Genomic DNA, 57,671 nt, shown 5'->3' with positions numbered 1-57,671 from the left:
CGTCATTTTCAAACAAGGGGATCCCGAGGGCGGTTTCAAGTTTATGCACCGCATGGTGAACGCTAGACTGACTTTTATGCACTTGTTGTGCTGCCTGATTGAAGCCGCCAGCTTCTACGACAGCCTGAAACATTCGCCACTGCTCTAAGGTTGCTTTCAACATAACTTTTTCAGATTTATTAAAAACTAAAGTTTACCCGACAATGCCAAGGGAAAAAACAGCGCAAGTGCTGTCTTTATGCTAATGGCATCATAGAGTTCAACGTACCCGGTATATTTGGGAAGTGAAATATTGATATTTGTCTATAGCTCAATTACTGACCATATCATATTTGTGCTTGTTAAACTGAAGGAGCGAGATGTGTACGAACAATAGTCACCGGATTAACTCTAGCTACATAAAACGTAAAGCTATTCTTATATATGTTGCCATAAATAGACAGCGGGTTACTTTCAGTGGGTTATAATTCGCGATGAATCCTCTTGATGATTGAGAACCATTCGCGTTTAATTGACCGTGGTTTCCTAGAATAAGAAGTAGAACTACCATGACAGCAATTAAAGAAGAAATTAATACCGAAAAATTGTTGGCCCACGCTGCTGATGCCGAGCGATTCCTAAAACAATTATCCAATAAAACGCGCCTTATGGTGCTTTGTTCTTTGTTAGAAACTGAATATTCAGTGTCTGATTTACTTACCCGAATTCCTGTTACCCAACCTGTGTTATCTCAACACCTTGCGCTTTTACGTGAAGCAAAAATGGTTGCAACGCGCAGAGACGGTCAAACTATTTATTACAGTTTGGCAGATGAGCGTGTAAAACAAACCATCGGAATGCTTTATCAGTTTTTCTGTGCAGAATAATCAGCAAAGGCGGATTTCATCCGCCTTTTTTCATTTTTAATATTCTTTATTAGCCCGAAATTTGAGCCTGATTCACCAAACTTGTCAGGTAATCAGAATCATCCAACCTTTCATCATCCACTTCTGGTAACGCCTTCAATACTTCATGAGATAGGGTGATATTCACCTTATGTGCCGACCAGTCTATGTCCTTTATCATTGCCGTTGATAGCGCTACTTTCTTACCTCCCGGTAGCCAATCTCGACTATCTACTATAAAGAGTGCCACCTGCCAGTTGTGCGTATCAATAATGAAGTCACAGATGTGGCCGCTGTCTTCGTCATTTGCACTTACCGTATAGCCATCAATTTCGTCACAAGAACGCAGGTGGTTGGCGCCGGGACGTTCAATTTCTTCAATATCTTCCTGCATATTCTGTTGGTGAGCGAGTTCGGTGGGATGTGAAAAATCGCCCCATGCTCCGGGACCAATCCAGTAATAGCCATAACCGAAGTATTTAAACAGGATTTCTTCATACTCCCGTGAAAGCGGCTTATGCTCATCAATTGAGGGGCTGTCTTTGAGCGCCTGCTTCGTCATGTTCACATACAGTTTCTCTTCCGTGGTATTAATTTCCAACAGCGAGATAGGAGACAGTACCACCTTACGGCCCAGTGGCAGCCATTTATGGGTATCTGCAACAAAATAACGGGTAACATAATCCTGATCGTCAAAAAACACGTCCTTGCATTGCCCGATATCACCGTCTGTAGCATGAATACCGAAATGTTTTAATGAGGAAAATGCAATCATTCCTGTTGTCCTTATAGTTCTTAAATCACGATGTCAGCTTTTACTGCAAGCCTTTATGCTGTTTCGTAACGGGCATCAGAACAGATCACAATTTTTGTCAGAGATAACAGGTAGGGAAGAGATTTAGGTGAGGAGTCAGTGAAAGTAAACCGCCACAGCATTGCTCTGGCGGTTTGATGTAAACGGAAGCTTGCTGAAAACGCGAATGCGAAATCAGGCTACATCAAATTCCTCGTCAGAATAGTCGTCGTCGAATTCTGACGCATTGCTGGCAGAGCTGTGCAAGGTGTAAAAATGCTTTTTGCCCCGGGCAAGGTGCACGTATTTTTGCCAGGCCTTTTCCAGTGCATTTTCTGCAGGAACGCTACCTGATACGAAAGCAACAAAGTGTTTTTCGTCTTCGGTTTCGGCTTGCAGAGAACCGGTTTCTAATTCAGAAAGAACTTTTCCGTGTCTGCTTAGCAGGTCAGCTTCGGAAATACTAAAGTCTCCAGATTTTTTAAATCCGTAAGGAAATTTAGCGCGATCGATAAAAGGTTTTGGAGCAGGGCGAATATCAAACGTTTTCATGGCGAAGTCTCGATAAGGAGTGAACTCAGCAGACTTTTAAATCAATAAAACCATCATGGGAAACAAAAAATTTTTACCGTTAGGACAAATAATTTTTTTGAACAGTTTGAAGCCACCGAAGTTGTCGTTTGGAAGCTTTCTACTGTCGTTTGCATGTACAGCCAAACGCCAACAGCATAGCGAACGGACATGGATTCTGGATAGTCCCTGAACATATTTTATCCAGTTAAATTTATCATCGTGACGATGAATAATTTTTGTTTCCTATTTTCTGTACGAGCCTGATAATGAGATGTGTCCTTAACGCAACAACTATGAGACTGCAATGAGTAAAGACTATCGTTACCACCGTGAAGAATGGGACTCGGTAGAAGATGGTGACCTTCAGGGTAAAAAAGGCCAGGATCGTCGGCATCAGGTGAAAACTAAGCAAAAGCGCGACGAACAACGTCGTGAAAAGCAGCGAAGGCTTCACCAGGAAAGTTTCTGATAACATCCACAAGCTGTTATCTGCGCAACGCACCAGATTTCTGGTGCGTTTGCTATGTTTTTGTTTTACATCACCTACAAGCTGTGAGAACGTATATCCGTTAACGTAATCAGCTGCGTAGCTTCTATGGATATCCGTTTTTTATCTACTTTTCTCGAGGTCGTAAAGACCCGTCATTTCGGCAAAGCTGCTGAAAATCTCTATTTGACACAATCCGCGGTCAGTGCACGAATAAAACTGCTTGAAGAATATTTTCAAACCACGTTGTTTATCAGGCACCGTAACAGTATTCAGCTCACCCAAGCAGGTGAAAAGCTGTTACCTTTTGCCCATCAATTAACCGACACACTTAAAGAAGCAAAACGAGAACTGCAGTTGGAGTCGGGCGAATATGTAGTTTGCGCGGCAACGCAACTGGCCAGTGAAATAGGCTTTTCTTCGGTGTTAGGAAAAGTGCATCAAACCTTTCCTGAGTGGTCAGTGAAAGCCGAGGTGCTAACCTTGGACAGTTTATCGCGACAATTACACGAAAGAAGTATCGATATTGCCCTGTCTTGTGAACCGCTCAAATCAGAAGAAATTGTGAGTAAGGAATTGCTTTGCGAGCCGCTGTCGTTGTTCGCTTGCAATACTGACGACACTGAACCAACTTCATCCAGTTTTGTGTCTGTAGAGTGGGGCAGTAAAGTCCGGGAGAAGCTTTTTCATCAATCTCCACAGTTACGAGATGCCAGGCTGAGTACTAATTCACTGGGACTTGCTGCCCGTAGCCTGATTGAAGAGGGCGGGTTTGCTTATTTGCCCTCTTCAGTGGCTGATTCTATTTTGCCAGCCGCTTCTCGTCGTCACATTAAAACCTGTGACGAGATGATGGCTACCGTATACCTAAATACAATGAAAGCGGTGAAACGCCCGGGCTTATCCGAACTGATCACACTACTTACTGAGTAAAAGTCGGTCACTGAGTAAAGCCGGCTAAGCTGCGTTAAATCAGCAATGCATTGTCTACCGTATCGTCTTGACTAAACAGTGAGCCAACGCGGTTTCGTCCTTTTTCTTTTGCTTGATACAGGGCCTTGTCGGCCCGTTTCATTGCGTTTGTCATGTCATGGTCGCCAAGGTCAGATACGCCTACAGATACTGACAGCGGGTAGTCGTCAATGATATCTGTTAAGTCTAGTTCGCAAACCGCTGCACGAATTTTTTCTGCAACCCGGTGGGTACCGGGTTGATCAGTAGCTGGCAAAATGGCCGCGAACTCTTCTCCTCCCATACGGCATATAACATCAGAGCGCCTGACCGTATTTTTTATTGTTACCGCGATAATTTTTAATATGGCATCGCCTGCATCGTGGCCATAAGTATCATTCACATATTTAAAGTAGTCGATATCGACGATCAATATGCCCATTTCGCCATTGTATCTTTGCATACGAGAGAGTTCTCGACGTTGCAATTCGTGAAAGGCCCGTCGGTTAAATAAGCTAGTGAGTGGGTCTATTTTGGCCAGCCTAGTAAGAAGCTCTTCTTTTTTTCGTCGCTTTTTGTCGGCATTTTCGTGGTACACCGTCGAGAATACCACCACAGCAATAACTACCCAGCAAACAAGCACCACAAAGGCGCCAAAGAGAGAGGCGTCATCAACCGATGAAAGCGATTTAACCCAGAGATAGCCCATTAGAAATACGAAAAAATAGCCAGATACGGCCTGGGTACGAGCTAGTTTTCCGGGAATGAAAGGAGACAACATCGTCCGAATAAAACCATGATTCGCTGTAGAGAAGAGGATAGCGAGTGAGAGAAAATAGCCTATGCCCATGGTGGCCACCGACATTTCACCATAAAAAGTGTCGAGGTTGTAGGCGTATCCGGTAAGCGCCAAAGAGGGAAAAACCAGGGCAATCGTTGCAAACAACTGTGTAAGATTCACGTTTTTACTTAGCCTCGCTTGCAGGGAAAGTGCTAGCAAAGCAACCATCCAACAGGTGTTTTGGCCCATAGCATTAACGCGACCCTGTTCTAGTGATGCTGCCACGACATCACTGAATGGGGTGATAGATTCACTGATGTGGTTTTGTAGCAAGTTGTCGATTAACACGATGGCGACGATGAGTTGCGGTAAAAAAGCGAGTATGGCGGCAAGTGCCCGACGCTTGTGATTGAAGCTGATGAAACCTGATGCAAGCATGATTAAGCTTATAGCAGTGAGAGGGTGGGTTGCCATACCTGATTCAATTGGGCGATATAAAAAGTCGATACCCATTAAATAGCCGGTGAGAGACAAGGCCGCGGCTGCGGCGGCAAACAGCAAAAACGGTTCAGATAAAATAAGCGCAATAAGAATGAGTTTGCGTCTGGATTGGTAATGCGATACGTAAGCGTTAGGCATAATGCCACCCTCAACGTGCTGTCGGGCCCATTCCCCCGAGATGGAAAATAAATTTCAGTATAGACTCACTATGAGATTTGCAAAAATAAACATTAAAAAAAGTTCATTTATACCAGGCGCCAGCGCAGATGAACTTTCCGAAGCGAGAAAATGATCAACTTATCACCAACACAATGACGGTATTAACGGTTAACTATTTTCAGGTCTATTGGTAGTATCAACACCATTATTTTTTGTACTCGCGCAAATGTTTATCTGAATGCGCTGGTGCGCCATTTATACAGAGGGCTACTATGTCACTTTCTCATCCACTTCTGGAAGTTAACGCTGAAAAACGCTTAAGCGCGACAATTGACAGCATCATCAGTAACGAGCAGGTTTGGATCCTTAAAGATGAAGACGGATGCGTTATGCTTACGTCAGATGAAGAGGATGGCGTTCCTGTCTGGCCTGACAAATCACTGGCAACCCTGTGGGCCACTGACGAATGGGACCACTGTGAACCGCTGAGCATTTCTTTGCAGGATTGGATGCAAAAGTGGACGCCTGGTTTGCTCAAAGATGGATTGGTCATTATGGTGTGTCCGGTTCCCGCTGAAGAGGGCGAAATCATTGAGCCAGATGTATTGGCAGAGAAGATCCTGGCTGCAAAGAAATAGCTGCACCCTCGTATTCATCCTCTACCCAAGGCGTTATCCAGTTGGCTAACGCCTTCACACAGAAATATTTCTTAACACTTCTTCTCTCTTTTCAGCGGCGTTTCGCCTGAATATGATTCACATTACCTCCATGACAAAGCTACACTACCGCTCTGCAATTACCGACGGATAAAACCTGCCACATCAATGGCGTGGCGATAACAGGTTTGACTTAAAATAAGAAAGGAGCAGTTATGTCTCGAAAACACTTACTCAGTGCTTCCCTCGCGATTATTTTCGCCAGTGCCGCTGTGCAGGCCAAAGAAGGTATGTTCACACCTGAGCAATTACCTGATATTGCTGGAGATTTGAAGCAAACTGGGCTGGAAATATCGCCCCAAACTCTCAAAAATCTGACCGGCTTTCCCATGGGAGCCATCGTGTCACTAGGCGGCTGTTCCGCGTCATTTGTGTCTGATGAAGGCCTCGCTGTTACCAATCACCATTGTGCTCGTGGTTCAGTGCAATACAACAGCTCGCCTGAGCATAACTATTTAAAAGACGGTTTCCTGGCTAAAACCAAACAAGACGAATTACCTGCTGCGCCCGGCACTAAAATGTTTGTTACCGTTGATTTTGCTGATGTTACCGACCGTGTTATTGGCTCAATCAGCAGTGATGTGCAAGGACGTGAGCGTTACGATGCCATAGAGAACAACAAAAAAGCCATCATCGCAGAGTGTGAAGCGGAAGAAGGTTTTCGTTGTTCTGTACCGGCTTTCTTTCAGGGGTTGGAATATAAGCTGATTAAGCAAATGGAAATTCGCGATGTGCGTATTGCCTATGCGCCTGCGGATTCTGTGGGCAAATACGGCGGAGATATTGATAACTGGATGTGGCCTCGTCACACCGGCGATTTCTCTTTTTATCGCGCATACGTAGGCAAAGACGGCAAACCTGCGGATTTCAGTGAAGAGAATGTGCCTTATCAACCAGAGCATATTATTAAAGTGTCAGCCGCCGGTTTAGAAGATGGCGATTTCGTCATGGCTGCGGGTTACCCAGGCTCTACGGATCGCTACGCACGACTGGGCGTAGTGTCCTATACCTTTGACTGGATGTACCCAACCTACGTGGATTTGATTGGCCAGTGGATTGACACCATTAACCAGGCTTCTGAAGAAGGCAGTGATGCGCGCATTAAGTACGAGGCGCTGTTGGCCGGTTTGAACAATTTCCTTAAGAATACAAAAGGCCAACTGGAAGGTGCAAAGCGTGTCGGGCTGGTTAAACGACGCCAGGATCGTGAGAATGCCTTAAAAGCTTGGTTAAACGGGCAGGGTAAAACGCAACTGGTGGATAACATCGAGCGCTTGGATGAGGTTACTGACGAGCGTATTAAAAACAGTAAACAGAATTTTTGGTACAACAACTTGTCACGGGCGCAACTCTTCTCTGTCGCCCAGCAGCTTTATCGCAATGCAATCGAACAGGAAAAGCCAGACGCAGAGCGTGATCGAGGTTTCCAGCAACGGGATCAGTCTCGTCTTAAGGAAGGCTTATCGCGGATTGATCGTCGTTTTGATGTAACCGTCGATAAAGCAGTATGGAAGAAAATGATTTCGCTTTACCTGGACCAGCCGGAATCTGCCCGGGTAGCGGCATTCGATGATGCATTGGGCATTACAAGCGAAACAACTGCCGAGCAACTTGAAGGCATTCTAGCAAAATTCTATCGGGAGACCAAACTCACGGATACGGATATTCGCCTTAGCTGGTTAACGGCTAAACCTGCTGATTTTGAGAACAGCAAAGACCCGTTCATTCAGCTTGCCGTTGCCCTGAACGACACGGAAATGCAGATTGAAGATAAAAACAAAGCATTAGAAGGGCAGTCGGCTGCACTGCAACCCCAATACATGCAGGCAATCATCGAGTGGCAGAAATCACAGGGAAGTCTGGCATACCCTGATGCAAACAGTACGCTTCGCGTTACCTACGGCAATGTGTTGGGAGGTTCACCTAAAGATGGCTTAATCTATGAACCGTTTACCCGTCTGGAAGGTATTTTAGAGAAAGACACAGGTGAATCACCGTTTGATGCCCCTGAGAAATTGTTGCAACAAATCAGGGATAAACACTATGGTGCTTATAAGCTAGATAGCATAGGCAGCGTGCCAGTGAATTTCCTCACCGATTTAGACTCTACCGGCGGAAACTCGGGTTCTGCTACCCTTAACAGCAAAGCTGAACTGGTTGGCCTTTTGTTTGACGGTACGTTCGAAAGTGTTAACTCTGACTGGGACTTTGATCCTCGCACTACCCGTACCATTCACGTTGATACGCGGTACATGCTATGGGTGATGGAGTATGTCGATGGTGCGACGAATCTTATTGAAGAAATGACAATAGTGAAATAATACTGTTAAGTCATGAATAAAGCGGCCTGCATACTTTGTGTCAGGCCGTTTTTTGTTTACGAATCAGGAGAATACTATCAGTAATCTTATTCCCGGAGCGGATGAACTTTGGTTTCTGCCACTCGGCGGAACCGGTGAAATTGGGATGAATTTGAACCTGTATGGGCACCAGGGTAAATGGTTGATGGTTGATTGTGGCGTATCCTTCAATGAACCCCTCGTCCCAGCAACTAAAACGCCAGATAGCGCCTTGGCCGACACGATCGCCGTTGTTGCGCCTGATCCCACCTTTATTACTGAAAACAAAGACGCTCTGGCTGGCCTGGTTATAACTCATGGTCACGAAGATCACGTTGGCGCCGTACCGTATTTGTGGAAGCGGTTTCGCTGTCCGGTGTATACCACCTCTTTTACTGCTGAATTATTAAGACGAAAACTGGCAAGGGAGAATTTAGGCGGTCAAATACCCATCATTGAGGTGTCTGGAGAATCAACGCACACCATAGGGCCGTTTGTGGTGTCCTGGCTCGCTATCACTCACTCAATTCCAGAACCTTATGCGGTTAAAATTACCACGCAAGCGGGCACCGTACTGCATACCGCCGACTGGAAAATAGATGCTAATCCTATTAGCGGGAAACCTTTTAAGCACAGTTTGTATCAATCGCTTTCTGAGGAAAATATTCTTGCATTGGTGGGTGATTCAACCAATGCCTTAAAACCTGGCATGTCGTTGTCTGAGCGTACGTGTTATGACGGTTTGCTTTCCACTATTAAACCGTTGACAGGACGGGTAGTGGTAGCGTGCTTCGCCAGCAATATTGCCCGTTTAATTTCATTAGCCAAAGTGGCAGCGAATACGGGACGATACATGGCATTGCTGGGATATTCCCTGGTTAATATGGTTAGTATCGCCCGGGCACAGGGCATTTGGCCTGAAGAGGCCACCTTGGCCGATGCAAGTCACATAGGATACTTGCCACCCGAAGAAGTGCTTGTTGTTGCTACCGGAAGTCAGGGGGAGCCCCGGGCTGCATTGTCGCGTCTTGCGTTAGATAATCACCCGTTGCTGGAATTGAGTAAAGGTGACCATGTTATTTTTTCCAGTATTGTCATACCGGGTAACGAGAAAGAAGTTGAAAAACTGGTTTCTCGCTTTAATGCACGGGGTATAAGTACTCTGCTAAGTGAGGACAGCCAACTGCCAGTGCATGCCAGCGGTCATCCGTGCAGTGAAGAATTAAAATTGATGTATCATTGGGTAAAGCCGGAAATCGCCGTGCCTGTTCATGGAGAACATCAGCACCTTGAAGCCCATGCGAAAATTGCAAAATCCTGCGGAGTAAGAAAAACCTATGTTGGGCAAAATGGTGATTTGTACCGTTTAGCGCCCCAAGCAGGCATTCGCCGTGGGCTAGTAAAAACGGGGCGAATTCCAATCCGGGAGAAAAACTAACTGACTATTTTTATTCAAGGATAGTCAGTGTATTTTTTGTGATTTGGTTACATTTCATGAATTTATGAGTAAAATACCACCACGACAGTAGCTCATTAATAAAGAAACTAACGCAAGGTTCTTTGGCTTCAGCGTTAACAAAAGAGCTGAATTAATTTAATCAGATGACATTCTGAAGTTCTGCGACGCTTATTGATAACAATGAAAAATCTCTGGCATTCCTCTCTACCTGCAAAACTACACTTAATCTGTTTGTTCTCCTTTCTGCAACTGTGTTTAGTTACCACATCAGTAAATGCTGTTCCGGTTATTAAAGACCCGGCGCTGAGACATTGGAGTAGCGCACAAGGTTTGGCCCAAGATAGTGTCCGCGATATCGTGCGTGATCAGGATGGGTTCATTTGGGTAGCCACTGAAGGGGGGTTGAGTCGCTGGGATGGTTATCGGTTCGTGACTGTGGAGGGCCCGGAAGGCGCTTTCGTGAATAATTTGATCAGCAACCTGTTTGTCGATGACATGAATCGATTATGGATTTCTACCGACAATCAAGGCGTTTTCTACATTGATCTTAAAACCGATACTTATCAGAAAGTACTGAAAGTCGCAGATTTTCTAGAGCCCGACTGGGTGCAGAGTGCAGATGCCTTTGAATACTTGGCAAACGGCGATATGGGCATCGCTTTAGATCAAGTGGTGATTCGCTATTCACCAGACAAACAATCATCGACTGATATTTTCCGCCTAAGTGAACAAGAGCTATCGGCTAACGAAGCCATCAGAGATATCAAGAGCATAGGCAACCAGCTTTTCGTTGCGACCACGTCGCGGTTGTATGTGATTTCTTTACACGACAACGGTAAAACAGTAAAGCAACTTCATTACCTGAATGAGCAAACGCAAACACGGGCCACGCAAAATGCCAAAGTACTGTATCAATACGCGGCAAATAAGTTATTTGTGGGTACCGTGGGGGGATTATTCAGCATCGATGTCGATGATTTTTTGACGGCAACTGACGATGAAATTAATGTAAACACCCAGCTGGTATTGAACAACCGCAATATCTGGACAGTGGTGCCAGGGATCCATGGCGAATTCTGGTTGGGTACAGACCGAGGGCTGCACAGGCTCGAAAAAGTCGAAAACGAATGGCAATCAGAACATATTCTCAATCCGGTCTCCGGGTCATTAGAACTGGCCGATAAAACGATTCATGCTATTTTGCCCGATGAGTTAGGTAACCTTTGGCTAGGCAGTAATTTTGGTGGCTTATTGTTCTGGTATGCTAAACCACTCAGTATCGAGACATTTCAAAACACCATCCGTGATAGTAAGCCTGTGCTTGCCAGCAATATTGTCTGGTCGTTTTTGGAACTCGGGGATGATTTGTGGGTAGGAACCGAAAACGGTCTTTCGCGATTTAACCTGAAAACACACCAAAGCCAGCATTTTCTTCAGGTTGATGACGATGATTATTTATCTCCCATGCAGTCAATCAATGATATTTATCCCGCTGGCCCCAATAAACTTATTCTCGAAATTAATAATAGCCTGAAACAATTTTCTATAGATACAGGCGAATTAACAGACATGCCGCTCACCACGCCGCTTGCAGAAAAGGTGTTCAGTGATTGGTGTTTTGGTAGCGCCAGAGACAAACAAGGGCGGATTTATTTTCTGACCCATGGCTTCTATCGTTATGATCCTGCGACAAAACGCGTTGAAGAAATTCCCCTTGAAGAAGAGGGATTATCCGCGCTGCACGGTGGCATGTTTCTGGATGAAAGTGGGGGGTATCCTGGAAAATTATTGCTGTCGTTAAACGATGGGATCTATCAACTCGATACGCATACGCTGACCGTTGAAACGGTGTACGCGCTGTCTGACGATATGCAGAAAACACGCAATTTTGTGTCTACCTATGTTGTCGACACCCATGGCATGTTGTGGTTGGGGTTTCTCAATAAAGGGTTAATAGGGCTCGATGCTAAAACCTTTAAGGTTAAACAGGCGTTATCCTCGAAAAATAAACTCTACTCCGATATTGTTTACAGCCTTCTTGCCGACGATGCCGGTGATATCTGGTTCGCATCCCATGGCTATTTTGCTCGCTATCAGCCGCTAAGTGATACCTTGGAACGTTTCCGCTACGGCGAACAGGTGAGGGTGTCAGAATTTAACGAAGGTGCCGGCATTCGATTGCGCGACGGCCGCATAGCACTGGGCTCTACAACCGGTTTTATCCTCTTCGATCCAGCGAAGTTAAGCGCAGAAACAACCACGAAAACGACAAATATCAGAAAAATGGTGATCAGTGGTGTTTCACTCGACTCCCGCACCATTACCCAGCCGCTGCGTAATTTCAGCGGTGAGCACATCAATTTTGAACACAGTGATTTTGGGTTAACCATACAATTTTCTGCACTTTCGTCTAGCTACATGTCAGACACAAAATTTCGCTATAAACTGGTGAGAGGTAATACGGTGGTCAACGAATCGATTACCGAAAATGGCAGTGTGAACTTTGCCTTCCTCGCACCGGGTGAATACCATTTCGAAGTCGCCCCGCTTAAGCAGAATACCGATATGTTGCTGCTTCCCGCGTCATTGTCTTTTAGTTTGCCATACCCGCCACTAAGGTCACCGGTTGCCTTTGGTGTTTATACTTGTTTTATTTTGGTGTTACTCGGTGCCTACCTGTTTCACCGGCAGCGTCAGTTGCGACGTTTGCAAGATGTTCAACACCAGGTAAAGCTCTTTGGCGACGCATTTCAACATACCCGCGATTGGGTCATGATTTTCGACAATCTTTTCGTGCCCGTGGCTGTGAATCCTTCCTGTTGCGCGGCGTTTGGTATCGAGCGAAATAAAGGTCTTGAGCGTCAACTTGGTCGTATGTTCGAAAACTCACCGCGCTTGGGGGATAAGTTAAAAGAGAAGGTCACCTCACTGAATGCGGGCGAGTTCTGGAAAAGCGAAGAAAGGCTTACCGGCGCAGATGGGCGGCATTACGACGTGCTTGTCGAAGTCTCGGTAACCGGTTTCGCTGATGGTCAAAGTAGCCATGTGGACCACTATCTGATCATCATGTCAGATATTACCGAGCAAAAAAATGCAGAGCGCAAACTGATTAAAATTGCTAACTACGATGGCCTCACCGGACTGGTGAATCGAACGCTATTACTCGAAAAGCTCGAAGAGGCGATTGAGCGTGCAGGGAAGCAGCGCCAGGAAGTCGGTATCTTATTTGTCGACTTAGATCGGTTTAAGGGGATTAACGATTCACTGGGTCACGATTACGGCGACAAGCTTTTGCGCGTGGTGGCGAATCGCATGCTGAACCTTTCCAGTGAAACCGACACTGTGGCTCGGTTAGGCGGAGATGAATTCGTCATCGTGATGGAAAATGTCAGTGACAAAGTTGCTGTTGGCGCGTTTGTCAGACAATTGATCGAATCGGTGGAAACACCTATCGCATTGGGTGATGAAATCGTGCGGGTTTCTGCCAGTGTGGGCATATCCTTTTATCCTAATGATGCCCGAGAGCCAGCCGAATTGCTAAAACATGCTGATGTCGCCATGTACTCAGCGAAAAAAGATGCCTTGACGGGCTTCAGTTATTTCACTGAAGAGATGAACGCCCGGGTGAGAGAGCGTCTCGTTTTGGAAAATCGCGTTAAAAAGGCTTATCAGGAAGACGGTTTCTACAATCAGTATCAGCCCATTGTAAACGCAAAAACGGGTAAAACGGTGGGTGTAGAGCTGTTATTACGATGCTCGCTGTCTGATCCTCCCCTTTATCCGTCGGAATTCATCCCTGTGCTCGAAGAACTCAGGTACATCATCGACGTAACCCGCATGGCGATGAAACGTGCTATTAGCGATTTACGTGACTGGTATGCCGATGGATTCGACGGTTACGTGGCGATAAATTTGTCAGCGCTGCACTTTAAGACTGACTTTGATGTGGATGGCGTGGTCGACATGCTGGAAAAGGCTGGGTTACCCAGTAAAGCGTTACGGTTTGAGCTCACCGAAGGTATCTTGATGGATGACGCCGAAGGTGCGCTGCGTCAGGTTAACCGCTTTATTGAAGCTGGCTTTGTGCTTGCGCTGGATGACTTTGGAACGGGCTACTCTTCTTTGAGTTATTTGAAAAAATTCCCGTTGCAGGTGCTAAAAATAGATAAGAGCTTTGTTGACGATATTCAAATGGGAAGCGACGGCGATACGCTCGTGGTAGCCACCATCAACATGGCGACAAGTCTGAACATGGGGTGTGTTGCTGAAGGCGTGGAAAATCGTGAGCAGGTTGAGTATTTACTAGATAAAGGGTGTTTGTTGCATCAGGGTTACTATTATTCCCGCCCTGTCGATGCTGTGATGATACCGTCTTTGTTAATGAGACAATGGTAACAAGCCCAGAGCATTAAAAAGCCCGGCGTACGTTAAGTAAGCCGGGTTTTTTTGTGACAAGTTACGTTAGCTGTTTTTCGTCAGCCGCATTGGAATTGGCAGTTCACGAATTCGCTGGCCAGTGGCAGCAAAAAGCGCATTTGCCAGTGCTGGTGCGAATGGTGGCGTGGGCGGTTCACCAACACCCGCTGGTGGCGCATCACTTTCAACAATATCCACTTCAATTTCTTTCGGCGCATGTTGCATACGCGCCACGGTGTAATTATGAAAATTAGACTGTTCTACGGCGCCATCGGTTGCCGTGATTTGTCCCATGGCACAGCTAAGACCGAAAATGGAACCGCCTTCACACTGTGCTCTCACGTGCTCGGGGTTAACAATCGTGCCTGGGTCGATACTGATATAAGTTTTTGGAATCGACCAGGTGCCGTCTTCGTTCACAACCACTTCAACCACAGTGGCCGTATAGCTAACGAAAGAACGGTGGGCCGCTAAACCGAGAAAACGTCCCTCTTTTTTACGGTCATCCCATTTCGCCATTTTCGTTACACGCTCAATTACGTTAATTAAGCGAGTGGTGTCTACCGGATATTTCTCTAAGGATTCTCCATAGTTACCGGGTTCTGCCTTTTCCGCTGTAAGGTCGATTATGCGTCCTGGGCCAATGAGTTGTAACAAGTGATCCTTGCTGTCTTTGCCTGCCGCATGGGCAAGTTCATCAGCAAAACTCTGGATGGCGAAGGCATGAAAAACGTTGCACACACTCCGCAACCAACCAATGCGCACATGGTTTACCGCTTTGCCTTTTTCCAGTTGCATGTTGGCTACGTTAAACGGGTTGTCGATAAAGCCGAGGTCTAGCTCGCCACCGCTAGGCATATCTACGCCGGGGGCAAAGGTGCTGGAAATAGAAGGAAACGCTGTGCAATGATGCCAGGTAGTGGTGTTTCCATTTTCATCTTGTACGGCCTTAATATGCTGAGCACTCACAGCGTGGTAGTAGCCATGCTGAATATCGTCCTCGCGCCGCCAAATAAGTTTCACTGGGGCGCCAACCTGTTTGGCCAGAATCGCGGCCTCTGCCACATAATCTGGCTTCGACTTACGACCAAAGCCACCACCGAGTAACGTTACATTCACCGTTACATTTTCTTCGGCAATGCCAAGGGCGCCGGCCACATTGCTTCGAGCTGCTTGAGGATGCTGAGTACATGCCCATATTTCTACTTTATCGCCATTCACTACGGCGGTGGCAGCAGGCGGTTCCATGGGAGCTTGAGCCAGCATGGGTACAAAGTAAGTGGCTTCCATTAAGGTTTCAGCTTCAGACAGGGCTTTTTTCGCATCGCCTTTGCTGCGAACAACTTCTCCGCCTTTTTGAGCCGACGCGATCAGTGCGGCTTTCTCGACTTCATGGTTGTAATTGCTGTGTTCGTTTGATGTCCATTCAATGTCCAGCGCATTCGCGCCTTGCATGGCAGCCCAGGTAGACTCGGCAATTACCGCTACACCGCCTAACGGATTAAACACTGCCGGTGCTTTCGCTGCCGGCAGAGTAATAATATGTTTCACCCCTTTAACTTGCTTGGCTTTAGTGTCATCGACCGATTTTGGCGATGTAAACATAACAGGTGGACGTACAATGACAGCGACCAACATGCCATCGAGTTCCACATCTTGGCCATAGGTGGTGTTACCGCTAACAACAGCGGGAAGGTCAATACTGGCAACCGGTTTACCCACATATTTATATTTCGACTTTTCCTTTACCGTCACCGTCGCTTCTTCCGGTACCGGCAAAGAAGCGGCAACCGCAACCAGTGTGGCGAAGTCGGTTTTACGGCCACTCGGGGTATGCACGACCTGATGGTTCTCGCAATGACAGCTGGCAGCATCAACTCCCCAGCCTTTGGCGGCAGCTTGTTTTAACATCGTTGCGGCTGTCGCACTGGCAAGCTGTAAACGATCCAAGTTACGACGAATACTGCGGGAACCATCGGTGTTCTGATCGCCATATTTAGGGTCGCCGAGGGCCTGAATGACATTGATTTTATCCCAATCAGCATCCAGCTCGTCAGCAATAATCTGTGCAATGGCAGTACGAATTTGCTGGCCCATTTCAGAGCGATGGCAGGTGATGTTCACGATGCCATCTTCTGCAATATTGATAAATACATTAGGCGCGAGTGCTTCGCTGGCTGCGCTTTGGGCTGCAAACGCGTGCTGGGCAGACAACATCGACACTGACAGCGTAAGTCCAGCTGTGGCCGTGGTCTTCTTAAGAAAATCCCGACGGCTCATGATTTCAGGCATACTCATTTTCCGGCCTCCGCAACTTTCTTAATTGCACAGCGAATGCGAGGGTAGGTGCCGCAACGGCAAATATTGCCTGACATGCCACGCTCAATATCTTCATCGCTAGGAGACGGGTTCGCAGACAGCAAGGATGCGGCTTGCATGATCTGCCCGCTTTGGCAGTAGCCACATTGCGGCACGTTTTCTTCTGCCCAAGCGATTTGCAGCGGGTGAGCGTGGTCTTTATCCAGCCCTTCAATGGTGGTGACAGATTTACCGGCAGCCCCAGACATGGGGAACTGGCAGGCACGAACAGCATTGCCTTCCACATGCACCGTACAGGCACCGCATAGTGCCATACCACAACCGTATTTAGTCCCTTTCATTTTCAGGTCGTCACGGATAAACCAGAGTAACGGCATTGCGGGATCGCCGTCGTAATCATGTTGCTTGCCATTGATGGTGATTTGCATAGTCTTGCCTTGTCTGAATGCCTTCGCTGGTGTGTTCCCAGGATAGGCATAGTTGCCTGATTGCTGACTAAAAGCGTAGCAAGTTAGTCAGGTAAGCGTGGTGTATTGTTCTATAATTAATTAAGGTGCTGTTGAATGCACTCACTATTTTTATCACTGCTTTGTAAGTTTGATGTTAACCTGTCGACACAATACCTATAAAAACGGATGTACTGCCTATGTGTGCTGATTTCATTGCTGACGATCAACAAGTTTTACTGACGCCACTTGCCATGATGTATCGTTGGGAGCGTGAACGCCCTAACGAAACGTATTTGGTGCAGCCGGTAGACGCGCTTTACCAGTCTTATTCCTTTTCTCGCATTATGGACCTAGCCCGTCGTGTCGCAACGCGGTTAGATGACTTATCCCTTCCAGCGGGCTCCCGCATTGGGATCTTTGCAAAGAATTGTGTTGAGTGGTTTATCACCGATTTGGGCATCATGATGGCAGGGCATATCTCCGTGCCAATTTTTGCTTCTGCCGGCGGTGAGACACTCAATTTTGTTATCCGTCATGCCGACATCAAATTGTTGTTTGTAGGCAAGCTTGATAAGCCTGTCTTGCAGCATCCGACGATCCCTGAAAACCTTCCCACGGTGGCGTTTCCGTATCCTGATATCCCAGCAGGGCAACAGTGGGAGGAATTCATCGACTGTGCGCCTATGACAGATTCGCCAGACCGCGGTCTGGACGATGTTATGACCATTATTTATACCTCAGGCAGTACGGGTGAACCCAAGGGGGTGGTGCATAGCTTCAGGTCGGTGTGTTGGGCGGCAGCCAATTCGTTGGAAGCACTCACATTTCGTGCCAGCGACCGAATGATGAGTTATTTGCCGTTGGCGCATATTACTGAGCGAGTACTGGTGGAGCTGGCGAGCTTCTATTCTGGTGGCAAAATTTATTTTGTGGAATCTCTCGAAACGTTCCAACGTGATGTGGTGCATTGTCAGCCCACGTTATTTATTTCTGTACCTCGCCTGTGGACAAAGTTCCAACAAGGCATTCTGGCGAAAATGCCACAGAAAAAATTGTCGTTGTTGCTGAAAATTCCGTTTATAAGCGGCATGGTAAAAAACAAGATTCAGCAGGGGCTTGGATTGTCGCAGGCCCGGTTATTTGCCAGTGGATCAGCGCCTCTTGCACCCGCGATCATCTCATGGTTTAACAAAATTGGTATTCCTATCAGCGAAGGGTGGGGCATGACAGAGAACAGCGCTTACGGCACTGCTTGCGTCCCATTCAGAAGTGACAAAATTGGGTGTATCGGTTCTGCTTACCGTGGTGTGAATATCCGTATTGGCGAAGACGGTGAAATTCAAGTGAAGTCGCCCTGCAACATGGTGGAGTATTACCTGGACCCGGTAAAAACGGCAGAAGTGCTTACCCCGGATGGCTTCCTTAAAACCGGTGACAAAGGCGCCATCGATAACGACGGCTTTGTGCGCATTACCGGGCGACTGAAGGATATCTTTAAAACGGAAAAGGGCAAATATGTTACGCCTGCGCCCATCGAAGCCAGGATCATGGAAAATGATCTTGTCGAGCAGGTGTGTGTGGTGGGTACCGGGTTGCCACAACCCATTGCGTTGGTTGTGCTGGGTGAAAAAGGCGCGTTACAGCCGAAACTTACGCAGGAAACCCGCCTGCAAAGTACGCTCACCGCCCTTAATAGCACCCTTGAAAGCCACCAGAAACTCGACCGCATTGTAGTGATGCCAGAGGAATGGACTATAGAGAATGGCTTACTTACGCCCACACTGAAAGTGAAGCGCCATATTCTCGAAGACAAATTCCGGGATGTGATTATGGGTAGCTATACCGATTCTATCGTTTGGGTAAAATAATAGTTAAGTATTATTGAAGGTTGTTTTTAGTTCAGATACCTTGAACAGCTATGCTGGGCTAAGTAAAGCGGTACCAAAGATTAGAACGCATCATCTAGCGAACCACTTACAGGGAAAGAGGTATGAAAAAACTTCTGGTTGTTACTACGTTATTACTGGCATTTAATGCCATTGCGGGTGTTGAAGAATATAAAGCTGCGGCAGCAGGTTTCTGCGACAAAATGAAAATGTGCATAAGCGAAAAAATGGAAAAGGAAATGGGCGGTAATGTGCCACCGCAAATGCAAAAAATGGTCGACAATATGTCTTCGCAAATGTGCGCGCAGTATGTACCTCAGATGTTTGAGGAAAAATTCACTGAGCACGATGACTTAATTGAGAAAGGCACGCAGTGTTTGACCGAAATGCAAAGTGTGCCGTGTAGTGACTTTGAATCTGGTACTACGCCGGCTTCCTGCAAGGAAATGGAAAGCATGGCGAAAGAAGCGGGTTTGGTAGAGTAATTATCTTATCGATGTTGACAAAAAACGGGCTTTATAAGCCCGTTTTTCTTAGGGTTACTATGCTTGTTGCGGATAGCGTGCCGTGAGCCCGGCGTAAACCTGGTCACTATAATCAGCGTGGTTACTGTCGAGTGCGGCTAAAACCTCTACCAGATGTTCATTGTCTTCGCGGCCATTCCATACCTTGATGTAGGTGCCTGCTTTGTAGCCATTGTCCTGGCGAAAGAAGTTGAGAATATTTTTCCCAACGTACTGGCGGAATAGTTCATCACTTGTCATTTCACATTGACCGACAATGTGCATGAACAGCGGTACGCTAAATCGTTTGGCGGCACACAGTCCAGCCATCAGTTCCAGATTGTCCAGAAGTGAAAGGTGTTCAGGTTCGTAATCCTGGCCATCAAACTGCACATGCGCAGATGCTTGCGCCAATTGGGCTGATAAAGCATTGGCCGTTGCCAACACGTCACCTTGATAATCGATAATGCTAGCTGAAAGGGCAAAGTGCCAGATATCCACTAATTCCATTTGTAACTGCGGCAAATCTTTTTCCTGCGCCTTCCACCATTTCCAGCCGTGATGCTCAATAGCTTCCACTGATTCCACCATTGCTGCACGCAGATAACCGTATCCGGCGGTGAGCCACTGCGGATTCACTTTAGTGTTCATTTTATTTTGCAGAGAAAGCATGGTGGCAAGTTGTTGTTGGCTTAGCATGGTCGTGTTCACAATGTAATTCAGAGGCAGGAATTGTAACGGAACTGATGCAGACAGAAAAGCATAGCGGCACGCTTGCAATGCGCTGAAGTAGGAGATGGTAATGCATTTATTTGGTGCAAACGCACCAAAACTAAATACTGGGATGCCTTGGCAGAAGCATCACTAACATCTAAGCTTTTGACTTTACGGGTTTTTCATTTTTGGCACGCATAGTGCCTTTATAATTTGTGTTATCTGCGCTTGTTCTTGGCGCTAACCTTATCCGGTGCCAGGCAACGCCGTGATTCGGTTGTCATGAGCAAGCCCGTAACCTTGCCCATACAGATTTTTCGTGTCCTGAGGTCTGTATGGGTTTTTTTCTGTCCGCTATTCTATCCTAAGCCCATTTTTTCGCCAATCATTTCTTCATTCAACTTTTGTCTATTTCTGCCACTGGTCGACAACCGTTTTATCCCGTAACATGACAAAAAACGTGTTGATATAGGTGATGTTTGTTAGCCCTTTACCCCTCCAATAAACTCGAGCACCTTAGTTACCTTCTTTCCTCGTTATTAAAGCATCAGGGTATTGGTGATGGCCCGGTATCCTTGTTTAGGCCACAGACGATTTTGGTTGAAAGCCCGGGCATGCAGCACTGGCTGAATATGGCCCTGGCAGAAGAACATACCGTGGCGATGAATTTATCGTTTCCGTTACCGGTCAGGTTCATGTGGGATACCGCACGTCAGATCCTGGGTGAACACAGGGTACCTAAGCAGTCAGCCTATCGTCGGGAAGTGTTAGTGTGGCGTATAGATGCCATTATCCGTAGCGATGCGTTCTCTGCCAGCGCTGAGGCGAAAACAGTTAACCGCTACTGGAAAGATATCGACAATGAAGATGAAGCCAGTCTGCAACGTTTGCAACTGGCTACCGCACTAGCAGACGTCTACGAGCAGTACTTGCTGTTTCGTCCGCAGTGGCTATTCGCTTGGGAAAATGGCGAGTTGGCAGAAACGGGCTCTGACGATGAAGCATGGCAGGCGTCTATTTGGCGCTTACTGGTAGCCGAAGAAGCGGATCATCCCGCACGCTTGCATGCCGATGCAGTAGAAGCATTGTGTAACGGTAAAGCCGTCAACACGTTACCGGATAACATTATTGTGTTCGCAATTAATACCATGGCGCCACAGCTTATTCAGTTTCTTGATGCATTGGGTCGTCATGTCGACATTCATGTATTCCACCTGAACCCCAGCGTAAACTACTGGGGCGATGTAAAAAGCAACAAAGAGCAAGCGAGGCTGTTGCGGGAGGAAGGGCTGACGCAATGGCTGGAAAGCCGTCAGGATAATCCCCTGCTTGGAAACTTAGGGCAGCAGGGGCGGGACCTTTTTAATTTGCTTACACCGCTGGAGAGTTACGAAGTAAGTGCGTTCGAACTCGACGCGCCAGGCGAGGGCGATGCACAGCAAAGCCTGTTGCATGCGCTGCAGCAGGATATTTTCAACGCCATTGCCCCAGATGGCAGTTTTCAATATGACACGGCTGATGCCAGCGTTTCCGTGTGTAGTGCGCACACCACGTTGCGTGAAGTAGAAGCGTTACACGATTACCTGCTGGGGTTAATGCAGGGAGGCGACGATACCAACATCGTATTGAAGCCCTCCGACGTGGTGGTGATGTGTCCTGCCATTGAAGAGTATGCGCCTTTCATCGAAGCGGTTTTTCATCGTGTTGGTGCGCCGGAATCCCATGATCAGGCACCTCCCCGTATTCCCTGTTCCATAGCCGACAGGGCGCCACTTGACGCTGAACCCATGATCGCCGCATTCATGCAATTGTTGTCGCTGCCCGATAGTCGCTTCGAGGTGAGTCAGATCATCGATTACCTGCGCTTGGAACCCGTACAGCGCAAATTCCGCCTGAATGGCGATGATATTGAATTGATGAGTCAGTGGTTACACCAGGCGCATGTGCACTGGGGGCGGGACAAAACCCATAAATCCCGGCTGTTAAATGCCGAGGTGAGTGAAACGTTCAGTTGGGCGTGGGGGTTAAAGCGGTTGCTCCTTGGTATGACCATGGCAGATTCGCCACAGTTTGTGAACGACCTGCTCACGGTGCCAGAAGTAGAAGGTCAGTACAGTGTATTGCTTGGGAAGCTCATTCAGTTATTAGAGCAGCTTCAGGGATTTGCCCAGGAATTGGCGCATCCTCGCACCGCGGAAGAATGGCATCAGTACCTGGAAGAGATGAAGCAAACGTGCTTTGAAGTCTCAAACGACGATATGTACAGCTGGGAGGCGCTAAGTCGCGCCACCGCAGATTTGGTGACCCATTGTGAGCAAGCGGGCTTTGACGACACATTAACGCTGTTGCAAATCCGCACTGTGTTGGTGAAAAAGTTCACAACGCCCGATGCCGCGAACCATTTTCTTACCGGTCAGGTGACTTTTTGCTCCATGTTACCCATGCGAAGTATCCCGTTCAAAACAGTCTGTATTCTGGGCCTCAATGACGGTGAGTTCCCTCGTCAATCGAACCCTTTAAGCATTGATTTGATGTCTCGGGGACCACGCAAGCAGGGCGACCGCTCGCGTCGATTAGAAGATCGCTATTTGTTTCTCGAAGCGTTGATTTCCGCCCGTGACTATTTGTATCTGAGTTATCAGGGAAGGCGGGGCAAAGATAATACCGAGCGACAACCCTCGTTGGTACTGGCAGAGTTGCTGGCGCTACTAGCACAAGGGTATGGATTTACGCATCAGAACATAAAGCAGTTACCGCTGCATCCTTTTAGTCCCGCTAACTTCACTGGCGAATCGCCTGGGTTCGAAAGCGGCTGGTTCCGTCTGGCAAGTGCGTTACAAAACAAACAAGTGCTCACACAAGGCGCATTCAGCGCCACAGCCACACCAGAACGTACAGACAATTTGAATGTTGATGAGCTGGCTCGTGCATTCGATAACCCGCTAAAAACCTTTGCTAACAAACGACTGGGCGTTTACCTGGAAGAATCGTCACCACTATTGAACGATGATGAGCCGTTCGAAGAGAACAGCTTGCTCCGATTCAACAGTATTCGCGCCTTTGTCGAAGCCGATTTTAAACAACAAGACAAAACCGAGATCGCCCGCGTTCTGCAACACAGTGGGGATTTTCCTGATACGCCGCTTACTCCGGGCTTGCTTGACGATTGGCTGCAGGAAGCATCTGCGTTATTTCAGAGTCTCGGCCTGCATGTAGTAGAGCAAAATGTGATGCAGGTAGAAAGTCAGCAACACATCATCGAAGCGAGAGCCTGGCAGGGCGGTGATGGTTTACAGATGTTGCATTACGGTAGTCAGAATACCAAACGCAGTGTCGAGCAGTATCTCACCCTGTTGTGTTTTAACGCCAATGGCAACGCACTACCGTTAAACGTTCATTTCATTAAGCGAGAGAAAGGTGAAGCCAAGATTTACAAACAAGTCTACCAGCCTGTACCGGCAGAGTTAGCGAAAAGAAGGCTAGACATGATGATGTCGGCTTACCTGAAAATTTTGCAAAGCCCGGTACCTGACTTCGCTGATATCGGCGCTGGGCTTGCGCAGAAATACACCGGCGGGCCATCTGGTCGGCAGTGCAAAGTACCCGAAATTGGCTTTGACGAGTGGCTGATGAGTGCCCGAGGCGTAATGGCCTGGGATGCCGTACTCGACAACGGCAGTGAATTCCGTAAAAGCATCAGCGAAGACCCCTACAGCCGTTGGTTTTTCCCGCTAGGGATCCAGCAGTCTCAGTGCGATTTAGGACTGGTTCTCGACTTTTATGTGCCGCTACGTCTAGGTAGCAAAGGAGAAGCCCTATGAGTGATATGAATCAGGCGTTTCAGACACTGGACGTGGCCGCCATGCCACTGCGAGGTCGACATTTAATTGAGGCCAGCGCGGGCACCGGCAAAACATTCAACATTACCCGAATTTATTTGCGCCTTTTGCTAGAGAAAAAACTCACTATTCAACAAATCCTGGTAATGACATTTACGAAAGCGGCGACAGAGGAGATCCGTGGCCGTATTGGTGAGACATTACGGGATGCTGTGAAGTTGTGGCACAAAGTCAGTGTCGACCCGTCAGCCCTCGACGATGTTGATGCGTTTTTTAGCGGCCTTTACCGCGTTGCGCCCGCCGAAGAAGGATTACAAATACTTGAAGCCGCCATGCTAGAGCTCGACGAAGCGTCGGTGTTTACCATTCACGGCTTTTGTAACCATGTCTTGTCTCAGCAGGCATTTGCCAGTGGTTCTCCCATGTCGTTGTCGCTGGAAACCGATACCAGCGAATTGTGGGAGCAAGCTGCCGCGGACTGGATAAGAACGCTGGTGGCCGAACCGGAAAAATACGCATTACTGACTGAAAAACGCTGGCATGTTCCTGGCAACTTTATTGGTGCTTTTGGTAAACCACTACGGGGCGATCTCACGCCGCAATTTGCCGATGCGGCATCGATAGCAGAAAATTACGAGAGTGCCGTCACACTGCTGCGACATCAGTTTCTGCCTGGTTTTCCCCATCACTTGCAGGCAGCACAAGAGGTGGAACCGATAGTAATGGGTAAAATCGCTGGCCATAAAAATGAAGCGCTGTGGCGCGAAGAGTGGCAGGCGATGATGGCGTACCTCTCTCAGGGGGAATTACTGGTTGCGGAAAAGTCAGTCACTGATGCCTTAAATGGTAGCCGTGGTTATATGAAAGATGCCACCGCGAAACCCGTGCTGGTGGCGGTCAAAACGTTTGTAACCGGCTTAAGCGATGAACTGAAAAAAGTCGACGCGCTGAAAGAAAAAAACGAAACACTACTGCCTATTCATACGCTCATAGCCGATGGGTTTGGGTACATTCGGCGTCATGTTGCCGAAGCGAAGCGCAAGCTGGGCATTGTCGACTTCGATGATCTCATTCGTTTACTGGCCGATAAACTCGACAGTGAAGACAGCACGCTGCGCACTGTACTCAGACAGCTTTATCCTGTTGCGCTGGTGGACGAATTTCAGGACACCGATGCATGTCAGTACCGAGTATTATCCGCGGTGTATCCCCGGTCGAGCGATGCACTTACGCTGATGATGATTGGCGATCCTAAGCAGGCAATTTACGGCTTTCGCGGGGGCGACATCTTTACCTACCTGCAAGCGGGTGAAGGTGCCGATTATCGTTGGGTGATGGATACTAACTGGCGTTCAACCGCGAATATGGTCACCGCTTACAATCGGGTATTTCATGGGGCGCCGCTGGATGAAGCACCTGAAGACGTGTTTGGATACGGCATTCGCTACGAGAAAGTCAATTCAACGCCCCATGCAAAAGCGGCAAAAGAGGTGTTTGAAGATCCTGCAGAACGACGTGCCATGAATTACGTGGTGCTGGAGCAGGAAGAAGGCGAGCCCACCACCAAACCGTATCTTAGTCGCAAGTTAGCCGACTGGATGAGCGACGAAATTTTGCGTTTACTCAGTGATGCCAGGCTCAACGGAAAACCGGTAGAGCCTGCTGATATCGCGATTCTGGTGCGTTCAGGGGCTGAGGCGGATATCGTTCAACGCAGCCTGAAGCGGAACAATCTTGGCGCGGTGTTTCTCAGTACAAAGACATCGCTTTTCGCGTCAGAAGAAGCCGGTGACTTATACCGTGTGCTCGATGGAATTTGGCACAGTGAGCAATTAGCCCGGTTATCGGCGGCGTTGGCCAGTCCGCTGCTGGGCTATGAGCATGAGAAGCTGGTGGCCATGCTGCACGACGAAGATGATGTACTCTGGGAAGCTTGCATGGCAGAAGTCTCCGCCTTACGTGCCATGTGGGTTAAGCAGGGATGTATGGCAGTGGTGTTAACTTTGTTACGCCAGCACTTCGCGGTAACCGACGACAACACCGAGCGCCATCTTACCAATTACATGCACCTGGCCGAAGTATTGGAAAAACAAGCTTCAGCCACACCACAGCCGGAGCAATTGCTTATCTGGTTGCATCGTCAGCTGGAAAATGCGGGTGACAACGAAGAGCATATTCAGCGTCTGGAAAGTGATGCCAGACTCATTCAGTTGATCACCCAACACGGCTCTAAGGGGTTGGAATACCCCATCGTCTTCATACCTTTCGCCAGCATTTATAAAGATCCCGGCCGTGCCAATAAATCCCTGATGGATTTTTATCAGTTTAACGATCCCGCCACTCGACAGCAGGTGTTGCAGCTTGGCCATTCCGAGGAAGCCGAAGCACTGGTTCGCAAAGAAGGCGAGGCGGAAGCCATGCGCTTGCTGTATGTGGCGATAACCCGGGCTGCCCATCGTTGTTATCTAGGCATCGCCGAATTTGATAATGCGAGAAAATCATCCATTGCCACCGCACTGGGTTTAACTGACGCGGTTAACTGGCATGGGGCTATCAGTAAAGTTGAACAGGAGGGAGAGCACACCCTTTTCCTGCCTGGGCACAACACGCCTGAAGCGACCGGCGAGCGAAGCCACGATGCGGCACCGCCAGCGCTGAAGCTGTCTCAGTTTACCGGAACGGTAGAAGACGCATGGCGCTTATATTCATTTACCGCATTAACCCGTCAGCAGGTGGCGGTAAAGCACACTCAACGTGATGAGGAAACCGCCGACGTGGTCGTCGAGACAGTCGCAGTCAACGACACCCTACCGTTCAGGTTCACGCTAGAGAAGGGCGCATCAGCGGGTAATCTTCTTCATGATATGCTGGAAGTCACTGATTTTTCGGCACCGGGCTGGAGTGAATCCCGCTCGCTGGCAAACCGGCTTGCCCTGACAGACGAAGACTACACGCAGCTTTGTGGCTGGATGAATGAGGTACTCTCAACGCCGTTGAATAATGGTGCAACCGAGGTTTGTATGCATGATTTACCGCTTGAGCATACCTTGCGGGAAGCCGAATTTTATTTCCCCGTGAAACAGGCAAACTGGTGGGCACTAAGCCGAATTTTAACAGCCCATCGTCAGCAGGTTAACGGCGACAATGCGCAGCCTGTGCCCAAAATATCCCGTCCTATGCTGGAAGGCATGATGCACGGTTTTATAGATTTAATTTTTGAACACGATGGCAAGTATTATGTAGCCGATTATAAATCTACCCATCTTGGTAATGACATGGCGCATTATCAGTTTGCTCAGTTGGCCCGCAATAATCAGCATCACCTGTACGACCTGCAATATTTACTTTACGCGTTGGCGCTGCACCGCTATCTGAAAAACGGATTGCAGGACTACCAGCCCAAGCAGCATTTTGGTGGCGTATTCTATCTGTACCTACGAGGGATGCATCCAGACAATGCTCACTCTGAAGGGGTGTTCTATACACCGGTGGATATGGCAACGCTAGAAGCGCTGGATAATGCCTTTAATGGTGAAGCGGTGGAGGAGTTATCATGAGTACAGCGCTGCGCACGCAGTCAGATAAACGTCTGAGTCATTTGGCCGATATCGAAGCCATCGATTATTACTTTGCCTGTCAGTTTGCTGAAATCACGGACGCAACACCGTTTTATTTATTGATCGCGTTATCATGGCATCTTCGTCAGGGCCATACCTGTTTGTCACTGGCCGATATTGCTGGCAAGCGACTGTTCGATGACGCCGAACAGAACTGTGAAGGTGTGCAGTTTGATGACCTGACGACACTGGTGAAAGCGGCCAGGGAACTCAGTGAACAATTCGGCGAACCGCAGCAGTTGGTTTACCACCGCGGAAAACTTTACACGGCGCGATATTGGCAATTTGAGCTCACCGTGGCAGAAGGCGTGGTGAGTCGAACGCGCCAGCGAGCGTTCAGCGATGACGACTATGACCGCTTGCACCAGGTGTGGCCGCAGCTTTTCCCCACCATGCCAACGTTAGAGCAAGACTGGCAACAAGTCGCTACCGCCTGTGCGCTCACCCGTGATTTTGCGGTGATTAACGGCGGCCCTGGTACCGGCAAAACCTATACCGTTGCCCGCTTACTTTTGGCGCTACAGGCCGCTTCAGATAAACCGCTCACCATAAAATTGGCGGCACCCACGGGTAAGGCCGCGCAGCGACTGACCGAATCCGTCAGTAACAGTTTACATGCCATTTCTGGTGACAGTATTGAAGGTATAAAGCAACGCATTGTTACTGAAGCAAGTACACTGCATCGATTGTTAGGCATGCGGCCTTTTTCAATAAAACCTAAGCACCACAGTGATAACCTGATTCATTGTGATGTGTTAATTATTGATGAAGCCTCTATGGTGGACTTAGCGCTAATGACTCGCGTGTTTCGGGCATTACCTGCAAGTACCAGCGTTTATCTGGTGGGGGATGCTAATCAATTGCCGTCGGTGGAGTCGGGCAATGTGCTTGAAGCACTTACGCCGGATGACGACAGCCATGATTTGAAAGTGACCGACGCACTTGCTAAACACGTTCATCGCTTATGTCCGCATTTACCTGGCATTGCGGTGGACGAACACAGCCTGACCACGGTTTTTCCGTTGAAAGTCAGTCAACGCTACAGTGGTAAACTGGCAGAAGTTGCCGTGGCCATGCGCGATGGCGACAGTGCCAAGGTACTTAATTTACTGACCAGAACCAGTGAACCGGTACCCGGGTTGATGGAGCTTGAGGATGTTGTGCTTATGCCCGTTCAACAGGGCAGCGGGTTACGCAAATTGATTAAAGACAGCTTTGCTGCGCTGGCACAGGCGAATAGCCCGGCATCTGCACTTGAGGCCATGAACCACTGCCGCTGGTTAACGCCCGTACGCAATGGTGAAGGGGGCGTGAATACGCTCAATGAGGAAATAGAGCGGGTGTTGCAACCCAATCGGACGGCAGGCAACAATGGTCATTATATCGGTCGTCCCATTATGGTGCTGGAGAACGACTATACGCAACGCCTCTTTAATGGCGATACCGGGGTGATATGGCCAGATGATTCGCAACAGTTAAAAGCGTGGTTTTACGACGGCCAAGGCGAGTTACGGGCGGTTAGCCTTTCGCGGTTACCGGCGGTGCAAACTGTGTACGCCATGACGATTCACAAATCTCAGGGCTCTGAATTTCGCAATGTGGTGATGTGGTTACCACCCGCCCAGGGGAAAGCCGCGTCTATGGTAACCCGTGAGCTTATTTACACCGGATTGACCCGGGCCAAAAAAGGCTGTGTCATTCTCGCTGCGCCGGAACGGGTGGGTGCCGTCATACAAACCCGTGCGGTGCGTTATTCCGGGTTAGCTGAGCGCATTGATGAGAAATGGGCCGGTACATGACACCGGTTTTTTGAAGCGCTAGCTACCGGTACTGAAGTAAAACAGGCAATTCGATTTGGCCAGGTCGGTACTCTTACCTAACACAAACAGTTTCATCGGTTGGGCTACCGTGAGACTGTTATCATCGGCACAGAAAAAGTCAGACACTTTTTCTCTCGGCGTTCGACCCACCACGCGAAAATGCGCGAGCTTGTTATGATCGACCCAGCCCAGTACATCGCCGGGGTGCTGAACGGTAAAGCTGCAATTTTCGATATCCTGCCGTAGAGTACAATTCACACCGAAAACCGGTTTATCAGAAAATGTCAGCGCCGCACTGCGTCGTAGTTCCAATCTTCTCGGTTGTGAAAGCACGCTCACTTCTTGTTGTTGCTGCAATACATCGGTCTGCCAGAATCGCATTAGGTTTTTATACAGGTTGCACTGCTGAATACCTGCATAATCACTGGGTGCATGCACTGAAATGATCGGACACCCAATGTTTAAATCGGTTAAGGCGCCAATACTGATGGGCGAAAAAATCAGTAAATCGGTGAAGTAAGACGCAAGCACTTTATGTGCATGATTTTCACACACTGATATTGCAAAGGCGTGCGTCATGGTCAGGGTATCGTGAATATCGACCACGGATTGCGGACGCCATGTTTCAAGATAATTTAACAGCCGATTGGCAAGGTGATCAGATTGATAGAGAAAGGGCTCGCGAAAACAACGATTTAAATCTCGCTGGCCGGGTAAATACGAATGGCTAAACACCGGTGTTAATTTTGCCGCTTCGACAGAGACAATAATCACCTTCACGTTGGTTGCCGGTGCGCCTCCGTCTTTCAGCGTTGCTAACAGGGCACGCAAACTGTTCGCACTGTCGCCATGGATCAGCGCGGTGATAACACGACAGCTATCAGTTCTGCCGTTAATGTGCAGCACGGATGGGCCGGGTAATTGTTGAATCACTTCTGAAGGTGTTTGAGGCAAGATCTCGGGATTGAGATCATAAAAATGGTACACACCATTCTGTTCGATACTGTAGTCCCGAAACGCTGCGGTCATAATTCATCCTGTATTCGCTTATCGTTTAGCATTCATTGAGAGCATAGTCACTGCGGTTTTTTGTGCGTTGACGCAGATCAACGGGACAGGTCATCTTGGTTATCTACCGGCAATGCATCTTAATCGCAAAACCGCCCATATTGATCGAGAGCGGTTGCCAGCGTTTGAATTTTCAGGGTAGGGTAGGATATTAAATGGCAGCGAATAGACGTTTTCAGCTGACTGAATAATATGACAAGGTGCCTTCGATGCTTCGCCGCCAGTCAGCTAAAAGAAAATGAATAATAACAAATGCAGCATTAACATGGAGAACTCACTTTGCGCAAATCCCTGACGTTTCTGTTATTGATGGTTAGCACGCCACTATGGGCCGCGTTGCCGTCGGTGACAGAATTCACTAAAGACATGACCCGCAAGGATGGCTATTTGCCGTTCTATTACGATGCGAGCAGCGACAAAATATACCTGCACGTAAACAAACTCGATGAACAGATGTTACTGCAGACCAGTCTGCCTCAAGGTGTAGGTTCCAACGATATTGGTTTGGATCGCGGTCAGTTAGGGGAAGGCCATCTGGTGGCTTTTGAACGACACGGTAATAAGTTGCTGATGAAAGAGCTTAATACCCGCTATCGCTCGGTGTCTGAAAATGCCGCTGAACTGGCAAGTATCGATGAAGCTTTTGCCGATTCCGTGTTGGCCGGTTTTACTGCCGTTGCGGCAAGCAGCAACGGTGTGCTGGTGGATTACACCCAGTACCTGCTTAGTGATGTGCATGGCGTGGCTAAACGGTTATCGAGAGCAAAGCAAGGCAGCTATAACGTTGATGCCGCCCGAAGTGCCGTATTTATGCCTCGCAGCAAAGCGTTTCCAAAAAATACCGAACTGGAAGCCATTGTTACCTTTGCGGGAAGCAATCCTGGGAACTACGTGAGCCAGGTTACGCCATCAGCAGAAAGCCTAACAGTACACCTGCATCATTCCTTCGTTGAATTACCGGAAGACGGCTATTCTCCTCGCGCTTATAACCCTTATTCGGGCTTCTGGAAACAGGGTTACTTTGATTACGCCACGGATATCACCGAACCCACAGAAGTGAAGTATATTTCCCGTCACCGGTTACATAAAAAAGATGTGGATGCCGATGTCAGCGAAGCCGTCGAACCGATTGTGTATTACCTCGACCCAGGTATCCCTGAACCTGTCATGAGTGCACTTCGCGAGGGAACGAGTTGGTGGAATCAAGCGTTTGAGGCCATAGGTTACAAAGATGCGTTTCAGGTGAAAGTGTTGCCTGAGGGCGCCGACCCAATGGATCTGCGCTATAACATGATTCACTGGGTACACCGTGCTACCCGGGGCTGGTCTTACGGCTATTCTGTACGTGATCCCCGCACCGGTGAAATCCTGAAAGGGAATGTTACTTTGGGCTCTTTGCGTGTTCGTCAGGATTTTCTTATCGCGCTGGGCCTAACCAGTCCATTTGATGGTGAACAAACTACAGAAGCGCAAAAGGAAATGGCATTGGCCCGTATCCGTCAGTTGGCTGCACACGAAGTTGGTCATACGCTGGGTATTGCCCATAACTTCGCCGCCAGTGAGAACGGCCGTGAATCGGTGATGGATTATCCTCATCCCATGTTATCGGTGAAAAACGATAACATTGTACTGGATAACGCCTATGCAACCGGTATGGGCAAGTGGGATCTGCATACGATAGCCTACGGTTATCAGGATTACGCCTCGGCAGAAGCTGAACAAGCAGGCCTGGCTGCATTATTAGCGCAATCGAGAGCGCAGGGACTGGCGTTTAAAACCGACTGGGATACCCGCTCTTCCTCGCACCCATCAAGCAATGGTCATATGTGGGATAACGGTGGCGACCCGCTTAAAGCGTTCGACGAGATGGTAAAAATACGGAAACTGGCCTTGGCAAACATAGGTCTAAATACCATTGCAGACAATGCGAGCTTGTCGTCTATTGAAGATGCGTTAGTGCCCGTGTATCTCTCACATCGCTATCAGCTTGAAGCCGTGGCGAAGCAAATTGGTGGTTTGAATTATGAATACGAGCGTAAGGGCGATTATGACAAACCGAAAGGGGTGACGTTTGTGGCGGCAGAGCGTCAGAAACAAGCGCTCAAGCAACTTTTGGAGGCCACATCCCCAGCGTTCCTCGAGCTTCCTACTGAGCTGCTATCCCTCATTCCTCCAACCGCCTTTGGCGATGATATTACCCGTGAGCAATTCAACAGCCGTATGGGCTTGGCCTTTGATCCGGTTTCTGCCGCCGAAGCCGCAGCAAACTACAGTTTAACTTTATTGCTTGCGCCAGAGCGGTTAAACCGTCTTTCCTGGCAGGCCAGTCAGAGTCGGGGTATTCCCAGCGTTGAGCAAATCGTGGAGCGGATTTTCAAGCTGCATTGGTACGACAACAAACAAGCCGACTACGGACTCAACGCCCGTCTTCGTTTAGTTGCACTTAATGCGGTAATGAAAACCGCGATGTCTGATGATCTGGCACCGGAAGTGAAGCTGGTAATCGATGATGCGGTACTGAAATTTGCCGACTGGCTAGACGACGACAGCAAGTTCGCCGGCTCTGAGGTGCTACATGATCAGCTTGGCGTATACTTCGACACAGGCAAGTGGCCAGGGGCATTCGACGTGAAGCCGCTTCCACCGGGCTCGCCAATTTAAAAAGTACGCTCCTTTACACATCAAAAAGCCCGATCTCTGTGAGAAAATCGGGCTTTTTTATTGTGTGATATTGCGCCATATTTTCGCGCAACGTTTACTCCGTGAGTGTGAAGTAGTTCGTGAATACCTTAAACAATTGTGTGCCGCTGAGCACTGACGCCGACGGAAAATGCAGCATTGGTATTAGGTCGCAGGGGGCTTCTACCGCAAAACAGCCGGCTTCGGTATCCAGCTCGTCAATGTTCAGTACCCTGGCAATCGTCTCACCACGCTTAACCCAATCACCGGGCTTCACGCAGTATTCCACCATGCCACCCCATTGAGTAAACAGGGTTTTGTAGTCCTTAAGCATAACGCCCACTCTTTTCATGGCCGCAGGCTCTAGGGAGGAGTGGGGTAAAGCATTTTTGGCCGTCAGATAGGTAAGAATACTCTTAGCATCCACTTTCCCTTCAGAGAATTGAATGACTTCCTGACTGCCCATTTCCAGGGTGAACGCCTCGATACCAAATTGAATGCTACGACCAAATCGGGCTGAAAGTGCGTCTTGCAACGTCCACCATGGGCAAAAGGTGGCCTCGTCTAGTGCGCCGGCAAATTTGTTAGGAATAAGAATACAATGTGGAAAGTTAAACAGCGTGGCTGAATCTTTCGCATATTCAGGAATATAAACGTGGCGGGTAGACACTGGCCCGTTGTGCAAATCGAGCACAAAGTCTGCGTTCACCGCCAGTTGTTGTAGTTTCAGGTTTAGCTGTTGGGCTAAGCCTAATCCCCAGGGGGAGGCCAGTTTTTCAGCGATACATTCTGCCCAATAGGTACGAAAGTCATCACGAATGGTACTAATATCGTCGTTCTCGTTCACCGTATCGGCGAATGCATACACCTTTTCTTCATCGTAGAAATACCCTCGGTTCCAGTTGGTACCGTTAACCGGGTCGAAGCGGCCTAACGTGTACTCGCCAGCTTTGATGTTGGTCCCAATAGGATTACAGTTCGGCACCAGAATGATTTCACCAGCCACATCCTGCTCTTTTAAAGCCTGGATAAGCTGATAAATTACCACATTTCCCTGTACCTCTGCACCGTGAATGGAGCTTTGAATGTACACAGTTGGCCCTGGCACCGCGCCTTTGAACCGGTAAATCGGCACATTCATACTTCTGCCAGAGGCATTTTGTGCCACCACCATGTGGGACTTGGTCATTGTTGTCATTATTTATTCTGCCGTATTGTTACAGATGTTGCATGCTGGATGAGGCGATACTTTAAATTTTTGCCACTGAAAATTGAGGCCATCGAATAATTGCAGTTCACCTGTGGGTAGTGTGCCAAATCCGCTGAGGCATTGCATTACCAGGTGTGCTTGTGCAATGCCAATCATACTTACCACCGGTGACAGAATGCCGGCTTCATTGCAGCTCAGTTCTGCCATGTTAAAGCGCTTTTCTACACAGCCGTAGCAGGCCTTACCGTCACCCGGTACACTAACAAATAGCTGTCCCTCAAAACGGATTGCTGCCCCGCTTATCAGGGGAATACCCGCTTGAACGCTCACCTGATTAATTTGTCGCCGACTGGCAAGGTTGTCTGTGCAATCGACGATGATGTCATGCTGCCTGGCTTGCTCCAGCAATGCTTCATCACTCAAGCGGGCACGCAGGGGCGTAATGCGGCAGTCTGGTGCCAGTGCGCCGAGCCGGGAACGGGCCGCGTCAACTTTAAACTGGCCGCAGTCAGCATCGGTGAACAAAATTTGGCGGGGTAAATTATGTTGTTCTACCTTGTCGTCGTCTATCAGCGTGAGTGCACCCACGCCGCCAGCAGCCAGGCTTTGTGCTACAGCATTGCCCAGGCCCCCCATTCCAATGAGTAGAATACGGGCGTTCAGCAGTTTTTCCTGGCCATCTATATCAAATTGGGGCAATACGATGTGGCGGTTGTATCGCATAGCTTGAGTATGCGTTAAAGTATCTGGCATAGTAATTTATTAATCTCAGTCACCGACCAGGTTAGTCGATTTTCAGATATCGTATTGGAAACGACGATTTGTCACAACCTGGATGAAATTTATCAGGAATTTTCATGTCATCAGCAGTATCACTGAATCTTGCCGTTCTTACTATCTCAGACACACGAACACTGGAAAGCGACACCTCTGGTGCGTACCTGGTTGAAGCCCTGGAAGCCGCTGGCCATACACTAACCGCCCGCGACCTGGTGAAAGATGATATCTACGCCCAGCGCGCCATTGTATCGGCCTGGATTGCCGATGCTGATATTCACGGCATTCTGGTAACGGGCGGAACGGGATTTACACACCGCGATTCTACCCCGGAAGCATTGTCAGTGCTGTTTGATAAAACCGTCGATGGTTTCGGTGAACTGTTTCGTCATTTAAGTTTTCAGGAAATTGGCACATCTACTGTGCAGTCACGGGCCATTGCGGGTTTTGCTAACCGCACGGTGATTTTCTGCTTACCAGGCAGCACAGGCGCTTGCCGCACTGCTTGGGATGGCATCATTAAAAGCCAACTAGATTCAGAATACCGCCCTTGTAACTTTGTGAAACATCTCACCGGAGAGCTGTAATGGCGGGGTTTAGTCATCTGAATGCTAGTGGCGAAGCCAACATGGTGGACGTATCTGACAAACAGGAAACACGAAGAGAAGCGATGGCAGAAGGGTTTCTGCATGTTTCTGATGAAGTGATTACAGCAATATCTGATCACAAGGTGATGAAAGGCGACGTGTTCGCTGTTGCTCGGGTGGCGGGTATTCAGGGCGCGAAACGCTGTGCTGACCTTATTCCACTGTGCCATCCGCTGGCGCTGAATAAAGTAGACATTAACTTTGAATTGCAGACCGATTTAAAACGCATTCGCACCACCTGCTTTTGTAACGTTAGCGGTAAAACCGGCGTGGAGATGGAAGCGTTAACGGGTGTAAATGTTGCACTTCTGACCTTATTTGATATGTGTAAAGCCATCGATCCTGGTATGCGCCTAGAGGGTGTACGCGTTCTCGAGAAGCGCGGCGGTAAAACTGGTGAGTGGCTAGCGGAGTAAGGTGCATGATTAATATAAAGACCTTTGCTCAGGTCCGGGAGATCACGGGCGAAGATAGCCTGGCTTTACCATTGCCTGATGGATGCAGTACGGTTTCTCAGCTTAAATCTATGCTCGCAGCGCGTTCAGCGAATTGGCAGCAGGTACTGGCAGACGGCGTACTGTGTGCGGTAAATCAGGAGTTGGGTGATGACGATAGTCAGATCAAAGACAACGACGAAGTGGCTTTTTTCCCGCCCGTAACTGGAGGCTAAATGTTTGCAGAAGTCACCGATGCCGCCCTTGATGAACAGGCATACAACACACGATTGAAAGCAAAGGCGACGAATGCAGGTGCAATTGTTACCTTCACCGGCTTGGTGCGGGATTACAATAATGAAGGTGGCATAGACGGTATTAGCCTGGAACATTATCCAGGAATGACTGAAGCCGCGATGATGAAATTGCTCGAACAGGCGAAAATGCAGTTTGATCTGCACAGTGCCGGTATTGTCCATCGATATGGGTTTGTGGGTAATCACGAGCCCATTGTGTGGGTGGGTTGTGCCGCTAGTCATCGTAAGGCCGCATTTGAAGCGGCTGAATTTGTTATGGATATGCTGAAGAAATCCGTGCCTTTATGGAAGAAAGAGCATCAGGACGGTGACGCAATCTGGGTTGCAGCAAAAGCCAGCGATGAAGAAGCTGCCATGAAGTGGCTGAATCAAAAATAAAACTTTTCAGGATCATTATGAACAGATGGATAGTAAAAGCGTTGTGTGTCCTTGTTGTGATGTTCAATGTTTCTGCCCATGCCGACGAGCAGCAGGTGAATATTGCCGTTGCTGCTAATTTCGCTCAACCGGTTAAGCATTTTGCTGAAGCTTTTGAAAAGAAAAACGGTATTAAACCCATTATCACGGTAAGTTCCAGTGGCACGCTGTATGCGCAAATTCAGCACGGCGCGCCGTTTGACGTATTCCTTTCTGCTGATGCTTTGCGTCCTGAAAAGCTGGTGGCGGAAGGGTTGGCAGAAAAACAAACTCTTCGCACATATGCTACTGGCCGCCTGGCATTGGTTTCTCGCAGCGGTGCGCCGGATTCACTTAACGCTTTTGTTTCCCGAAAATTCGACAAGCCTGTGGCCATTGCCAACCCCAAATTAGCTCCTTATGGGCTGGCCGCCTCTCAGGCATTGGGCACACTACCGCCAGATGCCGCGCTACCGTTCAGACAAGTACAGGGCAAAAATATCCTGCAGACGTATCAGTATTTTACGTCGGGCAATGTGGATGATGCGTTTGTCGCCTGGTCGCTGGTTAAGCGCAGCAATTATCCTTATCTGCTCATTCCTGATGATTTTCATGCGCCAATCGTTCAGAAAATGGTGGTCATCAAAGACAGCGCGCATCCGTATGCCGCCCGCCGCTTTATGCAATATCTCCTTTCTGCAAAGGTGCAAAAAAGCCTCATGGATTGGGGATACCAATCAGCCGGTAAAAGGTAGGTGCCGATAAATGCAAAGCGATATTGACGCTATCTGGCTAACGCTGAAATTGGCGCTTTTCACCAGTGTGTTATTGATGCTTATTGCAACGCCGCTGGCCTGGAAGTTGTCGCGTTGGCAACACAAAGCGAAAAACCTGGTGCTTGCTGTCGTCGCGTTACCGCTTGTATTACCGCCCACCGTTCTGGGATTTTATCTGCTGGTGGTTTTTTCTCCGAATGCCGTCGCAGGAGAACTTTGGCAGCTTATTACTGGTGAGCAATTGGCGTTTTCATTTGCCGGGCTAGTGATCGGCTCACTAATTTATTCTTTACCGTTTGCAGTACAACCGCTTTACGCGAGTTTCCTTCAACTGGATAACCGATACATTGATGTGGCGCGCACCATGGGCATGTCGAAATGGTCCCGCTTCCGCCGCATCATTATGCCAATTTGTAAGCCAGCCTTTATGGTGGCGCTGGGCTTGAGCTTTGCTCATACAGTGGGCGAATTTGGTGTGGTTCTCATGATTGGTGGCAACATTCCTGGCGAAACGCAGGTATTGTCTATCGCGCTGTTCGAGCACGTGGAAGCCATGGAGTACGGTAAGGCGCACGCGTTAGCGTTTGGCTTATTGGTGTTTTCATTCCTATTGATGGCGCTGTTGTACCGCTATAACCGCAACGGGGTGACAGCATGGAAGTCGTAGTTAATACAACCGGCGACAACCTTAGCCTGGGTGTTCGGTTAGATTTCCCTGCCAGTGCCAGATTCGTGGGGCTAAGCGGTCCGTCGGGGGCGGGCAAGTCTACGCTTTTGCGCTGCCTTGCTGGACTTAGTCGTGCTGCTAAGGTGAACGGACAGTGGGACGCGCTGCGCATTGCCCGGGTTCGTACTGGACTGGTTTTTCAGGACAGCTTGTTATTTCCCCATTTATCGGTAGGTCAAAATCTCTTGTTGGCAGCAGACTTTGCTAAACAGCAAACCCATCATTTCGATGAGGTGGTGTTGGGTTGCAAATGTCATCATCTCATGACGCGTATGCCAGAGACGTTATCCGGAGGAGAAGCCCAACGGGTGGCTATCGCGCGCGCCATCCTCAATTCGCCGGCTATTTTATTGTTAGATGAACCGGTGAGTGCACTCGATGACAGTCTGAAACATGAAGTACTGAAATATCTTGCCACACTGAGCCGTGGTGGATTGAAGATTTTGATGGTTTCTCACGATCTACGAGAACTGGCGTTGTACACCGACTATATGGCCTGGATGGATGCGGGAACCATTGTTCATCAAGGGCCAAGCGACAATGTGTTGGCTGAACTGACTTCACAATTACCCGGCTTTGAACAACGCTTCTCCGTATTTACTGGAAAGCTCGAAGCGCATCTGGAAGAGCAAAATTGCTATGCCATACGCTGTGAAGGACAGCTGATTTACGGTCGCTTCCCGGTTATTGATGGCAATGAAGCCATGCTCACCATCGACGCCAGAGATATCAGCGTCGATCGCGAAGCAGCGAATGCTTCATCAATTGTGAACGGCTTGGAAAGCGTCATTCAAGGCATTTCCGACAGCCAAGACGGGCAATTAATGTTCACACTTAAAACCGGACAGACGCAGATATTTGCACTTATCAGTCAGCTATCGCAGGAGCGCCTGCACTTTAAAGTGGGGGAAACCGTCACCGCTCGCTTTAAACTTCGATAGACAAATTAAATCACCCGTGAATAACGGTGCTGGTGCGCCGTGTCTTTCAGGTAAGCGTCAAATGTCATACAGATAATACGTATGAACAGCCTGGCTGAAGGGAGTACTGTGATCCCGTCAGCGGTTATCTTCAGTAAACCGTCCTCAGCAAATTCTTTCAATGCCTCCAACTCAGCGGCAAAGTGATGGGTGAAATCAATGGCGAAACGCTTTTCCACCTCGCCAAAACACAAAGACAGGTTGCACATGAGTTGCTGAATCACATAGCCCCGCAACATGTCAGATGCCGACAGAAATAATCCGCGATGGGCGAGCTCCTGTTGACTATCTAACTGACCATAATAGTCGTTTAAGGTTTTCGGGTTTTGCAGATACGCATTACCAATGGCGCTAATGGAAGATACGCCCAAACCCAGTAAATCTAAATCACCACGGGTGGTGTAGCCTTGGAAATTACGGTGTAGTTCTCTATTGCGCTGAGCAACGGCGAGTTCGTCGTCGGGCAGGGCAAAGTGATCCATGCCAATCAGTTCATAGCCAATTCGGGTAAGGCTTTCCACAGCTTGCTTCATAAGTGCAGTTTTTTCCGTAGGTTTGGGCAGCCATTCACCCTTAATTTTACGTTGAGCCGCAAAGCGTGTGGGTAAATGGGCATAGCTGAATAAGCTAATTCGCTCTGGTTGCATGGCTTTAACCGCAGCAAGTGTGGTGGCAAAGGTATCTGGTGTCTGGTGGGGCAGGCCATAAATCAAATCGAGGTTCACTGATTTAAAATTCACGGCTCTGGCGTAGTCCACCAAGTGGGCAATATGAGATGTACTTTGTACCCGGTTGATAGCGTCTTGTACTTTGTAATCGGTATCTTGTACGCCAATGCTCAGCCGATTAAACCCCAGGTTGGCTAAGAGTTTGATGTATTGCGGCATTACCCGGCGAGGATCTATTTCAATTCCGATTTCGGCATCATCGATCACATCAAAATTGGCTTTTATTAGTGTCATTAAACGCGTTTGTTGGCGTTCACTGAGGAAGCTCGGTGTGCCGCCGCCTAAGTGAATTTGTTCCACTTTTCTACCCGCAAAAGCGGCTGAGCGGATTGCCATTTCCTTGGCAAGATAATCTAAGTAGCGATCAGCTTTTTCACTATGACGGGTAACCACTTTATTACAGCCACAGTAATAGCAAAGGCTATGACAAAACGGAATGTGCAGATAAAGCGAAACGCTTCGTGCCTTCGACTGCGATAATGCATGCTCAACCGGTGACGAATGCGTGATTTCACCGAATTCAAGGGCTGTAGGGTAAGAGGTGTATCGAGGCCCGTTGATATTGTATTTCTGCATACGTGCGGGGTCGAAGAGTTCGCTGATAGCCATGCTTTTTCCGGTTTGTCTTTGAATACCCAGAAAGTATAACCACCGGCAAGCAGGCAAAAATTGATCTGATTCAATATTTTGCAGAATGTTGTAAGGAATTCGCAGTTCGAAAATTAGCGCACAAAAAAAGCACTGCCAGCGTGACTAGCAGTGCGCATTAACAAGCTCGATGAATCTGTAATTAAAAGGCTTTTCGCAAGGTAATCCCGTAAGACGCTGGCTGACCTGGGTAAGCCATTAGCTTACCGGCTTGCACGGGTACATCGAAGCCATTGCGGGCAATGTACTCTTCGTCTAACACGTTGCGGCCCCATAGTGTCACGTCCATATCCCATTGCGGTATGTTCATGTTTATACGGGCGTTAACGATATCGAAGCTGTCCACATGTTTGTAAGGATCGTTGGAGTCGTCGAGGTACAAATCACCCGTATACTGATAATCCAACGCCAGCAAGAATGGATAGGCGCCGATGTTGATAGTGTGCTCAAGATTGACGCCAATGGTTGTTTCAGGTTCAAAACCCAGTCTGTCTCCCGTACGAGAACAGTAGGGGGCATCAGCTGAGGGGCGACCGGGATCATCGATGCCCGTGTGCCAACTATAGGCTACCCAGCAAGTGCCTTTTTCAAACTTGTCGAATGTGGCTAAGGTTCTGGCCATGTTCACGCCTAGCCGGGTGTCTGTGGTAGGAAACCAAATTATTTCCAGTTCAAAACCTTTGGTACTCAGGTCGCCAGCATTTTGCAGGTTGAAGCCAAATCCGGTAAAGGTCGATGCCTGGAAGTCATCAATGCGGGTGTGATGTGCTGCGGCATTGATACGTAAATTCAGTGCGTCGATGTCTTGCTTCAAGCCCACTTCAAACGCGGTGGCTTTTTCGGCATTAAATTGCGGATCCAATCCTTCGGCAATACGGTCGGTATTCATACCGCCAGATTTAAACCCGGTGCCGACACTGGCGTAGTACAGGCGGTCATTGTTGGGCTGCCAGCTCAGTTTTACTGTGCCCGTGATTTGGTTGTCTTTACGGCTTTCATCCAGAGCTGTTCGCGGCAGCACGGAGGCAGTGCCAAGGAAAAAGTAACCCCATCCAGCTTGTTGAAAGGGCGCGAGGGCGGCTAATTGTGACAATTCCGGTTGAATACCGCTTGCCAACGCCTGCGCAATCCCACCAAGGGCTGCGCCGGCCAGTGTGGGATTGGGGAGCAGCGCAGGGTCAAGTGGTAAACCATTGATACCCGGCCCTTGTTCAGTGTAGCGACCCACCAGGGTTTTCTCTTCGCGGGTGTAGCGTAATCCCGTAGTAAGGGTGAAATGCTCGGTAAATTGCCAGTCACTCTGGCCAAATACGGCTATGCTGTCTTGTTCCTGATAGGCAGTATGGGCGAACTGCGTGTTTGCCGGGGTGGCTGGAGCTGCAGGCGCGATCAAGCCGCCACTAGCAGCGCTAAGACCATTGAGCCCCTCTATCAGCGGCGTGAGTTCTGTTGCCGAGGCTGCAAAAAATAACGGAAATTCCTCGCCGGTGGTGATATCAAAATTTAGTCCAAGATTTTGACTGAAATAATAGAGTCCACCTATTACGGTTACCGAATCTCGACTGTACGTTGCCCGTAGTTCTTGCGAAAACGCTTGCTGACCCGCATCGTTTGTGGTGCTGAGCATATCTGCATCGGTAAAGTCGGTATCGGTAATGTCGAGGCTGTCAAAGCTGCGCCAGCCACTGACTGATGTGAGAAGTAGCGTGTCGGATATTTGCCAATTAACTTCGGCAGAAAACCCTTTGTCAGTCATTGCTGAAACAGGTAGGGCGGACAGGGCTGTGGTGTAGTCGTAAAAAGAGTCGCCACCGAATAAAGTGGCACTTACGGGCGGCATCATTAGTAGTGCATCAGATCCAAATTTGCCAGCGATATCATTGGCGACAGTATTGCTTTGCAGTGTTAGTGCCCCGCAACAATGCTCATCGAGCTCTGCATAATCGGCGATAAGGCGAATGCTTACATCTTCATTCGGCGTATAGAGGGCTTGTAACCGCACACCTGAACGGTCTCTGTTATTGATCGTATTAGGCCCGAGGTTTACATCGTCAATCCAACCATCCCGCTGGGTGGTGAAACCTGATACGCGTGCAGCAAGTCTATCGTCAACAAGGTTAATAGAAGTGGCACCACTTAGGCGATACAGGTTGTCACTGCCCAGTGTACCACTGACAAAGCCATCGCCATTTTCAAAAGTTGGTGCCTTGCTGCGGAAAACCACGGCACCCGCCGGTGTATTTTTGCCAAATAACGTGCCTTGAGGACCGCGCAGAATTTCAACTGCGTCGATATCCACCAAATCGTTTATGACTGCATTCTGACGTGAACGGTAGACGCCATCAACATAAAGCCCGACAGAAGATTCAAAGCCAAAATTTTGCGATGATGTGCCTATGCCACGCACAGAAAAACTGGAGTTTGTTGCACTTTGGCTTTGAAATGCTTGAAAAGCGGGAACATAGCCTTGTAGATCATAGATATCCAGAGACACGCTTTCTGCGATATCGGTGCCAGATACCACCGTAAGTGCAACAGGCACATCCTGAAGATCCTGCGTTCTCTTCTGTGCGGTAACCTCAATCCGTTCTAACGGATGTTCTTTTTTCTTGTCGTCGACTTCTGTTGTTGCCGCTACAGCGATACCGGAATGCATGCATAGCGCAAGAGCAACAGTTGAAAAGGAAAAAGGGATTGAGTATGTCACTGATGACATGAGCGTATCCTTTCGAGTGTTTTTATTTTATGTCGCTCATTCCATTGAAAATGCCGAGTCGTCTTACATCCATGACGAAGCGCCGAAAATTCGCGACGAATTGTAATCGGGATTTGTGACCGATAAAAGTCATACAAAGCTAAAGTTGTATATAAATGTAAATGAAGTAAGAAAAGTAACGCTCATGGAAAGCGGTGGTTATATGACTAGAGTCTGCGAGGTAAGCGGATGAGAAGAGCGCAAGAGGCCTAATAAGATGCGGCCCAACAAGTGGGCCGCGGAGATGCAGATTTTACTCTGCGTACCATGTTGAAGGTGTCACCCTCCCTGGTGAACTTGCTACGGATTTGCCGCAACAAGATGGTCTGGTAGTTTCCTAAACAGGCGGGATTTTTCGCTGCTTTGTAATGCGTCTGCAGCACTTAGCGAATTTTCATTTGGCAGCGATTTAGCCGAAAGTACGCGCTGGAAGTTAATGTCTAGTCCTGAGCGGGCTTTTTTCTCAATCGGGTTGGCAGTGGTTGTTGCCGCGTCAGCAGATGTTCCCATATTTGCAGAGGCGGTTGCACAGGCCAAGAGCAATGCGTTTAGTAAAACAATTTTAGTTAGTTTATTCATTGACTCACCTTTTTTAAAAAGCGCTTTGGACGCCTGAGGAAGATGTTGTTTGTTCGGCTGTAATTAAAGATTAGTTAACAACGCAAATAAAGGCTAAAGCTAATACCAAGGTATGTAGGAATATACTGCCATGGCATCAATTAACTAAAATTCAATAAGTTATCTTTGTTTTATGTTCATTCCAAAAAAAGAAAGCGGCGTTATCGCCGCTTTCAAAGTACAGGTGTTAAACCTGTTACCATGTTGAGATGGTAGTGGCGTTGCGCTTAACGATTAGAGACGCTTTGCCAGTTCGGCAGCAATTGGACTGCCTTGATGACCTGTTTCACTCACCCATGCTTGAAGCGTCTTACCGTCAGTTTCCGGCGACCCTAAATCACTCTTGGGCATTTTCTTAACTAATAAGGTGCCGGTCTCAACCGCGTTACTCATAATCGCGGTACGAATCAGGCTGTTGCCACCGCAGGTTACGCCTGAATAGTAATCACGGAGCTTTAAGCGGTAGTCAGACTCGACTAAACGAATTTTCTTACGCAGCTCGCCCTTGTCGTCAGCCTGTACAATGGTACAAATGTTAGCAAGTGCGTCGTTGATATCTGCGTGCGCTGTGCCTGCGAATCCCAGACCTGTAGCAGCAATCAGAAGGGAAGTCTTAACAATTTTCAACATGGTTAATTCCTCAGAGAATAATGGTTTAAAAAGGGGGTTGTTTGTTCGCTAATAAGTAAACACCACAACCGTCATTGGTAAAAGAAGCGCGGTAATACTTAGGTATGAGGTGCAAAACCTAATTCGCCAGGACTATGAAAAAAAGCGGCCAGGGGCCGCTTTTTGAGTGCAGGCTCAAGCCTGCAACCATGTTGAAATGGTTATAGAAATAGCATATTTGTTACAGGCGCTTGGTTAACTCTTCAGCGATTGGGCTGGCTTGATAACCTGATTCGTTCACCCAGGCTTGCAGCGTTTTGCCATCGGCTTCTGGCGCAGACAAGTCGCTTTTAGGCATTTTTTTCACGAGCAGCGTACCTGCTTCAACAGCATTGTTAGCAAATGCTGTTCTGATCAGGCTGTTGCCGCTGCAGGTGACGCCTGAATAGTAGTCGCGAAGCTTCAAACGGTAATCTGATTCCACTAGGCGCATTTTTTTACGCAATTCACCTTTATCATCGGCTTGCACGATAGTACAGATATTCGCTAATGCTTCATTAATATCTGCTTGCGCAGCGCCAGAAAAACCAAATGCCATTGAAGCTACGATCAGAGAAGTTTTAACAGTTTTCAACATGGTTAAGTACTCGTTAGTAATTGTTATTAAAGTAAAGTGGTGTTGTTTGTTCGCTATCTAGTAAACCTATTTTCCGGTGACGAGAAAAGCATTTGAGCGACACATAGGTATTAGGAGTTATAACCAAAAGTAGGGCAGTGTAAAGAAGCTAATCCACTGAATGGGTTAGATTAATTATCTTCAAGGCTTGTATCTACGGGGCGTTGAGAGGAAAGTAGAAGCAATGATAACGGAGGTGAATATGACGGCAAAATTGAATGTTGATGAAGTAAATAACGCGCTTAAAGATTTAAATTCGTCTTTATCTGAAGATAAAAAGTGGATCCTGCAAGATGGCAAACTAACAAAATCCTTCACCTTTCGTAATTTTATCAGAGCATTTGGTTGGATGACGGAAGTGGCCATTTGGGCAGAGAAGCTTAAACACCATCCGGAGTGGTTTAATGTATATAACCGGGTTGATGTGGCGTTAACCACTCACGATGCAGGTGGAATTTCGGAACTCGACTTTAAATTGGCAGCAAAAATGGAGAGTCTACTCGCCTGAATTGGCGGGAGTTTGAGCGGTATGCTGGTTTATTGTCCATTCAGTCAATAAAATGAAATATAAATGATGCGATCCCTTGCCAAGGTAACGTGCGTATGTATAATACGCACCACTCAACGGCGAGGCGGAAATATCCAGCCAAGCTAATGGAGTAATTCGGACGCGGGATGGAGCAGTCTGGTAGCTCGTCGGGCTCATAACCCGAAGGTCGTAGGTTCAAATCCTGCTCCCGCAACCAATTCCTAATTACTTGTTGAGACTTATCTTTTACGGACGCGGGATGGAGCAGTCTGGTAGCTCGTCGGGCTCATAACCCGAAGGTCGTAGGTTCAAATCCTGCTCCCGCAACCAATTCGTAATTAAAGATAAGACCCCTTTTCGGACGCGGGATGGAGCAGTCTGGTAGCTCGTCGGGCTCATAACCCGAAGGTCGTAGGTTCAAATCCTGCTCCCGCAACCAAATACCTTTCTTAGTTTTCTATAAACATATTCGCAATTCCAAACCCACTTTCTTTTTTGCGCCCGCAGTGAGTTTTTTTTAATTCACATCTGAATAATAATCGCTTCAGTTGCGGCATCCGTCTCATTTGCATAATCAATGATTTGAGACAGAATAAATACCTGCTAGTCTTACCATAGATAAATAACAATAACAGGGCGCCCTATGCTCGAATGGCTGATGTCGTTTTTCGTCATTCCTGAATCTTCACTTTTACTCACTGGCGAATACTCCCCTTCACTTATGGTGCTTTCTATAAGCATCTCAATATTTGCGTCTTATATGGCTTTTCTGGTGGCAGGGCAGGCCGCGCAATCAGTGAACCGTAAACGCAAGGCAATCTTACTTGCGTTAGGCAGTCTCGCTTTAGGCGGCGGCATTTGGGCGATGCATTTTATTGGCATGCTTGCTTTCGAATTGTGTACGCCAATTTCCTACGATACTAAAACCACGTTTCTGTCTTTCATCCCTGGCATGTTGGCGGCGTACGTTGCGTTGCGAAGCCTGACTCGCCGGCAGGTTCGCTTCGTTCAAGTGTTGGTGGGTGGTGTGCTTGTTGGCAGTGGTATTGGCGCCATGCATTATTCAGGCATGGCTGCGATGGAAATGGCACCGCTTCTTCGTTACAACCTGCCCATGTTTAGCCTTTCAATTGTCGTGGCCGTTTCACTGGCTATGTTAGCTCTGTGGATTAAATTCGGGCTCAAACGCATCGCTATGGCAAAGGGCTTCAAAGGCACCCGGGTTATTGCCAGTGTGGTGATGGGTTGTGCGATTACTGCCATGCATTATACCGGCATGGCCGCAGCCCGTTTTGTCGCACCACCAGGGTTTGAGTCCAGCATGCAAGATCAGAGTATTTCCTATGTGCTGGCAGGTTACGTGAGTTTCTTCACCTTAGTCATCATCGGCGTAGTTATTGGTGTTACTTCCTTGTTTCGCTATATGGATATTTCGCAAAAAGCGGAAAACAGCCGACGCACCCAGGTTGCGCTTATGGATACCGCAATCGACGGCATTATTACGGTAAACAGCCTGGGCACTATCCTCAATATGAATAAAGCGGTGAGCAGAATATTGGGCTGGGACGAGTCGATGCTTATTGGCCAACCTTTCGCTTCACTCATGGAAAAATCTGAAGAGCAAACCTTTGATTCCCGCTTTTTCGCAAAAATCCAATCTTCGCAGCAACAGCAGTCGTCCCGTTTCAGTAAAGATTTATATGCCCTGGATAACGATTCTCAACCGGTTCCGGTAAGAGTCGGGATCGGACACACCCAATTGGGTGAACAACATTTATTCGTGATTAATATGTCGGATAATCGCGAGCGAATGCAGATGGAAAAAACCATTCGCGACAATGAGGCGCGTTTCCGTTCGTTCTTCAGCAATATTCCTGGCATTGCTTATCGCAGTTTGAATTCTGAGGGTATGCCTCTGGTATTTGTGAACAATGCCATTGAGGAAATTACTGGCTATACCACAGATGCCTTTACCCGTGAAGATGAACGCATTAACCTTTTTGATCTAGTACATCCTGACGATAAAGCGGCCTATCAGGCTTCCCGCCAGACTGATAGCGAATTTTATGTAGAATATCGGCTTATTGACCGTGTTGGTGAAACCAAATGGATGCGCGAATATGGGTCTATTGTCGACAACGCTGATAATGAAGTAAGTTGGGTTGACGGCTTTATTATGGATATAACTTCCCGTAAGGAAATGGAAGTCGCACTACGGGATGCCAAAAATGAAGCTGAAGAAGCCGCGGCGTCTCGAGCAAGTTTCCTGGCGAATATGAGTCATGAAATTCGTACTCCCATGAATGCCATCATTGGTTTTAGTGATATTTTGCTGGATGAAAAGCTAACAGATGGTCAGCACAAACACCTGACTACGATAAACCGTTCAGCCCGTTCGTTGCTTCATTTACTGAATGATATTCTCGACAGTGCCAAGCTTGATAAAGGAAAGCTAGAGCTGGATTATAGAAATTTTGCCATTTCTGAGGAAATCGACACGGTAATTTCAACTTATTGGTTAGATGCGAAACGCAAAGGGTTGGATCTGCAAGTCAGCGTTTCGCCTTTGCTGAGTGATTACTATTATGGTGTGCCGGAAAGGCTCCGCCAAGTATTGAATAATCTAATCAGTAATGCTGTGAAATTTACCGCACACGGTGAAATTACGCTGAGTGTTCATCCCCAAGAGAACGGGGTTGAGTTCTCTGTGTCTGATAGCGGTATCGGCATGACCGAAGAACAACTGAGTCGTGTATTTGATGCATTTGCTCAGGCTGATGCATCGATGAGCAGAAAATACGGCGGCACCGGTTTGGGCACTACCATTTGTAAACAACTGGTAGAACTCATGGGTGGAGATATTCAAGTATCCAGTGAACAGGGCAGAGGAACAAAGTTTACTTTTCGTCTGCCAATTACCCCGGTTAGTGAGCAGGAGCAGGTGACTCAGGTGGCGTCTATTGACCTTCCGCCGCTGCATGTTCTGGTGGTCGACGACATATCACAAAACGTTGATCTGATTAGCTTGTTGCTTAACCGCGCCGGCCACAGTGTGGATTTTGCTGAAAACGGCAAATTGGCTTTTGAAAAAATGAAAACCGGCAATTTTGATGTGGTGCTCATGGACCTCCAAATGCCGGTTATGGATGGTCTGACAGCTGCTGCAAACCGGCGGGAGTGGGAGCAGGCGAAAGGTTTGAAACAGCTTCCAATTATCGCCCTTACTGCAAGTGTGTTGGTGCAAGATAAACTGGATGCGCAAAACGCGGGCATGGAAGGTTTTGCCAATAAGCCCATCGATTTTCCCACACTTGTTGCTGAAATTGCCCGGGTACTCGGGTTCGAATACACAACGGTTGCAGAAGCCACTGACGCGACAGACAGCGACCCAAATAGCGTAATTGATTTTAGACGGGGAACGCTGCTTTGGGGCGATAAAGTTACATTAGAGCGAGAAATTCGTCGTTTCCTGTCTACCGCGTCAGAGATACTCACCCAGTTGGTACAGTGCCTGGTGGTAGAAGACATGGAGCAAGTAATCAGTCATTTACACGGCATGAAAGGAGTGAGTGGTAACCTTGGGTTGGTCAGAGTGATGAACGTAGCAGGTGAATTTGAGCGCAATGCCCGTAACGACCATTTGTCAGCTGAAGATATTCCCACCTTAAAGGCAGCCTTAAGAGAAGTGGAAAATCAATTAGCGCAACAGACAGCGCCCACCCAAGAAGAGGCCTTAGAAGAAGTTGATAAAGGGGCATTAAAGCGAATTTTAGCCTCTTTACTTGATTCGGCTCAGCAAAATCAGTTTGACGAAACTATTGTTGCTTACTGTGAAGGGCATTATTTTGGCAGCTATAATGTAAAGGTACAGTGCATTTTGCAGGATATGGACGACTTTGAATTCGAACGCGCTGTAGTGCGTATAAACGAGCTCATTGAGAAGCTTGAAGAAACAGGAATAGACTATGACTAACGGTACAGATAAACCACGCTTACTGCTTGTGGATGATGAACCGGTTAATCTACGGGTGCTAAAGCAGTTGCTATCGAAAGATTACACGCTTTATTTTGCTAAAAGCGGTGACGAAGCCATTAAGTTGGCAGAAAAACAACAACCCGATCTTATTTTGATGGACGTGATGATGCCGGAAATGACAGGTTTCCAGGCATGTACGCATTTAAAAAAACATCCTGTGCTTAAATCTATCCCGGTTATTTTTGTTACTGCATTGAGTGAAGCTACTGATGAAGCGGAAGGCTTTGCTGTGGGCGGCGTAGATTACATCACCAAGCCAATCTCACCACCTGTGGTACTTGCGCGGGTGAAGACCCACCTTTCTCTTGTTCAGGCCGATGTACTAAGACGTACCCGGTTGCAAGTAATTCAGCGTTTAGGTCGAGCTGCGGAATATAAAGATAACGAAACAGGCATGCATGTGATGCGCATGAGCCACTATTCTAAGGTGATTGCACGGGCGTATGGGTTTTCCGAAGCCCGTGCGGATATGCTTTTACATGCCGCGCCCATGCATGATATTGGTAAAATAGGCATTCCAGACAGCATCATGCTTAAACCAGGTAAGCTGACCGATTCCGAGTTCGAAATCATGAAGACACACCCGCAAATTGGTGCTGAAATCCTTGGTGATGCCGACACCGAATTATTGAAGCTGGCACGTGATGTGGCGCTCACGCATCATGAAAAATGGGATGGAAGCGGTTATCCTGGTGGCCTGGCGGGCGAGGATATTCCAATTGAAGGACGAATAGTTGCCATCGCGGATGTATTCGATGCGTTAACCAGTCGTCGACCTTACAAAGAAGCATGGCCCGTAGATAAAACCTTGGATTTTATACGATCGCAAAGCGGTATTCATTTCGACCCGGCGCTGGTTCCGTTACTCGAACAGTGCCTCGACCAAATCCTGGAAATTCGCGAACGCTGGAAAGATGACGATCCAATGCCTTTACTGAGTTGATATCTGGCCAGAGTGCCAGTATAATGCGCCACAATTAGTTAGTCAGCGGGCTTACCGGAAACGCAGTTTAGCGGTATACGCCTAACTAAATTTGCAAACTTTTCTACAATTATAACGTAGTTAAACCTGTATCGTTTGCAACTGCCGTTGGCAGACAGGGTTCAGATTCATGCAAAAAGCCCCGCTGGTCCGGGGCTTTTTGTTGTTTTTAAACTGATTTGTTGAGTAAAGATAACAGACAAATCAGGTAGTTGGGCTTTATGCCCTTTTTTCGTTTTTGGAGGTAAGGATTGGCAAAGCTTGAAGATAAACTGACCGAGATGCTTGAGCCGGGTGTAGAAGCACTGGGTTATGAATTAGTGGGCGTTGAATTTGTACGTGCCGGAAAACATTCTATTCTGCGCGTTTTCATTGATCACGAAAATGGCATAACTGTAGACGATTGTGCCGAAGTCAGTTACCAGGCAAGTGCAATTCTTGATGTTGAAGACCCCATCAATACGGAATACAACCTGGAAATTTCTTCTCCGGGTATGGATCGCCCGCTGTTCAAAGAGAAGCATTATGAACAGTCTCTCGGTGAAGTTGTTCAGGTACGTCTAACGGTACCTATGAACGACCGACGTAATTTCAAAGGAAAGTTGTTGTCATGTGAGAATGGCATGATCAACGTAGAAGTGGATGGCCAGCAGTTCCAGTTAGCTGTGGCGAATATCGAAAAAGCAAACATTGTTCCCACATTTGACTAATGGAACAGCACCCGCTTTCGGCGTAAGAAAGCATCAGTGAGGCGAAAATGAATAAAGAAATTTTGTTAGTGGCAGAAGCCGTTTCAAATGAAAAACAAGTGCCTAGAGAAAAGATCTTTGAAGCACTGGAATACGCAATCGCTAGCGCGACCAAAAAGAAAAATGAAGGCGAGATCGAAGTGCGCGTGAGCATCAACCGTACTAGCGGTGATTTCGATACGTTCCGCCGTTGGTTGGTTGTTGCTGATGACCATGAGCAGGAAAACCCTTACGCGGAAATGTCGCTGTCTGCCGCACAGGTTGACGATCCTGACGCACAGCTGGGCGATTACGTAGAAGAACAGATTGAATCTATTAAATTCGACCGTATTACTACGCAAACCGCAAAACAGGTCATCGTACAGAAAGTACGTGAAGCCGAGCGTGCGCAAATGGTTGCTGAATACGAAGACAAAGTCGGTGAACTGGTAACCGGTACCGTTAAGAAAGTAAACCGTGACAACATCATCATCGACCTAGGAAACAACGCTGAAGGTGTTATTTACCGTGACGATATGCTGCCTCGCGAGACCTTCCGTCCGGGTGACCGTGTTCGCGGCCTGCTTTATGTGATTCGTCCAGAAGCACGTGGCGCACAGCTGTTTATTAGCCGTACGCACCCTGACATGCTGGTTGAACTGTTCCGTCTGGAAGTACCAGAAATTGCGGAAGAGACACTGGAAATTAAATCTGCGGCTCGCGATCCGGGTTCACGTGCGAAAATCGCCGTGAAGACAAACGATAAACGTCTCGACCCTGTTGGTGCTTGCGTAGGTATGCGTGGCTCGCGTGTACAGGCGGTATCGGGTGAACTGGGTGGCGAGCGTGTTGATATCGTGTTGTGGGATGAAAACCCAGCTCAGTTCGTTATCAATGCAATGGCACCGGCTGAAGTTGCCTCTATTGTCGTTGACGAAGACAGCCACATGATGGACGTTGCCGTTGAGCAAGACAACTTAGCGCAAGCGATTGGCCGAAGCGGTCAGAACGTACGATTAGCCAGTCAACTTACCGGTTGGGATCTGAACGTCATGACAGTGGCAGATCTGAACAAGAAGCACGAAGAAGAAACTGCAAAAGTGCTTCAGGTTTTCGTTGAAGGTCTCGACATCGACGAAGATTTTGCAGAATTACTGGCTAGCGAAGGTTTCAGCACACTGGAAGAAGTGGCGTATGTACCTGTTAGCGAATTACTGGCCGTTGATGGCCTTGATGAAGACACCGTTGAAGAACTGCGAAACCGCGCACGTGCCGCGCTGACTACCCGTGCTCTTGCTAATGAAGAAACACTGGAAGGTGCCGAGCCAACAGAAGCGTTGTTGAACCTTGACGGTATGAACAAAAACATTGCCTATATCCTTGCTAGCCGTGGAATTACTGACCTTGAAGAGCTGGCTGAGCAGGGAACAGATGATATCAGTGATATCGAAGGACTGACCGAAGAAGACGCCGGAAAATTGATTATGGCGGCACGGAATATCGTCTGGTTTGGTGAAGAAGAAGGTCAATAAGGGGAAAAATACTAAGATGGCAGAAGTATCTATTGAAAAGCTCGCCAGCGACATTGGAACAACCGTTGACCGACTGGTAACCCAGTTTAAAGATGCCGGTATCACTAAAGCTGTAAACGACTCAGTAACAGAAGACGAGAAGCGTCAGCTTCTTGATCACCTGAGTAAGCAGCACGGTAATGCAGCAGCGGGTGAACCAACGCGCATGACATTGCAGCGTAAAACCACGAGCACTCTGAGTGTTGGTAAATCTAAATCTGTAAAAGTTGAAGTGCGTAAAAAGCGCACCTACGTGAAACGTAGTGAAGTTGACGAGCAGAAAGCCGCGGAAGAAGAGGCACGTTTAGAAGCTGAACGTGCTCGTCTGGAAGCAGAACAGAAAGCGGCTGAAGAAGCTGCAGCAGAAGCGGCCCGTAAGGTTGCTGAAGAAAAAGCACGTGTAGAAGCTGAAGCGAAGAAAAAAGCGGAAGAAGAGCGTGCTCGTAAGGCTGCTGAAGAGAAAGCGCGTAAAGAATCTGCACAGGAAGAACCTGAACTAAGCCCAGAAGAACGAGCTGCTCAGGAAGAAGCCCGTAAAGAAGAAGAGCGCCTGCGTAAGCAGCAAGAAGAAGAAGCTAAGAAGAAGCTTGAAGAAGAAGCCAAGCGTGCCGCTGAAGAAGCGCGCAAGCTGGCAGAAGAAAACGAGCGTCGCTGGAAGGAAGAGGAAGAACGTCGTAAGCGCGATGAGGCTGCCGAAGTTCACATGCACTCTAACCGATATGCACAGGAAGCTGAAGACGAAGAAGATATGCAGGTAGAGCGTTCTTCGCGACGTCGTAAGAAGTCCAGAAAAAACGCGGGAGAGCATTTGAAGCAAGGTTTCAACAAACCAGCACAACCTGTAGAGCGCATTGTTAAATTGGGTGCCACTATCACCGTAGGTGAATTGGCAAACCGTTTGGCAGTGAAGTCTAACGAAGTTATCAAGACCATGATGAAAATGGGCGAAATGGCCACCATCAACCAGGTTCTTGATCAAGACACAGCCACACTTGTGATTGAAGAAATGGGTCACAAGTACGAACTGGTTAATGATAACGCCCTTGAAGATGAATTGATGGCAGATGCCAGCACGGGTGAGAAGATTACCCGCGCACCGGTTGTTACCATCATGGGTCACGTTGACCACGGTAAAACCTCACTGCTTGACTACATTCGACGCGCCAAAGTGGCTGCGGGTGAAGCGGGTGGTATTACCCAGCACATTGGTGCTTACAAAGTAGAAACCGATAACGGTGAAATCTGTTTCCTGGATACACCCGGACACGCCGCGTTTACCGCAATGCGTGCACGTGGTGCTACCGCGACAGATATCGTTATTCTGGTTGTTGCAGCAGATGATGGCGTAATGCCACAGACTAAAGAAGCGGTACAGCACGCGAAAGCGGCGGGCGTGCCTCTGATTGTTGCTGTTAACAAAATGGATAAAGAATCCGCTGATCCGGACCGTGTGAAAACCGAACTTTCACAGCTGGAAGTTATTTCTGAAGAGTGGGGCGGTGAGCACCAGTTCGTTAACGTATCGGCGAAAACCGGTATGGGCGTTGACGACCTGCTGGAAGCCATCAGCCTGCAGGCTGAAGTACTTGACCTGAAAGCTGTGCCAAATGGCCCAGGACGTGGTCTGGTTATCGAATCCCGTCTGGATAAAGGTCGTGGTCCGATTGCTTCTGTACTGGTTCAGGAAGGTGAAGTTAAGTCTGGTGACATTCTGCTTTGTGGTGAAGAATACGGTCGTGTTCGTGCCATGCGTGACGAAAACGGTATCGAGCTGAAAGTGGCTGGTCCTTCTACACCTGTAGAGGTACTGGGTCTGTCAGGTGTTCCTGTAGCCGGTGAAGATGCTGTTGTGGTACAAGACGAGCGTAAAGCCCGTGAAGTTGCTGGTAAGCGTCATCAGAAGAAACGTGAACTGAAACTGGCCCGTCAGCAGAAAGCGAAATTGGAAAACATGTTTGCGAACATGGAAGCCGGTGACGTGAGCGAACTGAACATTGTTCTGAAAGCGGACGTACAAGGTTCTGTGGAAGCGATTTCAGAATCACTGCTGAAACTGTCTACTGCTGAAGTAAAAGTAAACATTGTGGGTAGTGGTGTAGGTGGTATCACCGAAACTGACGCCACCCTGGCGGCAGCGTCAGGCGCGATTATTCTTGGCTTCAACGTACGTGCCGATGCAACTGCACGCCGCGTGATTGAAGGTGAAGAAATTGACCTGCGTTACTACAGCGTTATCTATAACCTGATTGACGAAGTGAAAGCGGCAATGAGCGGAATGCTTGCTCCTGAATTCCGTCAAGAAATCATTGGTCTGGCTGAAGTTCGTGACGTGTTTAAGTCACCGAAACTGGGCGCGATCGCTGGTTGTATGGTTACCGAAGGTAACGTGAAGCGCAGCAACCCAATCCGTGTACTTCGTGATAACGTTGTTATCTATGAAGGAGAACTCGAATCACTGCGTCGCTTTAAAGACGACGTACAAGAAGTTCGTAACGGCATGGAATGTGGTATCGGCGTTAAGAACTATAATGACGTTAAAGTTGGCGACCAAATCGAGGTCTTCGAAGTCATCGAGGTTGCCCGTCAAATTTAGTCCTGTTAAGGCATATTGATTAAAGCGGGGGCAGCAGCCCCCGTTTTTGTCCGTATCGTATTTTCAGGCATGAGGAGTCGAATATGGCACGGGAATTTTCTCGTACAGACAGAGTGGCGCAACAGGTTCACAAAGAAGTTGCCAGCATTCTGCAAAATGAATATAAACATCGTGTGGGCGAAATGCCTCTTATCACCGTGGCAGACGTTGAAGTATCACGCGATCTGGCGCACGCCAAAATCTTCATCTCTATTTATGGTGCTGAGGAAGAAGAGGCGAAAGCGCACACCAAACAGCTGGAAGAATTAAAAGGTTTCGTGCGTTCACTGCTGGCTAAACGTTTGCGTATGCGCAGCGTACCGCATCTGCATTTCTTCCGCGATGAGTCGCTGACCGAAGGTATTCGTATCTCTAATCTGGTTTCTGAAACCATTGCGAAAGATGAAGCGAAAAGCAAACAGCGGGATGAAGAGCAGGATTAATGGGCAGACGTCGTAAAGGCCGCAGTATCAATGGCGTATTGCTGTTGAATAAGCCATTGGGCGGTTCATCTAATCAGATCTTGCAAAAGGTGCGCTGGTGTTACAAAGCGGCGAAAGCCGGTCATACTGGTGCATTAGATCCTCTTGCCAGCGGTATGTTGCCCATTTGCCTGGGCGAAGCCACCAAGTTTTCGCAGTTCTTGCTGGATGCCGATAAAACCTATGAAGTGACCATGCACCTTGGCGTGCGAACGACTACCTCTGATGCCGATGGCGAAGTAGTGGAAGAGAAGCCGGTGAATGTGTCTGAACAGCAGGTACGCCATGCCTGTCTAAGTTTTCTTGGTCAAAGCAAGCAAATCCCTTCCATGTTCTCTGCGCTGAAGCACCAGGGTAAACCGCTGTATCACTATGCCCGTCAGGGAATAACCGTAGAGCGTGAAGCCCGTGATATCACCATCTTTGAGCTGGAAATAACCCGTATGGCGTTGCCAGAAGTGGATATGCGTGTGCGCTGCTCCAAAGGGACGTACATCCGTTCACTGGTCGATGATATTGGTCAGCAGCTTGCCTGTGGAGGATATGTAACGCGCTTGCATCGCACCGAAGTTGCCGATTATCCCACCGACAGAATGGTTAGCCTTGATGACGTCATCGCTATTCAAGAAAGCCTCGAAGAAGACAACTTTGATAAGCTGGATTGCCTGCTATTGCCAATGGATACCGCGGTGTTGTCGCTACCAGCTATTTATCTGGATAACGAGCAGTATCAACGGTTCGAGCATGGTCAAAGTGTATGCGGTAAAACGGACAGTGCGTTAGAGGTCGGCGTGCAATATCGCGTTTACATGGAAAAAGCCGACGGGAACGTGTTCTTAGGCGTCGGTGAAGGGGTATTAACGCCTAAAGACCAGCCCAGAGCTAACGCTGGTGAGATTTTTGTGTCTCCCCGACGCCGCGTGGTCTACGAGGCGGTCTGAGTCTGAATTTACTTGCGAATTATAGCGTCATCGTTATAATACGCGCTCTCATAATTTCGCTGAATTAGTGATCGGCGGAATTTAATCCAATTAGGAGAAAATTATGTCACTAACTAAAGAAGAAACAGCACAAATCGTTGCTGACTATGGCGTTAAAGAAGGTGATACTGGTTCACCTGAAGTACAAGTAGCTCTGTTGACTCACAACATCAACAAACTGCAAGGTCACTTCTCTGGTCATAAGAAAGATCACCACTCACGTCGTGGTCTGCTGCGCATGGTTAGCCAGCGTCGTAAACTGCTTGACTACCTGAAAGGTAAGAACGCAGAACGTTATCTTGATTTGATCAAGCGTTTGGGTCTGCGTCGCTAAGACAAAGTTTCAAACGAAAAAAGCGCCTCCGGGCGCTTTTTTTGTGTCTGCTGATTGGGAAGCAATACTTATCTTGCAGCAAAGAATAAAAAAGGCAACCCGAAGGTTGCCTGATAAGCCTATGCAATATTACGGTTTTTACTGAC

46 protein-coding genes and 3 tRNA genes (2 of these 49 cut by a window edge) are annotated in these 57,671 nt (G+C 48.1%); 33 read left to right on the top strand and 16 right to left on the bottom strand.

The features are described from left to right. On the bottom strand, window positions 1-163 hold the 5' portion of the coding sequence (locus ACXAGX_RS13705; RefSeq protein ID WP_070125286.1) for a LysR family transcriptional regulator. It extends 755 nt beyond the left edge of the window; the window shows 163 of its 918 coding nt (coding positions 1-163); its start codon is at window positions 161-163; its stop codon lies beyond the left edge, outside the window. Window positions 164-548: 385 nt separating this feature from the next. Between ACXAGX_RS13705 and ACXAGX_RS13700 the strand changes: the two genes are divergently transcribed. Then, entirely contained in the window at window positions 549-866 is a 318-nt protein-coding gene (locus ACXAGX_RS13700) for an ArsR/SmtB family transcription factor (protein ID WP_474819504.1), read from the top strand. 49 nt (window positions 867-915) lie between these two features. Here ACXAGX_RS13700 and ACXAGX_RS13695 read toward each other — a convergent pair whose 3' ends face one another. Further along, entirely contained in the window at window positions 916-1,659 is a 744-nt protein-coding gene (locus ACXAGX_RS13695; RefSeq protein ID WP_474838978.1) for a PRC-barrel domain containing protein, read from the bottom strand. A 213-nt stretch (window positions 1,660-1,872) separates the two neighbouring features. After that, window positions 1,873-2,229, bottom strand: coding sequence for a MaoP family protein (locus ACXAGX_RS13690; protein ID WP_474819511.1), 357 nt, complete (start codon window positions 2,227-2,229; stop codon window positions 1,873-1,875). A gap of 325 nt (window positions 2,230-2,554) precedes the next feature. On the opposite strand from ACXAGX_RS13690, the gene ACXAGX_RS13685 reads away from it, so the two are divergent. Together ACXAGX_RS13685 and ACXAGX_RS13680 are read left to right on the top strand one after the other, a co-directional pair. Further along, window positions 2,555-2,719, top strand: coding sequence for a hypothetical protein (locus ACXAGX_RS13685; protein ID WP_170826585.1), 165 nt, complete (start codon window positions 2,555-2,557; stop codon window positions 2,717-2,719). 126 nt (window positions 2,720-2,845) lie between these two features. Beyond that, the gene (locus ACXAGX_RS13680; protein ID WP_474838976.1) at window positions 2,846-3,670 is read left to right on the top strand and encodes a LysR family transcriptional regulator; all 825 of its coding nucleotides are present in this window, start codon (window positions 2,846-2,848) and stop codon (window positions 3,668-3,670) included. A 34-nt stretch (window positions 3,671-3,704) separates the two neighbouring features. Here ACXAGX_RS13680 and ACXAGX_RS13675 read toward each other — a convergent pair whose 3' ends face one another. Continuing rightward, window positions 3,705-5,108 (bottom strand): GGDEF domain-containing protein, encoded by a 1,404-nt coding sequence (locus tag ACXAGX_RS13675; RefSeq protein WP_474819523.1) that lies wholly within the window; start codon window positions 5,106-5,108, stop codon window positions 3,705-3,707. A gap of 293 nt (window positions 5,109-5,401) precedes the next feature. Here ACXAGX_RS13675 and ACXAGX_RS13670 point away from each other — a divergent pair, with 293 nt between their 5' ends. The 4 genes from ACXAGX_RS13670 to ACXAGX_RS13655 all read left to right on the top strand — a co-directional run bounded on the left by ACXAGX_RS13670 (window position 5,402) and on the right by ACXAGX_RS13655 (window position 14,038). Then, window positions 5,402-5,767, top strand: a complete 366-nt coding sequence (locus ACXAGX_RS13670) for a DUF2750 domain-containing protein (RefSeq protein WP_070125281.1) — start codon at window positions 5,402-5,404, stop codon at window positions 5,765-5,767. Window positions 5,768-6,000: 233 nt separating this feature from the next. After that, window positions 6,001-8,166, top strand: a complete 2,166-nt coding sequence (locus ACXAGX_RS13665; protein ID WP_474838974.1) for a S46 family peptidase — start codon at window positions 6,001-6,003, stop codon at window positions 8,164-8,166. Between the two features lie 145 nt (window positions 8,167-8,311). Continuing rightward, window positions 8,312-9,622 carry a ribonuclease J gene (locus ACXAGX_RS13660; protein WP_474839137.1) on the top strand — a complete coding sequence of 437 codons (1,311 nt, stop codon included), beginning with the start codon at window positions 8,312-8,314 and terminating at the stop codon, window positions 9,620-9,622. Window positions 9,623-9,973: 351 nt separating this feature from the next. Next, window positions 9,974-14,038, top strand: coding sequence for an EAL domain-containing protein (locus ACXAGX_RS13655; RefSeq protein ID WP_474838972.1), 4,065 nt, complete (start codon window positions 9,974-9,976; stop codon window positions 14,036-14,038). A gap of 66 nt (window positions 14,039-14,104) precedes the next feature. Here ACXAGX_RS13655 and ACXAGX_RS13650 read toward each other — a convergent pair whose 3' ends face one another. Both ACXAGX_RS13650 and ACXAGX_RS13645 read right to left on the bottom strand, forming a co-directional pair. Continuing rightward, window positions 14,105-16,357, bottom strand: a complete 2,253-nt coding sequence (locus ACXAGX_RS13650) for a xanthine dehydrogenase family protein molybdopterin-binding subunit (protein WP_474838971.1) — start codon at window positions 16,355-16,357, stop codon at window positions 14,105-14,107. Beyond that, window positions 16,354-16,806: a (2Fe-2S)-binding protein gene (locus ACXAGX_RS13645; protein WP_474819540.1), complete on the bottom strand. Its 453-nt coding sequence runs from the start codon at window positions 16,804-16,806 to the stop codon at window positions 16,354-16,356. The genes ACXAGX_RS13650 and ACXAGX_RS13645 overlap by 4 nt, the downstream gene beginning before the upstream one ends. 218 nt (window positions 16,807-17,024) lie before the next feature. Here ACXAGX_RS13645 and ACXAGX_RS13640 point away from each other — a divergent pair, with 218 nt between their 5' ends. Together ACXAGX_RS13640 and ACXAGX_RS13635 are read left to right on the top strand one after the other, a co-directional pair. After that, window positions 17,025-18,695: an AMP-binding protein gene (locus ACXAGX_RS13640; RefSeq protein WP_474838969.1), complete on the top strand. Its 1,671-nt coding sequence runs from the start codon at window positions 17,025-17,027 to the stop codon at window positions 18,693-18,695. Window positions 18,696-18,817: 122 nt separating this feature from the next. Then, window positions 18,818-19,198, top strand: a complete 381-nt coding sequence (locus ACXAGX_RS13635; protein WP_474838967.1) for a hypothetical protein — start codon at window positions 18,818-18,820, stop codon at window positions 19,196-19,198. Between the two features lie 57 nt (window positions 19,199-19,255). Here ACXAGX_RS13635 and ACXAGX_RS13630 read toward each other — a convergent pair whose 3' ends face one another. Next, a complete protein-coding gene (locus tag ACXAGX_RS13630; protein ID WP_474839135.1) occupies window positions 19,256-19,915 on the bottom strand; it encodes a dUTP diphosphatase in 660 nt (219 codons plus the stop codon). A 494-nt stretch (window positions 19,916-20,409) separates the two neighbouring features. Between ACXAGX_RS13630 and recC the strand changes: the two genes are divergently transcribed. The 3 genes from recC to recD are packed head-to-tail and all read left to right on the top strand — an operon-like array spanning window position 20,410 to window position 29,185. After that, window positions 20,410-23,751 carry an exodeoxyribonuclease V subunit gamma gene (gene recC, locus ACXAGX_RS13625; protein ID WP_474838965.1) on the top strand — a complete coding sequence of 1,114 codons (3,342 nt, stop codon included), beginning with the start codon at window positions 20,410-20,412 and terminating at the stop codon, window positions 23,749-23,751. Beyond that, window positions 23,748-27,326, top strand: a complete 3,579-nt coding sequence (gene recB, locus ACXAGX_RS13620; protein ID WP_474838963.1) for an exodeoxyribonuclease V subunit beta — start codon at window positions 23,748-23,750, stop codon at window positions 27,324-27,326. The genes recC and recB overlap by 4 nt, the downstream gene beginning before the upstream one ends. Beyond that, window positions 27,323-29,185: an exodeoxyribonuclease V subunit alpha gene (gene recD / locus ACXAGX_RS13615; RefSeq protein ID WP_474838961.1), complete on the top strand. Its 1,863-nt coding sequence runs from the start codon at window positions 27,323-27,325 to the stop codon at window positions 29,183-29,185. The genes recB and recD overlap by 4 nt, the downstream gene beginning before the upstream one ends. Before the next feature lie 18 nt (window positions 29,186-29,203). Here the strand turns inward: recD and ACXAGX_RS13610 are convergent, their stop codons facing one another. Next, a complete protein-coding gene (locus ACXAGX_RS13610; RefSeq protein WP_474819558.1) occupies window positions 29,204-30,235 on the bottom strand; it encodes a M14 family metallopeptidase in 1,032 nt (343 codons plus the stop codon). A gap of 348 nt (window positions 30,236-30,583) precedes the next feature. On the opposite strand from ACXAGX_RS13610, the gene ACXAGX_RS13605 reads away from it, so the two are divergent. Then, complete coding sequence (locus tag ACXAGX_RS13605) at window positions 30,584-32,935, top strand: zinc-dependent metalloprotease (RefSeq protein ID WP_474839133.1); 2,352 nt, start codon at window positions 30,584-30,586, stop codon at window positions 32,933-32,935. A gap of 94 nt (window positions 32,936-33,029) precedes the next feature. On the opposite strand, the gene ACXAGX_RS13600 is transcribed toward ACXAGX_RS13605, so the two are convergent. Both ACXAGX_RS13600 and ACXAGX_RS13595 read right to left on the bottom strand, forming a co-directional pair. Next, window positions 33,030-34,154, bottom strand: a complete 1,125-nt coding sequence (locus ACXAGX_RS13600; RefSeq protein WP_474839131.1) for a peptidase M14 — start codon at window positions 34,152-34,154, stop codon at window positions 33,030-33,032. Beyond that, the gene (locus ACXAGX_RS13595; RefSeq protein WP_474838959.1) at window positions 34,155-34,916 is read right to left on the bottom strand and encodes a HesA/MoeB/ThiF family protein; all 762 of its coding nucleotides are present in this window, start codon (window positions 34,914-34,916) and stop codon (window positions 34,155-34,157) included. Between the two features lie 104 nt (window positions 34,917-35,020). Between ACXAGX_RS13595 and moaB the strand changes: the two genes are divergently transcribed. From moaB to ACXAGX_RS13560, 7 genes are read left to right on the top strand one after another with little or no spacing between them, the layout of a single operon-like run. Continuing rightward, window positions 35,021-35,527, top strand: a complete 507-nt coding sequence (moaB, locus tag ACXAGX_RS13590; protein WP_070125266.1) for a molybdenum cofactor biosynthesis protein B — start codon at window positions 35,021-35,023, stop codon at window positions 35,525-35,527. Next, window positions 35,527-36,003 (top strand): cyclic pyranopterin monophosphate synthase MoaC, encoded by a 477-nt coding sequence (gene moaC / locus ACXAGX_RS13585; RefSeq protein ID WP_474838957.1) that lies wholly within the window; start codon window positions 35,527-35,529, stop codon window positions 36,001-36,003. Before moaB ends, moaC begins: the two co-directional genes overlap by 1 nt. Window positions 36,004-36,008: 5 nt before the next feature. Next, window positions 36,009-36,257 carry a molybdopterin converting factor subunit 1 gene (gene moaD, locus ACXAGX_RS13580; RefSeq protein ID WP_070125264.1) on the top strand — a complete coding sequence of 83 codons (249 nt, stop codon included), beginning with the start codon at window positions 36,009-36,011 and terminating at the stop codon, window positions 36,255-36,257. Then, complete coding sequence (locus ACXAGX_RS13575) at window positions 36,258-36,716, top strand: molybdenum cofactor biosynthesis protein MoaE (protein WP_474838955.1); 459 nt, start codon at window positions 36,258-36,260, stop codon at window positions 36,714-36,716. 17 nt (window positions 36,717-36,733) lie between these two features. Further along, the gene (gene modA / locus ACXAGX_RS13570; RefSeq protein WP_474838954.1) at window positions 36,734-37,489 is read left to right on the top strand and encodes a molybdate ABC transporter substrate-binding protein; all 756 of its coding nucleotides are present in this window, start codon (window positions 36,734-36,736) and stop codon (window positions 37,487-37,489) included. Between the two features lie 10 nt (window positions 37,490-37,499). Then, window positions 37,500-38,177: a molybdate ABC transporter permease subunit gene (modB, locus tag ACXAGX_RS13565; protein ID WP_070125261.1), complete on the top strand. Its 678-nt coding sequence runs from the start codon at window positions 37,500-37,502 to the stop codon at window positions 38,175-38,177. Next, on the top strand, window positions 38,165-39,178 hold the full coding sequence (locus ACXAGX_RS13560; RefSeq protein WP_474838952.1) for an ATP-binding cassette domain-containing protein: 1,014 nt from the start codon (window positions 38,165-38,167) through the stop codon (window positions 39,176-39,178). Before modB ends, ACXAGX_RS13560 begins: the two co-directional genes overlap by 13 nt. A gap of 5 nt (window positions 39,179-39,183) precedes the next feature. Here ACXAGX_RS13560 and hemN read toward each other — a convergent pair whose 3' ends face one another. Both hemN and ACXAGX_RS13550 read right to left on the bottom strand, forming a co-directional pair. Continuing rightward, window positions 39,184-40,554, bottom strand: coding sequence for an oxygen-independent coproporphyrinogen III oxidase (gene hemN, locus ACXAGX_RS13555; RefSeq protein WP_474838950.1), 1,371 nt, complete (start codon window positions 40,552-40,554; stop codon window positions 39,184-39,186). Between the two features lie 181 nt (window positions 40,555-40,735). Further along, a complete protein-coding gene (locus tag ACXAGX_RS13550) occupies window positions 40,736-43,249 on the bottom strand; it encodes a TonB-dependent receptor (protein ID WP_474838948.1) in 2,514 nt (837 codons plus the stop codon). Here ACXAGX_RS13550 and ACXAGX_RS13545 point away from each other — a divergent pair. Then, a complete protein-coding gene (locus ACXAGX_RS13545; protein ID WP_474838946.1) occupies window positions 43,248-43,415 on the top strand; it encodes a hypothetical protein in 168 nt (55 codons plus the stop codon). The two genes, ACXAGX_RS13550 and ACXAGX_RS13545, sit on opposite strands and share 2 nt — an antisense overlap. 233 nt (window positions 43,416-43,648) lie before the next feature. Here the strand turns inward: ACXAGX_RS13545 and ACXAGX_RS13540 are convergent, their stop codons facing one another. From ACXAGX_RS13540 to ACXAGX_RS13530, 3 genes are all read right to left on the bottom strand, one after another. Then, window positions 43,649-43,927 (bottom strand): hypothetical protein, encoded by a 279-nt coding sequence (locus ACXAGX_RS13540; RefSeq protein ID WP_474838944.1) that lies wholly within the window; start codon window positions 43,925-43,927, stop codon window positions 43,649-43,651. 273 nt (window positions 43,928-44,200) lie between these two features. After that, window positions 44,201-44,596 (bottom strand): DUF3718 domain-containing protein, encoded by a 396-nt coding sequence (locus ACXAGX_RS13535; protein WP_474819592.1) that lies wholly within the window; start codon window positions 44,594-44,596, stop codon window positions 44,201-44,203. 220 nt (window positions 44,597-44,816) lie between these two features. Further along, window positions 44,817-45,212, bottom strand: coding sequence for a DUF3718 domain-containing protein (locus tag ACXAGX_RS13530; protein WP_474819596.1), 396 nt, complete (start codon window positions 45,210-45,212; stop codon window positions 44,817-44,819). A gap of 241 nt (window positions 45,213-45,453) precedes the next feature. Between ACXAGX_RS13530 and ACXAGX_RS13525 the strand changes: the two genes are divergently transcribed. The 12 genes from ACXAGX_RS13525 to rpsO all read left to right on the top strand — a co-directional run bounded on the left by ACXAGX_RS13525 (window position 45,454) and on the right by rpsO (window position 57,525). Beyond that, on the top strand, window positions 45,454-45,759 hold the full coding sequence (locus ACXAGX_RS13525) for a 4a-hydroxytetrahydrobiopterin dehydratase (protein WP_474838942.1): 306 nt from the start codon (window positions 45,454-45,456) through the stop codon (window positions 45,757-45,759). A gap of 161 nt (window positions 45,760-45,920) precedes the next feature. After that, a tRNA-Met gene (locus ACXAGX_RS13520) sits at window positions 45,921-45,997 on the top strand. Between the two features lie 36 nt (window positions 45,998-46,033). After that, a tRNA-Met gene (locus ACXAGX_RS13515) sits at window positions 46,034-46,110 on the top strand. Window positions 46,111-46,142: 32 nt separating this feature from the next. Then, a tRNA-Met gene (locus ACXAGX_RS13510) sits at window positions 46,143-46,219 on the top strand. A gap of 204 nt (window positions 46,220-46,423) precedes the next feature. Then, the gene (locus ACXAGX_RS13505; RefSeq protein ID WP_474838940.1) at window positions 46,424-49,753 is read left to right on the top strand and encodes an MHYT domain-containing protein; all 3,330 of its coding nucleotides are present in this window, start codon (window positions 46,424-46,426) and stop codon (window positions 49,751-49,753) included. Further along, window positions 49,746-50,759: a response regulator gene (locus tag ACXAGX_RS13500; protein ID WP_070125250.1), complete on the top strand. Its 1,014-nt coding sequence runs from the start codon at window positions 49,746-49,748 to the stop codon at window positions 50,757-50,759. The genes ACXAGX_RS13505 and ACXAGX_RS13500 overlap by 8 nt, the downstream gene beginning before the upstream one ends. Window positions 50,760-51,049: 290 nt before the next feature. Further along, window positions 51,050-51,508, top strand: a complete 459-nt coding sequence (rimP, locus tag ACXAGX_RS13495) for a ribosome maturation factor RimP (protein ID WP_070125249.1) — start codon at window positions 51,050-51,052, stop codon at window positions 51,506-51,508. 47 nt (window positions 51,509-51,555) lie between these two features. After that, window positions 51,556-53,058 carry a transcription termination factor NusA gene (nusA, locus tag ACXAGX_RS13490; RefSeq protein ID WP_070125248.1) on the top strand — a complete coding sequence of 501 codons (1,503 nt, stop codon included), beginning with the start codon at window positions 51,556-51,558 and terminating at the stop codon, window positions 53,056-53,058. 16 nt (window positions 53,059-53,074) lie between these two features. Then, window positions 53,075-55,690, top strand: coding sequence for a translation initiation factor IF-2 (infB, locus tag ACXAGX_RS13485; protein WP_474819610.1), 2,616 nt, complete (start codon window positions 53,075-53,077; stop codon window positions 55,688-55,690). An 83-nt stretch (window positions 55,691-55,773) separates the two neighbouring features. Beyond that, entirely contained in the window at window positions 55,774-56,172 is a 399-nt protein-coding gene (gene rbfA / locus ACXAGX_RS13480; RefSeq protein ID WP_474819613.1) for a 30S ribosome-binding factor RbfA, read from the top strand. After that, window positions 56,172-57,152 carry a tRNA pseudouridine(55) synthase TruB gene (truB, locus tag ACXAGX_RS13475; RefSeq protein ID WP_474838938.1) on the top strand — a complete coding sequence of 327 codons (981 nt, stop codon included), beginning with the start codon at window positions 56,172-56,174 and terminating at the stop codon, window positions 57,150-57,152. The genes rbfA and truB overlap by 1 nt, the downstream gene beginning before the upstream one ends. 103 nt (window positions 57,153-57,255) lie before the next feature. Continuing rightward, the gene (rpsO, locus tag ACXAGX_RS13470; protein ID WP_070125244.1) at window positions 57,256-57,525 is read left to right on the top strand and encodes a 30S ribosomal protein S15; all 270 of its coding nucleotides are present in this window, start codon (window positions 57,256-57,258) and stop codon (window positions 57,523-57,525) included. Between the two features lie 138 nt (window positions 57,526-57,663). Here the strand turns inward: rpsO and ACXAGX_RS13465 are convergent, their stop codons facing one another. After that, window positions 57,664-57,671 carry the 3' end of a hypothetical protein gene (locus ACXAGX_RS13465; protein WP_474838936.1) on the bottom strand. It continues 808 nt past the right edge of the window, so 8 of the gene's 816 nt are visible here — the last part of the coding sequence; the start codon falls outside the window, past its right edge — the gene reads right to left on this strand; the stop codon is at window positions 57,664-57,666.

This window comes from Alteromonas sp. ABV4_515, assembly GCF_056160345.1.
Note: the sequence above shows the minus strand (reverse complement) of the source record. Positions and strands in the feature narration are given on the sequence as shown.

Excerpts from the sequence above, each read along its gene's own strand:
- ACXAGX_RS13700 (WP_474819504.1), top strand. The coding sequence starts at position 549 with ATGACAGCAATTAAAGAAGAAATTAATACCGAAAAATTGTTGGCCCAC.
- ACXAGX_RS13695 (WP_474838978.1), bottom strand. The coding sequence starts at position 1,659 with ATGATTGCATTTTCCTCATTAAAACATTTCGGTATTCATGCTACAGAC.
- ACXAGX_RS13690 (WP_474819511.1), bottom strand. The coding sequence starts at position 2,229 with ATGAAAACGTTTGATATTCGCCCTGCTCCAAAACCTTTTATCGATCGC.
- ACXAGX_RS13685 (WP_170826585.1), top strand. The coding sequence starts at position 2,555 with ATGAGTAAAGACTATCGTTACCACCGTGAAGAATGGGACTCGGTAGAA.
- ACXAGX_RS13680 (WP_474838976.1), top strand. The coding sequence starts at position 2,846 with ATGGATATCCGTTTTTTATCTACTTTTCTCGAGGTCGTAAAGACCCGT.
- ACXAGX_RS13675 (WP_474819523.1), bottom strand. The coding sequence starts at position 5,108 with ATGCCTAACGCTTACGTATCGCATTACCAATCCAGACGCAAACTCATT.
- ACXAGX_RS13670 (WP_070125281.1), top strand. The coding sequence starts at position 5,402 with ATGTCACTTTCTCATCCACTTCTGGAAGTTAACGCTGAAAAACGCTTA.
- ACXAGX_RS13665 (WP_474838974.1), top strand. The coding sequence starts at position 6,001 with ATGTCTCGAAAACACTTACTCAGTGCTTCCCTCGCGATTATTTTCGCC.
- ACXAGX_RS13660 (WP_474839137.1), top strand. The coding sequence starts at position 8,312 with ATGAATTTGAACCTGTATGGGCACCAGGGTAAATGGTTGATGGTTGAT.
- ACXAGX_RS13650 (WP_474838971.1), bottom strand. The coding sequence starts at position 16,357 with ATGAGTATGCCTGAAATCATGAGCCGTCGGGATTTTCTTAAGAAGACC.
- ACXAGX_RS13645 (WP_474819540.1), bottom strand. The coding sequence starts at position 16,806 with ATGCAAATCACCATCAATGGCAAGCAACATGATTACGACGGCGATCCC.
- ACXAGX_RS13640 (WP_474838969.1), top strand. The coding sequence starts at position 17,025 with ATGTGTGCTGATTTCATTGCTGACGATCAACAAGTTTTACTGACGCCA.
- ACXAGX_RS13635 (WP_474838967.1), top strand. The coding sequence starts at position 18,818 with ATGAAAAAACTTCTGGTTGTTACTACGTTATTACTGGCATTTAATGCC.
- ACXAGX_RS13630 (WP_474839135.1), bottom strand. The coding sequence starts at position 19,915 with ATGCTAAGCCAACAACAACTTGCCACCATGCTTTCTCTGCAAAATAAA.
- recB (WP_474838963.1), top strand. The coding sequence starts at position 23,748 with ATGAGTGATATGAATCAGGCGTTTCAGACACTGGACGTGGCCGCCATG.
- recD (WP_474838961.1), top strand. The coding sequence starts at position 27,323 with ATGAGTACAGCGCTGCGCACGCAGTCAGATAAACGTCTGAGTCATTTG.
- ACXAGX_RS13610 (WP_474819558.1), bottom strand. The coding sequence starts at position 30,235 with ATGACCGCAGCGTTTCGGGACTACAGTATCGAACAGAATGGTGTGTAC.
- ACXAGX_RS13605 (WP_474839133.1), top strand. The coding sequence starts at position 30,584 with ATGGTTAGCACGCCACTATGGGCCGCGTTGCCGTCGGTGACAGAATTC.
- ACXAGX_RS13595 (WP_474838959.1), bottom strand. The coding sequence starts at position 34,916 with ATGCCAGATACTTTAACGCATACTCAAGCTATGCGATACAACCGCCAC.
- moaB (WP_070125266.1), top strand. The coding sequence starts at position 35,021 with ATGTCATCAGCAGTATCACTGAATCTTGCCGTTCTTACTATCTCAGAC.
- moaC (WP_474838957.1), top strand. The coding sequence starts at position 35,527 with ATGGCGGGGTTTAGTCATCTGAATGCTAGTGGCGAAGCCAACATGGTG.
- moaD (WP_070125264.1), top strand. The coding sequence starts at position 36,009 with ATGATTAATATAAAGACCTTTGCTCAGGTCCGGGAGATCACGGGCGAA.
- ACXAGX_RS13575 (WP_474838955.1), top strand. The coding sequence starts at position 36,258 with ATGTTTGCAGAAGTCACCGATGCCGCCCTTGATGAACAGGCATACAAC.
- modA (WP_474838954.1), top strand. The coding sequence starts at position 36,734 with ATGAACAGATGGATAGTAAAAGCGTTGTGTGTCCTTGTTGTGATGTTC.
- modB (WP_070125261.1), top strand. The coding sequence starts at position 37,500 with ATGCAAAGCGATATTGACGCTATCTGGCTAACGCTGAAATTGGCGCTT.
- ACXAGX_RS13560 (WP_474838952.1), top strand. The coding sequence starts at position 38,165 with ATGGAAGTCGTAGTTAATACAACCGGCGACAACCTTAGCCTGGGTGTT.
- hemN (WP_474838950.1), bottom strand. The coding sequence starts at position 40,554 with ATGGCTATCAGCGAACTCTTCGACCCCGCACGTATGCAGAAATACAAT.
- ACXAGX_RS13545 (WP_474838946.1), top strand. The coding sequence starts at position 43,248 with ATGCATAGCGCAAGAGCAACAGTTGAAAAGGAAAAAGGGATTGAGTAT.
- ACXAGX_RS13550 (WP_474838948.1), bottom strand. The coding sequence starts at position 43,249 with ATGCATTCCGGTATCGCTGTAGCGGCAACAACAGAAGTCGACGACAAG.
- ACXAGX_RS13540 (WP_474838944.1), bottom strand. The coding sequence starts at position 43,927 with ATGAATAAACTAACTAAAATTGTTTTACTAAACGCATTGCTCTTGGCC.
- ACXAGX_RS13535 (WP_474819592.1), bottom strand. The coding sequence starts at position 44,596 with ATGTTGAAAATTGTTAAGACTTCCCTTCTGATTGCTGCTACAGGTCTG.
- ACXAGX_RS13530 (WP_474819596.1), bottom strand. The coding sequence starts at position 45,212 with ATGTTGAAAACTGTTAAAACTTCTCTGATCGTAGCTTCAATGGCATTT.
- ACXAGX_RS13525 (WP_474838942.1), top strand. The coding sequence starts at position 45,454 with ATGACGGCAAAATTGAATGTTGATGAAGTAAATAACGCGCTTAAAGAT.
- ACXAGX_RS13505 (WP_474838940.1), top strand. The coding sequence starts at position 46,424 with ATGCTCGAATGGCTGATGTCGTTTTTCGTCATTCCTGAATCTTCACTT.
- ACXAGX_RS13500 (WP_070125250.1), top strand. The coding sequence starts at position 49,746 with ATGACTAACGGTACAGATAAACCACGCTTACTGCTTGTGGATGATGAA.
- nusA (WP_070125248.1), top strand. The coding sequence starts at position 51,556 with ATGAATAAAGAAATTTTGTTAGTGGCAGAAGCCGTTTCAAATGAAAAA.
- infB (WP_474819610.1), top strand. The coding sequence starts at position 53,075 with ATGGCAGAAGTATCTATTGAAAAGCTCGCCAGCGACATTGGAACAACC.
- rbfA (WP_474819613.1), top strand. The coding sequence starts at position 55,774 with ATGGCACGGGAATTTTCTCGTACAGACAGAGTGGCGCAACAGGTTCAC.
- truB (WP_474838938.1), top strand. The coding sequence starts at position 56,172 with ATGGGCAGACGTCGTAAAGGCCGCAGTATCAATGGCGTATTGCTGTTG.
- rpsO (WP_070125244.1), top strand. The coding sequence starts at position 57,256 with ATGTCACTAACTAAAGAAGAAACAGCACAAATCGTTGCTGACTATGGC.